Source organism: Campylobacter gastrosuis (assembly GCF_030249845.1).
In the GTDB taxonomy this organism is placed as follows: Bacteria; Campylobacterota; Campylobacteria; order Campylobacterales; family Campylobacteraceae; genus Campylobacter_A; species Campylobacter_A gastrosuis.
Genome location: NZ_JANURM010000004.1, coordinates 1 through 57671 on the forward strand (window position 1 = coordinate 1; position 57671 = coordinate 57671).

The following is a 57671-nucleotide window of genomic DNA, read 5'->3' on the forward strand; positions in this document are numbered from 1 at the left end:
CTGCAAGATTATCCAGATTACAAAGAGGCTTTAAAGATAAAAGATAGCCTTGAATACAAACTAGGCGAAGAGTTTATAAAGGCTAGCAAAAACTGGTATAAGGGTGGATTTGTGAAATTTATGTTTAGCAGGATAAAGGCGTGAGAGTTTAGTCTCACGCTATTAAATTATTTTAGCCCAGCTTCATCAACGTATTTTGGCACGCTTCTTACGCCAGCAGCGAAGTATTTTTGGCGAAGCTCGTTCATCTGTGCTACTTGTGCGTCTGTCACGCTACCACTTGGGACATTGTAGCTCTCATCAAAGTATTTGCGTAAAATTTTTACCTTATCGCTGTCGGTTTTTGCGTTTGCTACGTCTTTGTAAATTAAAAACGACTTTTGAAGTGCGCTAATGTCGTGAACTGGGGTTAGGATTATCTTTAAATTCTCATCTTTTAGCGTTTTTTCAATGTTTTTAAGCTCGGCACGGCAGTAAGGGCATTCAGGGTCGCTAAACATTACTTTTGTCGGCTTTTTTGGGTCGTTGCCGATTGCGATTATGTTTTTAGCGTCCTCGTTTTTATAGACTGCTGAGAGCTTTTTTGTAAGCATTTTTTCGCCAAATTCAGCCTTGTGGCTCTTGTTGTTTTTTAAATCCAAAACATCTGGAAAGATAAAGTCGCCACTTGTAAAGACAATGTCGCTTTCGCTATTTTTGCCGTCGCTCATCGTGATTACCACGCCTTCAATATTGCTATTTTCAAGCTTTACACGCTCATCAACCTTCACATTCACGCTAGGCGGTAGCATTTGGCTATAAAAGCCAATGATTTGCTCGTTTGAAGCACCAAAAACGACACTTGAAGCGATCACGCTTGTTAGTAAAATTTTTTTCATTTTTTATCCTTTTTTTAAAAATTTTAACGATTATATTTTAAACTTTTAAACAGCTTTTAAACCTCTTTAAAAACCCTGTCCTGTCCGACCTTTGAAATTTCTGGCAGGGTATCAAGGTATTCAAGGTAAGCTAGGGCAAATTTTCGGCTTAAATTTAGCTCATTTTTTGCATTTTGCACATTTACAAAGCCGTCCTTTTTGATAATCTCTTTTAATAAACCAACTGCCATTTCAAGCGATTTTTGCGTTACAAAAAGGTTGTGTGCTAGGCGTTTTACCACGCCTTGTGCGGTTAGTTTTTTAAGCGCATTATCGCCACTAATCCTATCAATATCAAGCTCATCGTAGATATTATAAGGTGCATCTGGCGTAAGAGATGAGTTTTGTAAGATTTTTAAAATTTCATCTTCAAGGCGGAGTTTGATTTTTGAAAAATCCACGCCATTTTTCATATAAACGCCGTCATTTTTGCAAATAAATCTCTCATTTTCTAACTCATTTAGTGCCTTTTGGGCTAAATTTTGCGTCACCCAAGTAAGCTTTAAACTAATGCTAGTCGCTGAAAAAAGGGCAAATTCATTCTTGCTAAGAATAAATTTTATAAATTCTTTTACTCTTAAAATCGCCTCATCATCATAAACATTTAAAGCCGCCTCATCAACAAAGCAATTACTTAGCGTTTTTGCGATTTTTAGGGCGTCTTCGTGGGTTAGATTAAAGCGCTGAAAGGCACTAATTAGCCCAAAGCCATTTTTGTGAGATTGCTTTAAAATTTCAAACGCCCTTTTGAAATTTAGCTCATTTAGGGCGTTTAAAAGTGCGATTTTGCTCTGCTTTTTAAGCGGTTCAGTTATCGCATTTAGCACCCTGCCACCGCCAACAACCCTACCATCTTTTAGCAAAACAAATGGCTCATTAAAGCACAAAAACATCTCTTTATTAAATTTCAAAGTCGCAAATTTGTGCTTTTCATCGCTTAAAATTAGCACCTTTGCCACGCCCTGCTTAGCTCCGACGCAAAATGTAACGCTCTCGTTGTGATTTACGTTTGCAAATAAAATCACGTCAGCCTCAAAATTCCCCCTAAAAAAGCCTTTTTTGCTTAAAAGCTGACCCTTTTTTAGCTCGCTAAACTCAACTCCGCTTAAATTAAGCGCCACCCTTGTGCTAACCCCAGCCGTTTTTACATCGTTTTCGTGAGTTTGCACGCTTCTTACTAAGACCTCTTTTGATAAATCGTAATTAAACAGCTTCTCGCCACTTCTAACAGAGCCACTTAAAACGCTACCAGTAACGACCGAGCCAATACCCTTAATGCTAAACGCCCTGTCAATGTAATAGCGAAAAATTCCGCTCTCATCGCGTTTTTTTGGCTTTAAGGTAAAGAGATAATTTTTTAGCTCGTTTATGCTTAGTTTATCATTTATGCTTACAAAAAAGTGGTTTAAAAGCTCTAAATTTTCAATTTTAAGCAGTTGTTTTGCCTGAGTTAAAACCTCATCTAAACGCCAACTCTCAACTAAATCAGCCTTTGAAATGGCTAAAATTACGCTTTTAACGTTAAGCAGGTTTAAAATTTTAACGTGCTCAATGGTTTGGGGCATTACGCCGTCATTTGCAGCCACCACAAGCAAACAAGCATCAAAGCCAAAAGCCCCACTAATCATCGTTTTTACTAAATTTTCGTGTCCGGGCACGTCAATAAATGAGATATTTTCATCGCCGTTTTTTAGGTTTGAAAAGCTTAAATCTATTGTTATGCCACGCTCTTTTTCTTGTGCTAATGTATCGCCCTCAAAGCCGTTTATCGCCCTAATTAGCGATGTTTTGCCGTGATCAATGTGTCCGGCGGTGCCGATTATTAAACTACTCATTTTCTAACTCGTTTATGATTTTTATTAAATTTGTGATATCTTTATCCAAAATCGCCCTTAAATCAAGCAAAAATCGCTCATTTTCAATGCGTCCGATGATATTTTTTGCCCTAAATTTTGCTTCGTTTTTTTCTGGGTTGCCTTTGATGATTAGCGCGATGCTTGGCAGGGATTTATTTGGCAAACTCCCACCGCCAACAAAGGTCGTGGTTTTGTAAATTTCAAGCGGTTTTTTTAGCCTTTGGTTTATAAAATTTGCTAAATTTTCTAGCTCATTTTCGCTTTTATTTATCAGTTTTAGCGTGGTAATAAGCTCAAATTCTCTGTTTAAATACGCCTTAATGCTCTCACAAAGAATTGATAAAATTACCTTATCAACACGCAACATTCTTAAAAGCGGACTCTTTTTAAGGCGTGAAATTAGCGATTTTTTGCCTAAAATTATGCCACATTGAACCGAGCCAAAGAGCTTATCTCCGCTAAAACTAATCAAACTAACACCCTGATTTAAAATTTTTAGCACATTTGGCTCGTCCTTGCTAAGTCCGTGCGATAACACCCCAAAATAACCGCTGCCAAGGTCGTAATAATCAATTAAACCACGCTCTTTTGCAAGTGCGTGAAGGGCTGAAATTTCAACACTTTGGCTAAATCCGACAATTTCAAAGTTTGATCTATGTGCCTTAAAAATCATCTTTGTGTTCTCGTTTATTGCGTTTTCATAATCGCTTAGGCGGGTCTTATTTGTCGTGCCGACCTCCCTTAAAATCGCCCCAGCTCCGACCATAACATCAGGCACACGAAAACTACCCCCAATCTCAACAAGCTCGCCCCTGCTAACCACACATTCTCCGCCCTTTGCAAAGGTGTTTAACACCAAAAATACGGCACTTGCGTTGTTATTTACCACCAAGGCGTCCTCGCAACCAAAGAGCGAGCAAAGCAAAGACGAGGCGTAATCATAGCGGTTTGAGCGAGAGCCGTTAGCTAGGCTAAATTCTAGGTTTGAATAGCCAGTAATCACGCCCCTGGCGCGCTCTAAAAGCTCATCATTAATGACGCTTCTTGCTAAATTTGTGTGCATTACAACGCCAGTTGCGTTAATTACTGGTTGCAAACTTAGCCTTAAAAAATCATCATATCGCCTTGAAATTTCAGCGATAATCTCGTCAAAATTTAAAGCATTTTGCCCAGACTTTAAAAGCTCTCTTTGCTTATCTAAAACTGCTCTTGAAATTTGAGCTAAAACTGGCTTTAAATAGCTTTTAAAGCTTTTTACATTTAAAATTTTATCAATTTGCGGTAGGTTTTTAAAACTCATAAATTCTCCAAGTATTTTGGTTATACTGCTGGTATTTTAGCGTAAAATTTGGATTTTTAGATATAATAAGCGACTTTATTTTACAAATAATTTTTAGGATTTTTCGTGGATAAAAGTTTTAAAATTTTAACCAGTTACATTAAAAATTTCAACCTCTCAACTCACCTATTTTTGCTAATTTTTATCGCATTTAGTTTTAGCGTTTTAGCGCGTTTTTACTGGGTTAGCTGGGCTAGTAATTTTGCGATTTTCTTTTGGGATAATACGCTAATGATTAGCACAAATGATGGCTATGCCTTTGCTGAGGGGGCGCGTGATATGCTAGCTGGATTTCATCAAGAAAACGACCTTAGCTATTTTGGTAGCTCGCTCTCTACGCTCACGTTTTATATCGTTAAAATTTTTGGCATTAAGCTTGAAACTGCAATGCTTTATATGAGCGTGTTTTTTAGCTCACTCATTGTCGTGCCGATTTTGCTAATTGCAAATGAGTATAAAAACCTAAAAATCGGCTTTGTTGCAGCACTAATTGCAAGCGTGGCAAATAGCTATTATAACCGCACAATGGCTGGGTATTACGACACCGATATGCTAGTAATCGTTTTGCCGATGTTTATCATTTGGGGGTTAATTAGACTGGCACAAAACAGGCAAAAAGCCGATTTAATCATCGCCGTGATTTTTGTGCTAATTTATAACTGGTGGTATTTAAGCGGATTTTCGCTCCTAGCGATGACAATAGCGATTTTTACGCTTTATACGCTTATCTTTGAGCGAAAAAATCTGCTCTTTTACGCACAAATCGCCCTGCTTTTAATCGCAATTGCAAATCTAAATTTCTACCTAAAAATTTTAATAATTTTGGCATTTTACACTTTAAGTTTAACGCAAAAAAATCTATGGCAAAACCGCTTTATTTTTGGCTTTTTAGCCCTTTGTGTGGCGATTTTTGCACTTTGTGGCGGACTAAAACCGATTATTTTTCAGCTAAAATTTTACGTTTTTAGAGATGTAAGCGAGTTAAACGGACTTAGCTTTAAATTTTTTAACGTAAATCAGACGATTTTAGAGTCTGGTATGGTTGATTTTAGCCTGTTTTGTGAGAGAATTAGCGGTAGTTTGGTGGTGTTTTTTATCTCGTTTTTTGGACTTTTGCTTTTGTGTTTTAAACATAAAAATTTCTGTATTTCGCTTGGTATGATTTTGCTTGGATTTTTATCGTTTAAAAGCGGACTTAGATTTACAATCTACGCCGTGCCAGTTATGGCAATGGGTTTTGGCTATTTTGTCGTTTGGATTTTAGAAATTTTAAACATAAAAGATAGACTTTTATCAAATATTCTTTATGTTTTTTTAGCCATTTTAGCACTCTATCCGATACAAAATCACATTAAAGAGTATAAAATTTCGCCCGTTTTTGTTAAAAGCGAAGTTGAAATTTTAAACCAGCTAAAAGGCATTGCTGGGCGTGAGGATTATGTGCTAACTTGGTGGGATTATGGCTATCCGATACGCTTTTATTCAGATGTTAAAACGCTAATTGACGGGGGCAAACACCTTGGCAGGGATAACTTTGCTGTAAGCTACGCTTTATCGCAAAATCAGGCAAAATCAGCCGATATGGCTAGACTTGAAGTTGAATACACCGAGCGAAATTTCAAGGAGCGTTTTGGGGTAAATTTAGCCAAAATGATGAGCGATGCAAACGCAACCAACGTAAATGAATACCTAAATACGCTTGGCAACGGCGTAAAAATACCGCCAAAAACACGCGAAATTTACTACTATTTGCCAGATAGAATGACCTATATTTATCCGACGATTTTGCAGTTTAGTCGCCTTGATTTAAATAGTGGCAAAAGCTGGGGCGACCCGCTATTTTTGGTCTTTGAAAGCTACGCTCAAAACGAAAAAGGCATAGATTTTGGCGGCGGTAATATCCTTTTAAACGACTTCTCAACAATCCTAATAAACCGCATAAATTTAAGCATAAACACATTTTTTGAAGTTAAAACCGATGAAAACGACAAAGTAGTAACACTAAGCGTTCAAAACGACCCAAACTCAAACATTTTTGTCGTTTTTATGCGTGATTATGGGCGATTTTTGGTGCTTGATGAGAGTATGCTAAATAGCACATTTATCCAGCTTTTTGTCTTTGAAAACTACGATGAAAAACTCTTTGAGCCAGTGATTTTACAAGGCGCTGCAAAGGTTTATAGGCTAAAAATTTAATGGCACGAATTGGATTTTTATCTCACGCTGATATGAGCAAACAAAGCGACGACACAAATTGTCGTTGCGACTTTGCGAACCAATTAAGCAGTGATACAAATTATCACTGCGACTTGGCGAACAAACAAGACTTTGCGAACAACCTTGAGCGAATATTAGCGAAATTTTTAAAAAAGGCTAATTTTTAATGGCACGAATTGGATTTTTATCTCACGCTGATATGAGCATTTACTTCTTTCGCTCCCCAATAATGAGAGCCTTGCGTGATTTAGGGCACGAAGTCTTTGCGATCTGTCCAGACGGAGCGTTTGTATCTAGGCTAAAAAGTGAGTTTAATGTCGTAACCTACGAGCTTGATAGGGCTAGTTTAAATCCGCTTGTGGTGCTAAAAAACACGGCAAAATTAGCCGAAATTTTAAAGGGTTTAAACCTTGATCTGCTTCAAACATCAGCTCACAAATCAAATATTTTTGGCACATTTGCTGCAAAAAAGGCTGGGATTGGTCACGTTATAAATTTGGTTGAAGGGCTTGGCAGTTTTTACATTGATGATGATTTAAAAAGCCGTGCCGTTAGATGGGTGCTTGAAATTTTATACAAAAAAGCCCTAAATCTAAGTGAGGGCTGTATATTTGTAAATGATGCCGACCCAGCGTATTTTTTAAGCCAGAATCTAATAAAAAGTGAGAAAATTTTTAAGGTAAAAAGCGTTGGTGTAAATACGCAAAATTTTAACCCAGATACCACAAAAAAGGCAGATTTAGGCGATAAAAAGGTCATTTTGATGATCGGGCGTGCTATGTGGCACAAGGGCGTTAGGGAATTTTACGGAGCAGCCGACATCCTAAAAGAGCGAATGGACTGCGAGTTTGTCTATGTTGGCGAGGGGTTTGACGGCAACAAAAGCACAGCGGATTTAGTCTTTTTAAAAGGTGGCAACGTGCGTTATCTTGGGGCAAGAGATGACATAGCAGAGCTTTTAAAGGCTAGTTTTATGCTGGTTTTGCCAAGCTACAAAGAGGGCTTTCCTCGCACGATTTTAGAGGCGATGTGTATGGGACGAGCGGTCGTTGCTTCAAATGTAACGGGGTGCAATGAAGCGGTAATTGACGGCTTTAACGGACTACTTTGTGAGGTAAAAAATCCGCTAGATTTAGCAAAAAAGATAGAAATTTTACTAAATGATGAAAGCTTAACGCAAAAATTAGGGCAAAACGGCAGAGAGTGGGCATTAAGGGAGTTTGATGAGCGCTATATTGCTAAAAAATATGTAGAAATTTATAGGAATTTTATAGATGTATAGGCATTTTTTTAAACGATTTTTTGACATTTTAGGTGCTTTGGTGCTGATTTTTTTAACATTTTGGCTAATGGCGATTTTGTGGATTTTAATCCGTAAAAAACTAAACACAAACCCCATTTTTACGCAATCCAGACCGGGGCTAAACGGCGTAATTTTTAAAATTTACAAGTTTAAAACGATGAGTGATGAGCGTGATAAAAATGGCGAACTTTTGCCTGATGAGCTACGGCTTGGCGAGTTTGGTAAGAAAATTAGGGCTTTAAGCCTTGATGAGTTGCCACAGCTCTTTAACGTGCTAAACGGCGATATGAGTTTTATTGGGCCACGCCCACTCTTACCTGAATACTTACCACTTTATAGCGACTATCAAAAACGCCGCCACAACGTGCGTCCGGGCATTACTGGACTAGCTCAAATTAACGGCAGAAACGCCATAAGTTGGGGCGAGAAGTTTAAATTTGACGTGTTTTACGCTGATAATCTTAGCTTTTTACTAGACGTTAAAATCGCGCTTTTAACGATAAAAAAGGTCATTAAAAAAGAGGGCGTGAGCAAAGACGGACACGTTACGACCGAGAAATTTAACGGCAAAAATTAGGGGCAAAAATGGCAAAAATTTACATTTATGGCGGTAGCGGACACGGGCTTGTTTGTGCTGACGTGGCAAGTAGCGTGGGATACGATGAGATCGTGTTTTTAGACGATAAAAGCGATATGAAATTTAGCCCAAATTTGCCAAAAGCCGATATTTTTATAGCCGTTGGCGATAACAAAACTCGCTCGGTGCTAACAAAACGTGTGCTTGACGCTGGATTTAGCCTAGTTTCGCTCGTGCATAAAAGTGCAGTCATTAGCCAAAGTGTCGCCCTAGCACGAGGTGTGCTTGTAATGCCAAACGCCGTAATCAACGCAAAAGCCGTCATAAAAATGGGCGCAATCATCAACTCATCAGCCGTGATAGAGCACGAATGCGTGGTGGGTGAGTTTGCTCACATTAGTCCAAATGCCTCGATCGCTGGAGCCGTTAAAGTTGGCGACTTTACGCACGTTGGCATAGGCTCATCGGTGATTCAAGGCGTAAATATCGGCGAAAACTGCATAATCGGCGCTGGCAGCGTGGTCGTAAAAGATATAGCTGACAACCAAAAAGCCTACGGCGTCCCAGCTAGGGTCGTTTAGTTTTTATTTTAATTATATTAAAAAGAATAAAAGGCGTTTTTGGATTAAAATTTTAGTGTAGTTTATAAATTTTTTCTAAATGTAAAGCTAACTTGTTACTTGGTAAATGGCGAAAATTTTGTGAAAAATGCAAAATTTAAAAACGCTAAAACGTAAAAAAAATCCAAACTGCGAACGCCGATTGAAAATCGGCAAGTGTTCGCCACCTTAGAAGCGTTGTCGTGGGGGAGCAGACGACCACAAAAATGGTATTACGATACCATTTTTGTGGTCTGCGAGTTATAGTTAAGGGAAAAGGGGGCGACCCTACTTCGCTTTGCTCGTTCTAAAAGCAGAACGCAAAAGAAGCCCCCCCTTCTCCCTTAAAATAAAGTGAGCGACGCTCTAAATAAAATCCAACGTTCTATTTCAAATAAAAATTTTGTTTTCAAATTATGGCAAAGACAAGAGATGATCCTAATCCGCTTTGCTCGTGCCAAAAATCAAACAAAATGCAAAAACATACAAAACCACACAAATTTTTAAAAAATCAAAACCAAAAAATGCAAGCAGGTTGATTTCACGTTTTTATTTTTTAAAAACTAATGAGTATTTAACAAAAATAAAATAAGCACAAGAATCACAAGCACAAAAATAAGCTTTGAAATTTGCACCAGCCTGTAACGCCTTAAAGCCTTTTTAAACAGCAAATTATCAACGCCAAGAGCCCTTAAAGTGGCGTTTATTTCATCGTTTGTGCTGTTTTTATCGTATAAAATAATGAGCGAACAGCCCTATTTTTTCATAAAATTTGGGTCTAAAAACGCCACAAATTTATCCCCAGCACGCCTGATTTCTTGCTTTCTACGGCACATAACGCCGTGAGCGTTAATGGTGCTAATTATCTCGTGTATGGCGTTTTGCTCGTCCTCGCCATTTAAATTTGGGCGTTTTTGGTAGTTATGCTCGTGCCATCACGCCTTTTAAAAGTTGCTAAAATCATTGTAAAACCTTATGTTTTTTGGCTATTTAAAAGCCATTTACACCATTATATTTCAAAAAAAAACAACTTAAAGTTAATGAAAAGTATAAAAATAGTTAAAATTTTATCTTGTAGGTTATGCTTTTTGCGAATTCGTAGGTGCGTTTTTGGGCGAAATTCATATTTAAATTAGCACTGATAAAGCTAGGTAAAAGCGTGATTTGAGCGTTTAAAGATGCTAAAAATTCGGTGTTTTCTTTAAGAGATGATGATAATTTCTCGCAATTTTCTATCTTGCCAGAGATTTGCCCTGTTTTTAAATAAAATTTCACTCGTTCGCCAAAAAAGCTTGGCAGAGCGTTTAAATTTATTTCCTCATCTTTAATAAATTTTTTTAGCTCATCACTGCTAACTGACGTTTCATTCATATTTTCGTGCTTTTGTATTTGATGAGTGTGTTGTGTTTGTGTTTTGTTTTTATTTAAATTTGCACTGGCATTTAGCTCTCCACCGACGCCTTTTACCTTTGCTTCTGTGTTAAAATCAGCACCAAAATTGGTGCTTAAATGCTCTTTTGACTGCGTTTCATAGCTAAACTCATACGATTTTATACCCATACGAAGCGAGAGAGCAAAGACTGCTCGGTTTAAGTCATAAACGTAAATTCTAAAAAGCTAAAAATTTCATCCTTGCTAACCATTGTCATATCAAAAATTTCAAGGTCAGCACCATTTTGTCTAACCTCATTTTTTAACTCTTTTTGCTTTAAATTTTGTAATTCAATTTTGTTTTTTCTTTGTTAAATTAAGGTATTTTATTTAAAAAAACGGCTTAAAGTAAATGAGAAAATAAATTTTCTTGTGGTTTTTGCTGATTTAGGGCGTTTAAAACTTCTAGTTTTTTGCTAAAAACTAAAATGTAGCGAAAATTTTTAAGCGTTGTAATTTCAGAAACATTATCAAAATAAAAGGCGTTTTTTACCTTAAAATTTTCACTTTTTGGGATTGCGATGATAAAATCATCTTGGCTAAAATTTTCACTAAGATAGCTTATTTCAAGCTTTAAAAGCTCTAAGTCGCTCTCAACTATAACGGCACGAAATGTTGAGCCAAAGCTTGTAGCTTGAAAATCCTTATCAATAAAAATCGGCTCAAAATGCCCTAAATTTTTAAAATCTGAAATTTTAAACGAGATATTATTTTGGTTTAAAAATTTAATTAAACCGCAAAAATCGCCTAAAAAAACTTCTGAAATGTTTAAATTTTGATAATAAACGCCATCACAAATTGTGTTTATAAAAAACATTGAGCCTTTGGTCGTTAAAGTCGCATTTGGGTCTGAAAAAACGCACTCGTAAATGGGCGAGAGCTGCTCTAAAAGATAGCTCTTATCGCTAAAAAAAATCTCGCCCTTCCTAGCAAAATAGACGCTTTTAAAAAGCTCGTCAATTTGAGTGGGCAAAAGCGTGGCATTTTTCACGCTCATACGCCCTAAAATCGCCATTAAAACGGCATTTACGTAAAAAAATTTAAGCCCATTTTGGCTGATAAAAAACCGCATAAGTCTAAACAGCGCACTTTGGATATTTTCAACCTTAATGTATGCGACTTCTTCATCAGAAATTTTCACGCTTTCGCTAGTTATTATGGCGTAAGCGCCGTTTTTTAGGGCTTCATCAATGTCTAGCTGATTTGCCATTAGACAGATAAACGCTTCGCCACGTTTTATCGCCTTTGCGTGAAAATTAAAGCCACTAACCTGCGAAATTACAGGGTTATTTAGCAAAATTCCATTTAAAAGGCGACTTAAACTCTCAACTCTCATCTAGCCCACAACCGCTCCGTTTTTAACCTTTTGGTGAGTCCCAAGAAGCACGAGCGAGCCGTCATCGGCTGATAAAATCATACCTTGACTGACATATTTTTTCATCATCACGCGCTCTTTTAGGTTGGCTAAAACGCAAACTTGTTTGCCAATAAGCGTGGCTGGGTCGTAAAATTTAGCAATGCCTGAAAGGATTTGGCGTGGCTCATTTTCGCCTAGATCAATCTTAAATTTAAGCAGTTTATCGCTACCTTCAACCCTTTCACACTCTAAAACTTCGCCGACTTTTATGACGATTTTTGCAAAGTCATCAATGCTAATAATCTCGCTTTTTTCTTCATCTTTTTGTGGTGCGCTCATTTGTGGATTTGGCATTAACTCACCCTCAATGCGAGTAATTAACGGCTCGGTTTTAACGGCTTTAAAGTCTAAAAGCTCTGCATTTTTAACCAAACGCTCGTAATTTTTTGGCGAAATTTCAAAGCCAAGAGCGGCTGCGATTTTATCGCAAGTTTTTGGCATAGCTGGGCTTAAAAGCAGTGCAACTTTGGCTAGTAAATTTGCACAAAGCCCCACAAGAGCGTTGGCTTCATCGGTTTTATTCTCTTTTATGAGCGTCCAAGGCTCATACTTTGCAATAGCCGTATTTGCAAGTGTTATCACTCGCCAAAGCTCTTCTAAATAGCGATTTGGCGCGATATTTTCTAAATTATTAATGGCATTTTTTAGATACTCATCTGCTTCATTTAGTTCTGCTTTATAAAATTTAACCACATTTTTTGATGAAATTTCAAAGTTGCTATACTTCATACTCATACCAATTATACGACTTAAAAGGTTACCAAGCCCATTGCCAAGCTCGGAGTTAATCCGCTCAATGAGTGCCTTTTGGCTAAAATCGCCGTCTTGCCCAAATGGCACTTCACGAAGCAAAAAGTAGCGAAAATTTTCAAGTCCGTAAGCGTCTGCTACCTCTTTTGGATTTACGACATTGCCTTTGCTTTTACTCATTTTTTCGCCATTTCTAGTCCACCAGCCGTGAGCTGCTACGCATTTTGGCAAAGGTAGCTCTAAGCTCATTAAAAACGCTGGCCAATACACAGCGTGAAAGCGTAAAATATCCTTGCCAACAAGGTGTGTCGTGTCGCTCCAAAAGTCCATTTTAGCGTTATCTCGTGAGTAGCCAAGCGTCGTTAAGTAGTTTATTAACGCATCAAGCCAAACATACATAACGTGCTTTGGGTCGTTTAAATTTTCTGGTAGTTTTACGCCCCAGTCAAAGCTGGTGCGAGTGATTGAGAGATCTTTTAAACCGCCCTTTACAAAGCTTACAACTTCGTTTTTTTTGCCCTTTGGGACGATGCAATTTTCGTTTTCTTCATACCATTTTAAAAGGGCGTTTTCATATTTTGATAGTCTAAAAAAGTAGCTTTCTTCTTTAACAACGCTAGTTTTTCGCCCACAATCTGGACAGCAGTTATCATCAAGTAGCTGAGTTTGGGTAAAAAATGTTTCGCAACTAACGCAGTAAAAGCCCTCGTATTCGCCCTTGTAAATGTCGCCCTTTTCATACATTTTAGCAAAGGCGTTTTGTGCTGTTAGCTTGTGTGTTTCGTCGGTTGTTCTGATAAAATAATCATAGCTTATCTCAAACTCGTCCCACAATGAGCGAAATTTACCGCTTATCTCATCGGCGTATTCTTTTGGGGTTTTGCCCCTTAGTTTTGCGGCTTGTTCTATCTTTTGTCCGTGCTCATCAGTGCCAGTCATAAAGTAGGTTTCATTGCCTTTTAAACGGCTAAAACGCGCTAAGGTGTCAGTGATGATAGTCGTGTAGGCGTGTCCGATGTGTGGGACGTCATTTACGTAATAAATTGGTGTTGTGAAGTATTTTTTCATCTTTATCCTTTAAAATTCAAATCCGCCAGAATCGCCCTTTGACATTGAGTTGTAGGCGGCATCTACGTAGTTTTTGCGAGTTTCGCACTCAAAAATCAGCTCGCAGTTAAAGCAAGAGCTTAGCCCCTTTTGTGCTTGGCAGTCAGTTAAAATTTTAGCCATTTCATCAAGCCTTAACTCAAACTCATCTTTAACCATTATAAGCCTTTAAAAGTGCCGTGATTTCATACTTTGAGCCAAAAAAGCAAGGCGTTGTTTGATGAGTTTTTTCTACCTTTATATCAAGCAAATTTTTAGCTCCGTCAATCGCCGCGCCACCGGCATTTTCATAAATAAACGCAAACGGCAATACTTCAAAAAGCACCCTAAGTTTGCCATTTTGCGCGTCACTCGTGGCTGGATAGCTAAATAGTCCACCGCCTTTTAGTAAAATTTGGTGCAAGTCAGCGACCATTGCGCCAGAGTAGCGAAGTCGGTAACCCTCTTCAAATAGCGATTTTATAAACTTTGCGTGAGTGGGGCTCCAACCCTTTTGCGTCGCGCCACTTGCGTTTAGTTTGCCCTTTTCATTTAGGCTTAGCTCTTTTATAAATTTAAACTCGCCCTGCCTATCAAGCCTAAATAGCTCTGGTTTAGCGCCACTGCAAACCACAAGCTCTAAGCGTGGCCCATAGACTGCATAAACCGCCATTTTTAGGGCTTTTGGACTAAGTTCGTTTTCATAAATGGCGAAAATTGAGCCGACTGCAAAATTTACATCAACAAGGCTTGAACCATCAAGCGGGTCGTAGGCGACTATGAATTTTGCGTTTTCATTTAAATTTAGTGGCTCATCTTTTTCTTCGCTAATTAACGCCTTTATGCTTGAAATTTTGCCAAGCGTCTCTGTAATTATCTCGTCGCTTAAAACGTCAAGTTTTAGCTGTGTGTCGCCAGTAGCGTTAGCGTGTGTGGTGTAGCCTAAATCGGCGTATTTTATCTCATCTGCGATTTTGATAACCGCTGTTTTAATTGCGTTTAAAATTTCATTCATCTTTACCCCTTAAACTTTTTTTGCATTTTTTAAAATCCACTCGCAAATGGCGTTCGTGTCGTCTAAATTTATATTTGTGATATCAAAATTAGTGCTATTTTGATAGGTCGCTATGGCGTTTGAAAACGGCAAATAGCTCTCATCTATTTTATCCTTAAATACACTAATTCTTGGTAAATCAAGCGTTTTTAAGCCCTCAACTAAGAGCAAGTCAAACTCGCCAAGCATTTTTATGACATCATCAAGGCTTGACTTTTCTTTGCTAAAATATGTAGTTCTTGTTGGGCTAAGCACGACTACATCGGCACCTGCCTCGCTAAATCTAAAACTATCCTTGCCCTTTACATCAAACTGCGCCTTATCGCCCGGGTCGTGCTTGATGACGACTACTTTTAGCCCTTGTGCTATGAAATTTTGTGTAACCTTTAAAATAAGCGTAGTCTTGCCACTATTTGACGGGCCAGAAAACGCAACTGCAAGCTGTTTCATAAAAACCTTTTTTGTAAAAATAGCTTTGATTATAGCCAAAACAGACAAAAATTACGATAAAATACACCAAAAATTTAGGGTAAAAATATGAGAAAAATTATAAATTTTATGGTGATTTTGGCGTTTTTTGTGGGCTGTTCTAGCAAAGAAATAATCCACGAGCCAATAAAAAATGAAATTTTAGCCTACACACAAAAGGCTGAGATTATCAGCCAAAATGAGCGTGCCTTAATCGTAGCGACTTATACAAATCCGATACAAAAATCAGATGATGAAAATTTCATAATCTCAATAAATCCAGCCGATTTTAAAATCCTAAATGCCAGTGTAAATGGCGATTTTGACGTGAAATTTAGCGAAATTTCAGATAAAGATGAGAGATTAAACAAAGCTGGATTTAACCTGCCTTGGGCAAGGCATTACGAGCTAATCGCACCCACAAAAGATAGCAAAAAGCTCGTTTTAGTGCTTAAAATTTCTCAAAATGATAGCCCCCACGAGGTTCGTTTAGAATTTGCAAAAGTTGCGAAATCTTTATATTGGAACCCATAAGCGAGCTATAAACAACGTAGTTTGAAAGCACCTTTTTGCCGTAATTTCTGGTTTCAGCGTAAGGGACTAGCTCCATTGATAAAAACGGCTCAAACTCGCCACCCCTAAACATATCATCTCGTTTTAACAAACGCTTTGTAAAGCCGATACCGCCGTTGTAAGCGTAAGCGATAAAGAGCGGATGAGATAGGAATTTTTCAAGATAATTTAAATGATGATTTGCAAATTTATAAGCCACGCTTGGCAAAAACATCATCGTTTCATCAAAATTTTCAATTTTTAGCTCTTTTTTGCCAATAGCGTTTGCTAAAAACGGCATAAACTGCATAGTGCCAAGTGCGTATGAGGTTGAAATTACGGCTGGTAAAAACAAACTCTCCTGCCTTGCTAGGGCAAAAATCAGCGTTTTTCGCTGTGCGTCTAGCTCATCAAGCGACTCATTTTGCGGGATTATGTAGTAGTTTTTACCCCAGCCAGTCGCCTTTTGCATAAAATAAACATAGGCACTCACGCTCTCTTTTGTATAGAATTTACTAGCTAGTTTTAAAAGCTCATCTTTGCTTAAATTTTCTGCCTTATTTGCAAGAATTTGCCACGTAAATGGGTCTTTTATGTTTGGCTCATCAGCACTTTTCACGCTTGGGCTAGGCACGTAAATTTCAAACGGCTTTGCGTTTAAAAGCTCCTTTGCATAGAGCGAATAGATGTTAATATCAGTGCTGTTTGCTAGCTCATTTAGTGCTTGTTTTTGCCCTAAAAGATAGAGCCAAAATTTAGCATTATCCCTTTGGCTTTGATACTCAAAAGTTAGACTTGCTTGTTTAAAAAACGCCATTGCTATGCTGTTTTGCTTTAAAATCAGGGCGTTTAAACCAAGCAAAAAAGCGTCATTTTTTGCAGTAATTTGTGGGTCTATTTTTAAAAAATTACTCCTAAAATTTTCAAATTTTCTCTCAAAAATCGCCGAGTTTAAAAGGCTTGAAAATCCCTTTGCGTTATAAAGTGCGTTCATAAAATTTAAGGGCAAATCAACCGCTTTATCGCTATCTTTTAAAAGCGTGATAAACTCGCTTACAGCACCGATTTTTGCCATTGTCATTAGCTTATCATCGCTGTTTAGGGCTAGTAAAATTTGCGATTTTTTAGGGTAGCTTTTTTCTAAATTTAGGGCTAAAATGTGCCTAGTTTTCTCATCAAGTTTTAGGCTAAAATTTATAGTTGTCAAGGCGTTTTGACAGCTTAGATTTGCATCAAGTATATTTTTTAGCCCAAAGCGGTCGCAAATGCCGATTTTTTGGGCTTTTGGCAGGATTTTATCAAGCGTTTTTTTTACAGCACCACCATTTCTGTAAAGCTGGGTTGAGAGAATTTTAGCCTGTTCTTTGCTAACGCCGACTTCGTTTATTAGGCGGTTTATGTAGTAGTCTTTTGCAAGGCTTTTTGGTTTGTCTTTTAGCTCATCAAAGCTTAAAACCCTAGCATCTAAAACGCCCAAAATTAGGGCTAAAATGCTACAAAGAAGCCGCAAATTCACCTAAAAGCCTTATAAAAAATAGATCAATAAATTGAAGTGCTAAAAGCACGATGATTGGCGTTATCTCAATGCCGTTAAAATTTGTTGGCATTACACGGCGGATTTTTTCATAAACTGGCTCTGTTAGACGCATTAAAAGCTGGACGATTGGGTTGTATGGATCTGGTCTAACCCAGCTAATTAGTGCTGAGATGATAATAACCCAAATATAAATTTGAATAATTAAATGTAAAATATTAGCAACTGCCATTAAAAACGTAGATAAAATCACCTTACAATCTCCTTTAAATCATCTTTTATAAGCGGATAAAGTTCGCTAAGCTCAGGGCCGTGAAGCTCTCCTGTTAGCAGCATTCTAAGTGGCATAAAAAAGCTTTTGCTCTTTAAGCTTGTGGCTTTAATTAGCTCGTTTTTAAACTCGTCATAGCTCTGGCAGGGCTTTAAGCTTAAAATGGCACTTTTTATTATCTCAAACTCATTTTTATACTCGTCCGGCGCCACTTTTGGGCTGTAAATTTTTGCGATTTTTTCTTTTATCTCTGGGATTAGCGAGGCCTCTTGTGTGTAAAATCTAGCCAAATTTGGCTTATCAAGCCCAAGCTCTTTTAGCCTATCATCGCTTGCGATTTTGATATGCTCACGATTTACGTGTTTTAGCATATTTAGATCAAATTTTGCCGGCGAGCGTGAAATTTTACTTATATCAAACCACTTTGCAGCCTCATCTATCGTGAAAATTTCAACTGGCGTTTTATTGCCCAAAAGCACGAGATAGTTTGCGATAGCCTCAGGCATAAAACCGATACCCAACATCCATTTTACGCTACTTGCGTCATCTCTTTTGCTCATCTTTTTGCCGTCTTCATTTAGAATTATTGGCAGGTGAGCGTATTGCATTTTTTGCGTGTAGCCAAGCCCCTGCCTAATTAAATCCTGCTTTGGCGTGTTGCTTACGTGATCTTCGCCACGAATGACAAATGTCACGCCTTCAAGCATATCATCAACCGCACACGCAAAGTTATACGTTGGCGTCTTATCAGCTCTCATTATCACAAAGCTATCAATCGCGTCAGGCTCAAAGCTAAGCTCGCCCTTTATGGCGTCTGTAAAGCTCATCGTGCTTTTTGGCTTTTTCATACGGATAACAAATGGCTTGTCGTTATTTAGCACCTCTTCGTTGCTTAAACGCTCACAAGTGCCGTCATATCGGTAAGGTGCGCCCTCGCTTTTTGCCTTCTCTTTTTTGGCTTCTAGCTCGCTTTCAGTGCAAAAACAAGCAAACGCTTTTTTGTCTATTAACAGCTTTGCGGCTAACTCCCTGTGAAATTTCAAATTCTCACTTTGGATATAGATGTGAGCTGGTTTTATGCCAAAATGGCTTAAAATTTCAATAATCTCTTTTTCTTTGCCCTTGATATTTCGCTCGGTGTCGGTGTCTTCAATGCGTAAGATGAAGCCACTATTTTCTTTAAGCGAACAGATATAGTTAAAAATTGCTGCACGTAGGTTGCCTATGTGCATATCGCCTGTTGGCGACGGCGCAAAACGATACATTTGTGTCCTTTTTTTGCTAAATTTTAATCGCAAATTATATCACATTATGCGTTTATAAAGCTTTATTTTGTAAAATCTGCGTTTTTAAAATTTACACAAAAGGATAAAATTTGAGTTTCATCAAGGAATTTAAAGAATTTGCAATGCGTGGCAACGTCATTGATATGGCTGTGGGCGTCGTAATCGGCGGTGCTTTTGGCAAAATCGTATCATCGCTCGTAAGCGATGTCATAATGCCAGTTGTTGGCGTTTTAACGGGTGGGGTAAATTTTACAGATTATAAATTTACGCTAAAAGAGGCGGTCGGCGAAGTCCCTGCTGTTACGATAAATTACGGCTCATTTATTCAAACAATGGTTGATTTTACGATTATTGCATTTTGTATTTTTTGTGCGATAAAAGCGATAAATACGCTAAAACGTGAGCCAGAACCAAAAGAGAGCGAACCTGAAAAAACCCCAGCCGACATTGAGCTTTTAACACAAATTAGAGATTTGCTAAAAGAAAAAAATAGCTAAATTTGTAATTTAGTGAAAAAACTACATAAAATACATTAAAAATTTCAATCAAAAACCTACGAACGCCGATTTTAATCGGTGTTTGTCAAAAAATAAAAAATTTTTAACAAAATTTAAGCTTAAATTCAAGGGGGGGGGGGGTAAAATAGCATTTTATTTTCTTAAAAGGAGTATTGATGAAATTTTCACGAGTGGTTTGTTCTACGCTTTTTGGTGTGTTGCTTGGTTTTAGCACTCTTGGTGCTGCTAATTTGACATTAAGCGAAGCAGTAGAGAAGAATCTAAACGCTTACAATAACTTTTTTGTAGGCACATTACAAAAAAATGTTTCAAATTTTAGCGAAGTTTTAAGTAGCTATAATGACGGCATTAAAAATGTAACAAGCGATAGTCTAAATAATGGCAAAGATAAGGCGCTTGGCGATTTGCTAAAAGGTCTTATGAGTGCTATGAATGCTAGTGATACAAATGGTTTTTCTTACAAAGATTACGGCACGAACGTAGATGATGAGAGTGAAGAAGATAGCGGTGGCTGGGTAGAAGTTGAGGATAAACAATATTTGGAATTTAGCGATTCAGAAAGCAGTAAAGCTAGAATAACTTATGGTAAAAATAGTATTAAAATTTATGGTGATGTTAGCGATAGTGCTAATGACTACATTGCTTTAAAAGACGATGGCACGCTAGTTTTAACCACCCAAAATAATGGTCAAAATTCTATTTTAGCCAATAATGATGGGCTATTAAAAAGCGATTTAGATGCTATTAATGCACTTTTAAAAGGTGTTATTGATGATAGAGTTAGCTACTTTAAAAAATTTTTGATTATTGATGGTTTTCGTGAATTAATTTATAGTGCTATAAATGATGAAACGCTTAGAGAGAGTGAAAATTTTAAGAATTTAATGAATGAGTTTAACAAGATAAGCTCATACGATGAGATGAAAAACATAGCTACACAAGATATACAAACCACACAAAATGCCCTATCTAAAACAAGCAGGCTAGTTGAGCTAATAACTAGCGTAAAAAATGCAAGCCAAAGCGATAAAGCGGCTAAAATTTCAGAGCTAAATAGCTATATGAGTGATAACGGAGTAAAAATCGGCGTAGATAATGATAAAACTTACGATGGATTTAGTAGCGTAATCACAGAAAGCACAGACATTGATAAAATTTTAGGCATAGTTAAGACTGAAAAGAAAAATTACGAAAATAACGTAGATGTGGTTAAGGTTGTTGCTGAAAATTTAGTAAAAAATGAAAAGCTGTTTAAGGAGATAATTTTAGACAAAGAGCTAAGCGATGATACTAAAAAAGTCCTAGACCAAGCAAAAGCTGAGCTAGAAGCTACTCAAACTGCCACAGAAAAAAAGGCTGGACTTGCAGCTATTTCTGCTAAACTTGCCAAGCTAAATGCAAATAAAAATACCACAAATGAGGAGAAAGCACAAGCACAAAGTGAGCTAAGCAAGGCACAAAAGGACTACACACAAGCAGTTGCTGCTAAAATAGAAGCCATTGCAAACAATAGTGTAAACACAGCACTTTTAGCGACTGATAAAAGCGTAGCTTTGGGAATTTCAGATGCTTTAACTAGCTCTAATTTAGCTTTGGTTAGCGCACTTGATAGTGATAGCGTGAGCGAGTTTTCGCAAATTGTTAAGGATGTTACAAATTCCATTGATACAGCAAATCAGAGTTTAAATACTGGCATTACGACTGATATTGTAAAATTTAGCTCAGACCTTTCTACTAACACCCGCCTTGCAAAGCTATCAAATCCATTTAATGATAACCTAGCCCTAGCTTATGCTATTTCTGAGCTTAAAGGCGAAAAATTTGCAGATAGTGGCGATAGTCTTTCAAGTGTAGTAAAGGCATATACAGACCGCTTTAATTATGATCATAATCTTTGGGCAAATGTGCTTGGCTCAAAAGGTAAGCTAAAAGGAGATATCAAACCTAGCCTTTATGGATTTAGCATAGGTTACGATAAGGCGTTTGATAATAGCATAGTTGGTGTGTTTGCAACATCGGCTAAGTCAAAAATAAAAGCAGATGCTGCAAAAAACGAGGCAAATAATTATCAGTTTGGCTTATATTCACGTGCATATTTTGGCAACTCTGAGATTGATGCTAAAATTTCAATTGGCAAAGCTAAAAATGAGCTAGATAGATACAATGTGCTAGGTAATGCTAGTGGTAAATATGACACGGATTTTTTTAGCACAGAGTTTGGGTATGGTTATGTGTTTGATTTAAGCAAGACAATGTTTATAAAACCATTTGCCTCTTTAAACTACAATTACCTTAAAAATAAGGCATTTAATGAGAATGGAGTGTTGCCTTTACACTTTGATAGCACAAAGACAAAATCATTAAGTATTAAACTTGGGTCTGAGTTTAGAGGATATGTAAATGAGACAAATTATCTTTACATTGCCCCAAATATTGAGCGTGAGATATATAAAGATACTGATGATACGAATGTGAGATTTTTAGGCTCAAATCAAAATATTTTTATAGAAAATGATGATAAAAAGCACACATATTTTGGTATTCAAACCGGTGCTGATTTTGCTATCACACAAAGTCTTAGCACAAATATTAATTTTGGTGCTAAGCTTAGAAGTAACGAGAAGTATTACAACGGCACAATAGGTCTAAGGTATAAATTTTAAAGCGTTTAACTGCCCTTTATTATTGGGGCAGTTTTAAAATTTCTAAAATTATAAAACTGCCGATTTTTAAGCAGTAAAATACCTCAAAATCCACCATTGTAAATGGCTGGTTTTTATGCGTTATATTCTAAAATTTCTAAACTAACTAAAATTTTATTTGATTTTTTGTAAAATAGGGCAGTTTTTTAAAGGTTTTTTATGGAGAATATCAAAATTTTAGGCTCTGGCGGCAGCAGAACGCAGGGGTCAAGCTCAACGTGTTTTAGGATAAGTCAAAGTGTTTTGATTGATGCTGGTAATGTCATAAAGGCTATCGGCGATGAGGCGGTTGAGATAAATCACATTTTTATCACTCACGCACACGCTGACCACATTACTGATTTGCCGTTTTTAATTGACGGATTTTTTGAGCAACGCCAAGAAACGCTTATGATTTACGGCTCAAAAGATACGATAAATGCGATAAAAACGCACGTTTTTAACGATGAAATTTGGCCTGATTTTTCAAAAATAAGACTACCAAATGGAGAAATTTCGCTTAGTTTTTGCGAAATTTCACAATCTGATACGCTAAATTTTGACGGACTTTTTATCACGCCGATTTTTGCAAATCACACGAAAGGCTCGTTTGGTTACAAGGTCAGCGACGGCGAGATTAGCTACATAATTAGTGGCGATACGTATTTAAATGATGAGCTAGTTCGCGCCATAAATGATGATTTAAGCGTGAGTTCTTTAATCGTTGAATGCTCGTTTTCAAACCGCCTAGGCGCACTTGCAAAGTCAAGCTCACACCTTACGCCAGAGCTTTTAACTAGCCTAGTTTTGGGCTTAAACCGCAAGGTTAATCTATTTATCTATCACATAAAACCGATATATTTAGATGAGATTAGGCACGAGCTAAAAGAGCTTTTGGGGGCAAATGATAAAATTTTAGAAGACGGCGATGAGATAAATGTCAAAAAAGGCGTCGTTAAGCCCTTCACATCGGCACAGGCACAATTTGAGAAAATTTTAAATATCAATTTAGAGCTAGCCGATGAAGAGGATTTTGATAAAATTTTGCAGATGATTTTAACCTACACAAGAGAGCTTACTCACAGCGACGGCGGCACACTTTATATGATTTCGCCGGATAAAAAATTCCTTGATTTTAAGGTCATTGAAAATGAGAGTTTAGGCATAAATTTAAGCGGACACAATGGCGAAAAGCTCTGGGATTCTCTGCCACTTTACACAGATGATGGCACGCCAAATCACGCTATGATAGCCTCAATTTCAGCCCTTGAAAACCGAGTGATAAATATCTCTGATGTTTATGGCTCAAATGAGTATGACTTTGAGGGCGTTAGGGCATTTGATAAAAAATACGGTTACAACTCATCATCAATGCTAACAATACCGCTGGTAAATCACGAAAACGAAGTTATTGGTGTAATTCAGCTGATAAATAAAATTTCAAGTAAAAACAAGGCGACAATTTATAACAAAACTGATGAAAAAATCGCTAGAATTTTCTCACGCCAAGCTGGTATGGTGCTAACGACAACCCAGCTGATTTTAAGCCTTGAAGAGTTCTTAAATGCCTTTGTTTCAACCATAGCAAGTGCGATTGATGCAAAGTCAAAACACACGATAAATCACATTACAAAAATGGCAAAACTTGCCCCATTAATCGCAAAATCAATTAGCAACGACAAGACAATTTATAAAGATGTAACCTACTCAAAAGCCGATATGGATGAAATAGAGCTAGCTGCCAAGCTTCACGATATAGGCAAAATTTCAATGCCTGAAACGATAATGGATAAAGCAACCAAGCTTCAAAGGGTAATTGACGGCATTGAGCTGATTAAGGATAGGCTTGAAATCATTAAACGAGATAAGGAGATTTTGTTTTTAAAAAACGAAATTTCAAAAGAGCAGTTTGACGCTGATATAAAAGAGCTTGATGATGATATGAAATTTATCCAAAAGGTAAATAAAGGCTCTGAGTTTATGCGAGTTGAGGATACAAAACGCATAATTTTAATGTCAAAATACACATATATGAGAGAGGGCATAAAGGCATATCTGCTCTCAGAGCAAGAGCGGTATAATCTGCTAATAGAAAAAGGCACACTCACAAAAGAGGAGAAGGACGTGATGAATTCGCACGCCCAGCTTAGCATAGATATGCTAAAAGTCCTGCCGTTTCCTAAAAAATACCAAAACGTCTTTCATATCGCTGTAAATCATCACGAAAAGCTAAACGGCAAGGGCTATCCACGTGGGCTAGGCGAGGCTGATTTGACGCTTGAAGATAGAATAATGATTCTAGCTGATATTTTTGAGGCACTGACATCTCACTCACGCCCATATAAGGGTGCGATGAAGCTTTCAGAGGCGTTTAGCATACTTGATGCGATGGCTGATAGAAATGAGATAGATAAGCAAATGCTTGAATTTTTTAAATCAAGCGACGCCCTAAGGGAGTATGTAAAAGACGAGCTGTCGCCAGAGCAGGTTGATGAGTTTTAAAAGCTATAATACAGATTTGTTTTGAACGTGTATTTTTTGTATTCATACAGGCTTTGATTTGATTTTACATCTGTGTAGCGAAAATTTAGCCCAAGTGCGAAATTTTTGCCAAGATTATGCATTAGTCCGGCTTCGTAGGCGGTTTTGTCATTTTTACGCTTTGTGTCGTATAAGAAATTCTCCGCCTTGTATCGCTCGTTGTGATACTCAGCCGAAGTAATTAGCGTGGTTTTTGGCGTGATTTGGTATAAATTTTGAAGTTTTACGCCAAGTGAGCCATAATCCACGTTTGGATGAGCCTTACCTTTTAATTTATTCTCACGGCTAAAAAATAGCCCAAGTGTCGTTACACCAAAGGTGTCGCTATCATATCCTAGTGCCGTTTCAAGTGCGTAGTTTAGGGCATCTTTGTATTTATCATCTGAGCTTATAAAGCTCTTTTTTGACACTCTTAGTTTGCTTTTGCTGATGATTTTTTCATTTATTTTATAATCAAGCTTAAAAAGCAAAGAGTAGGTATTTAGATAACCGCTATCATCAAGCCAAATTCTATTTGCCTCCACGCCACCATAAAATTTATATTTGTCGCCGTAATTAGTAAGCCCAGAGCCAAAGAGCAAAAGCCCCACGTCGTTCTCTTTTAACTTGCGGTAGTTTTGCGTAAAGCCAACTATTTGGTTATCTAGCGTGAGCGTGTCGCTAAATTTATAGCTGTGATTTAGCGCGCTAAATGCTTCGTTTAGGTGGTCGCTTTTTCTCTCGTTTTTGTGTTTGCTTATCCCAAAATAGATATAATCAGCGGTGGCTGCGTTATTTGCATTGCTATCAAAGCCATATCCGAGCCCAAGCAGCCCGCCAAGGCTGTGCGGACTTTTTTGCCTACTTAGTGCGGATAGCTTTAAATTTATGTTTATTCTTACTTCGTTTGGTAGATTTGGGTTTTTTAAGACCTCGCTATAAAGGGTAGCGGCCTCGCTTGTGTTGCCGATTTTTTCTAAAATTTGAGCGATTTCAAGCTTTAATCTGTCGTTGTTTGGCTCTTTTTTAAGCAAAAATGCGTAGGCATTTAACGCCTCTTTGTATTTGCCTAGCTTGTCCGCACTTCTTGCGTATTTAAAGGTGTCAGCGTCGTTTAAAGGCGAATTTTTTAGCTGTTCGTTTAGCTTTTCATATTCGTTTGAAAATTCTAGCTCTTGTGGCTCGTTTGCAGTTAAAATTTGAGCCACAAGGCAGATAAAAATCAGCTTTTTCATTGTCTTTGAGCGTTAAAGTCGCCTTTTATTGATTTTGCGTTTTCAATCGTTTGTGCCGTGCCTTTTATGGCGTCAATTTGTGTGCTAGTGCCTATAAATTTACCGCTGATTTGGTCATTGCTGTTTGAGATCTCAATCCCACTTGCACTCACGCTGCCACCGCTGAAATTTCGCGTTATATCGCTGCCATCGTATTTGAAATTTAGCACGCCATTTTGCACACTAGCCCTTTCGTTGCCAAAATTTACGTCAAATCTGATTGAACTTGCGTTGTTTGTTACGGCAGCTCCATTTTCGGTTACGTTATTTACCGCTCCGCTAAATGATAGCAGGGTGTTTTGCTGTGCGTCTATGATTTGGCGAACGTATGAGATGATATCGGCGTTGTCTGAGATATTGCCTTTTAGCGTGTAGCCTTGGTCGTTTATCTCTATCGTGCCTTTTAAGCCGTCAATTGTGCGTTTGTTGCCTAAAAATTCTCCGATGATTGTTGTTTTTGGGCTTGTGATTTTAAAGGTGTTGCCCTCTATTATTATTTGTCCATTTACTAATGCTGATGGGCCTGATGTTATGATTGTATCTCTAAAAATTTTGCCGTCAGCCAGTGTGATTTTATATTGCGTTTGTGTTTGTGGTGTGGCACCAAAGCCGATTGAGATACTTAAATTTTCAATCGTCGCCCCAGTTAAATCTAGTCCGCCAAAGTCGGTAATTTGCATATTATTATCAAAAGCGATAAGTGTGCTTGTGTCGCTGACATTTAGTCTTTTTATTAGATTAGCAAGTGAATCGGCAGTCTCAAAAAATGAGAGCGTCCCAGTTGGCGTGTAGTTTGATATGGCTGTGTTATTAAAGGCGTCGTTTGTGTCAAGCCAGAAGCTAACGCCGTTTTTGCTCTTTATAAATCCGCCGTATTCAATGCCGTCTATCACGACCCCAGCGTCAATTGAGCTCTCATCAAATGTGCCTTGAAGTCTGATTGGAGAGTTTATCTCAAACGTCGCTGTATCAGGCGATGAGCCTACTACTTGGGCGATTTGTCCGTTTAAATTCTCGCCAAAACCGCCAGTCGTGCTAGGGTCAGCAAAGAAGTATTTGCCGTCTATTATTTGTGGTGTCTCGCCGTTAAATTTTATCGTTAAATCAATAAAGCCATTTTTGATTTTGCTGTTTGTATCCTTAAACATACCGCTTAATTTTATCGTGCCGTCTGGACTTTCATCGGCTAGTTTTTTTAGCTTTTGGATATATGTTGAGCCAACATCAAAAGTCGGCTTTAATCTTGGCTCTTGACTCTGACTTGGCGGTGTTGGCGTTGGTGTCGGATTTACCGGTGGATTTGGTGTCGGCGTCGGATTTGGATTTACTGGTGGCGTAGGCGTCGGTGTTGGTGTTGGTGTCGGATTTGGTGCTGGTGTCGGATTTGGTGCTGGATTTGGTTCAGGTGTATTTTTCGCATTTGTTATCTCGTTTTGGGCGTTAATTTGTGCCTGTTTTGTGGCTTCGGCGTTGGCTAAAACTGCCCAGTAACCCCAAGAATTCGCATTATCAGCACTAAGGCTGTTTTGCTGTGAGTTTTGGCTTTGCCCTGAATTTTGGCTTTGCTCTGCGTTTTGCGGTGTGCTATTTACGCTGTTTTGGCTTTGAGATGAGCTACTCTCAGCACCGCTGCCACCGCTTTTTTGTTCGCTTAAAACGCTAATGCTAGTAATTGCTGAAATTCCAGTTTTTGATAAAAATCCGCCCAAAACCTGCTCGGTGGCCGCCTTTGCTGGTGTTGGCGGTTGATTTTGCGTGGTTTGAGAGTAGTTGCCCTGTTTTACCTCTACTTTTACGCCGTTTGACTCAATAAAAATCGCGCCTTTCGTGCAAATAACCACGCTATCATCGCCTAAAAATTCAGTCCCTCTAATACCAATCAACGCTGTTTTTGTTTTTAGCTTAAATCTGTTTGGATTTATCTTGCCAATTTGCCCAGTGATAGCGTGAAATGCACCTGTTGCGATCTCAAACTCTGCTTTTGGGGCTTTCTCATCAAATACGTAATCCTTGATATTTATCGTTGAATTATAGCCTAGCGTGATGATTGTTTTGTCGTTAAATACGATTTTTGCGATTGATTTTGCATTTGTTGAGATGATATCTTTTTCTTCAAGCTCTATGCCGTTTATCGCCTTTATCTCTTGATTATCTCTTATGATTTTTGCCTCTCCGTCAAGTGAAACGATAGAGCCAACACTACCAAAAAGCCACGCACACAGCCCAAATAGGGCAAAAATTAACCTAATCACGAAAAATTCCTTGTTAAAAATTTAGCCCATTTTAGTGAAATTTAGGTTAATTTTTGATAAAAGATTATCTTTACTTCGTGCGAGTAAATACCCATTTTAACGCACTATTTAGCTCATAGGCGTGTAGCCAAGTGTGGCGATGAGAACCGCCGTCAAAAATAGTTAGATACACGTGGCAGTCGTTGTTTATTAGCTCATCTATCTTTTTATTTGCTAAATTTTTTCATCTACGTTAAATTTAGCCTGTTTGACGCAAACACCCAAGCTCTCTATCTTTTTAACAAGCTCTTGCATACTATTTCTTGCACTCGTATCGCCGTCTGAAACGGCAATGAAAAGGTTTTGATTTGCCACGTTTTTATAAATTTGCGTATCCCATTTTGCAGCCAAAATATAAGAAGCAGCAAATAGATTTGGATATTTTACGTCAAGCGCAAGCGAGCTCATCGCACCCATTGACTGACCGGTGTTGTAAATTCTATTTTCGTTTATGTTAAATCTATTTTGAAGCGATTTTATTAGCTCTACGACCACGTCAAGGGCTTTGCTGGTGTTAAAATTATCATCAACGATGACCCTGTCAAATTGTGGCGCTAAAACGAAGCTTGGATTGTCCTTTTGCCACTCATCACTTGCAAATTTTACCGCTCCAAGCCCCTGAAATAGCGTTGCGTTAATATCTGGCGAAACTACCCCAGCGTCGTGCATAAACAAAATTAGCGGATAGCTTTTGTTTTTATCATAATCCTTTGGCACAAAAAGGTTGTAGTTTAGGCTAATGCCGTTGCTCGTGAAATTTCTTGCCTGAACTCATTAATTATTGGGGCGACCGAGCTATCAACTAAGGATAACTCTTTAAGCGTTAAAATCACGCTATCATTAGCTACTTTCATATCTTTTATCGCTCTTTCGCCGTTTTCATCACTTACCTTAAAATCGCACGAAATTGCTGATTTATCATCAAGCGGGGCGTCATATTTTATGATTATCTCATCAAGCTTTAAGCCGTTAGAGAAGACCTTGCCAACAGCCGTAACATTGGCACTTTGTGCACAAAATGCAAAATTTGCCAAGAGCGTGGTTAAAAGTAATTTTTTAAACATTATTTGTCCTTTAAAATTTTTAGCGATTTTATAACTTTTTTGTTAAGAAAAAGAAAATTTGATTATAATCATACAAAAATTTAAGGATTAGTTGATGAACTACATAGAAATTTTACGCCAAAATGGGCTTTTAAGAGAGATTAATGAGCCAACTGACATTGATTTAGAGATTGCTCACGCAAGTTACATTGAGGTTAAAAAGGCCAATAGCAAAGCACTTTTATTTAAAAATGTGGTTGATAAAAATGGCAAAAAATATCCGCCGGTTTTAACAAATATCTTTGGCTCATTTCGCGCCACGGAGCTAATTTTAGGCAAAAAGCCTGATGAGATAGCAGGCGAAATTGAAGCACTTTTAAAGCCAAAAAAGCCACAAAATTTTAAAGAAAAGATTGATTTTTTAGGCTATCTATTTAGTATGCGTAAAATTTTTACCAAAAAACTAAGCGGACGTGGGGCGTGTCAGGAGGTTATAAATCTTGGTGAGAGCGTTAATTTGCTTGATCTGCCAGCGCTTAAAACGTGGGAGCTTGACGGCGGTGCGTTTATCACAATGGGGCAGGTTTATACTCAAAGTCTTGACGGGAATTTGCAAAATTTAGGTATGTATAGGCTTCAAATTTATGACAAAAACCGCCTTGGTATGCACTGGCAAATCCACAAAGACGGCGCAAATTTCTTTAACGAGTATAAAAAGGCTGGGCTAAAAATGCCAGTTTCAGTAGCAATCGGTGGCGACCCGCTTTACATTTGGTGCGCTCAGGCGCCACTGCCAAAGGGTATTTTTGAGCTTTTGCTTTATGGCTTTATTAGAAAAAGCCCTGCAAAGCTTGTAAAATCGCTCACAAACGACATTTACGTCCCGCACGACGCTGATTTTGTCATTGAGGGCTTTGTTGATACTGCTAAATTTGAGCTTGAAGGTCCTTTTGGCGATCACACTGGCTTTTATACGCCGATTTTGCCGTTTCCAGTTATGGACGTAACGGCGATCACTCATAAAAAAGAGCCGATTTTTGCAGCCACGGTCGTTGGCAAACCGCCACTTGAAGATAAATTTATGGGACACGCAACCGAGCGAATTTTCTTGCCACTGCTTCGCACCAGTGTGCCTGAGCTAGTTGATTATAATATGCCTGAAAATGGCGTCTTTCACAACCTAATTTTGGCAAAATTAAACGTGCTTTACCCAGCTCACGCAAAACAAGCAATGCACGCATTTTGGGGCGTGGGGCAGATGAGCTTTGTAAAACACGCCATTTTTGTTGATGAAAATGCTCCGAGTTTAGGCGATTTTGACGCTATTTCAAGCTACGTTTTAAACCGCTTTGGGACTAAGTCTATGCTTATTAGCGAGGGGGTTTGCGACCAGCTTGATCACGCCTCGCCTAATGCTTGTTTTGGCGGTAAGCTCGGCATTGACGCTACGGCTGATTTTTGCGAGTTTGTGCCTGAAATTTTAAGCGATGAGCTACTTTTAGAAAAATTTAGGGCAAAAAGTGATGAAATTTTGGGGCTTCAACAATATAAAACCGATACAAAAAGCCCAGTTTGCGTGGTTAAAATTTCAAAAAATCGCAGAGCAGATGAGATTTTTAGAGAAATTTTAGAGTTTAAAGAGCATTTTAAAATTCTAATATTTTTTAGCGAATGTAACGGCGAAAAGGTGCAACTTAATAACCTTTATATGCTAATTTGGCGTTTGGTAAATCACATTGACGCGCTCCGTGATATTTACGTAAAAGATGGGCGAGTTTTGGTTGATGCAAGTATTAAGGGCAGGATTGATGGCTTTAATAGAGAGTGGCCAAAGCAGACTGACTGCACCAAAGCGGTCGTTGATGAGCTAATCAAAAAAGGCGTGGTAAAAAACGAGCCTGAGTTGTTTAGTAAATTTGAGATTTTTGGCTAAGCTCATAAACGCCATTTTTTATGCGTTTTAAAACTCCGGCGTTTTGTAGCATTTTAAACGTTGCAATCGCCGTTGGTTTGCTAATTTTTAGCTCTTTTGAAATTTCATCAATTGTAAAATTTAAAAAGCCATTTTTGTTTGCATTTTTTGCGATAAACTCAATCACGGCTACCTTTTTATCCCCAAGCAACGCCCCAAAAATCGCCCTTTCAAGCTCACTCATAAAACTTACCAAATATAGCAAAGCACCAAAGCGACGCCGTAATGATATTTGCTATCATCACAGCAGCACTGCCTGCGTCTTTTGCAGCACCTGCAAGAGCGTGAAAATCGGTGCTTGCTAAATCCACAGCTCGCTCAATCGCCGAATTTAAACACTCAACAACAAGCACAAAAGCCATTGAAAAAATCAGAAAAATGTTTAAAACATAGCCAAAATCAAAAAAGAAAAGCGATATTGAAAGTGGCGTAAAAGTAAGAATTTCAAGCCTAAAACTCTGCTCGTTTTTGTAAATTTCAGCAAAACCTTTAATAGCATAACCCCAGTTTTTTAAAAAGTGATATTTTGGTTGATTTCGCACAAAATGCCCTTAAATTTAGAAAATTTTCTTATAATTTTAGCCAAAAAAGGATTAAAATGAAACTAATAAGCTGGAATGTCAATGGACTTAGGGCTGTTGCTAATAAAGATGGTTTTGCGTGGCTTAGTGAAGCAAAGCCCGATTTTTTGGCTCTTCAAGAGATAAAGGTCAAAGAAGCTGACGTGCCAAGCGAAATTTATAAGCTCGGTTTTAATGAGATTAGCCTAAACTCAGGGCTTAGAGCTGGGTATTCTGGCGTGATGAGCTTAGCTAAATTTCAGATGACAACGCACAAAGGGCAGTTTTTTGATGATAGTGAGGGCAGGGTTTTAGAGCACCATTTTGGCGATGTCGTGCTTTTTAACATCTACTTTCCAAATGGGCAAAAAGATGATGAGCGTTTGGCTTACAAAATGGCGTTTTATAAGGCATTTTTGGCATATTGCGATGAAATTTTAAAAAGCGGTAAGGAGATTATAATCTGTGGCGATGTAAATACAGCACACACCGAGATTGATTTAAAAAATCCAAAGGCAAATGCCAAAACTAGCGGATTTTTAGCGATTGAGAGAGCGTGGATAGATGAGCTTTTATCGCACGGATTTATTGACACATTTAGGCACTTTTATCCGCAAAAAACGGACGCTTACTCGTGGTGGAGCTACCGATTTAATGCAAGGGCTAAAAATGTCGGCTGGAGGATTGATTATTTTTTCATCTCAAATGGGCTTAAAAATCGGCTAAAAAACGCATTTATAATGCCTGAAATTTTAGGTAGTGATCACTGCCCAGTTGGGATTGAAATAGAAATTTAAACTAATTTTAGTAAAATTGCACTTTTTGTTTAAAGGAGAAAAAATGTGTGCGATTGTGGGTGTGATAAACTCAAAAGATGCGGCTAAAACAGCCTATTATGCGTTATTTGCTATGCAACACAGGGGTCAAGAAGCAAGTGGTATTAGTGCCTGTGATGAAAATGGCAAAATTCGCACGATTAAAGACAGAGGGCTTGTAACTGAGGTCTTTGGTAAGGATAGTTTTGACGTTTTAAAGGGCGATATGGCAATCGGACACAACCGCTACGCCACGGCTGGCAGTGACTCACTTCTTGACGCACAGCCAGTAACTGCAAACTACGCATTAGGCTCAATCTCAGTCGTTCATAACGGCAATTTTGTAAATAAAGACGAGGTAAGGGATGCACTTATTGAAGAGGGCGCGATTTTTGGGTCAAATATGGATACTGAAAATATCGTTCATCTAATCGCACAACACAAGAGCAAAAGCCTAAAAGAACGCATAATCTACGCACTCAGCAAGGTTTTGGGTGCTTACTGCCTTTTAATCCAATCAAGACATAAAACCTTTGCGATTAGGGATAGATACGGCGTTAGACCGCTCTCGCTTGGGCGTTTAAAAGATGGCGGATATATCGTAGCTAGCGAAACTTGTGCCTTTGATTTGGTGGAGGCTGAGTTTATTAGAGATATAAATCCGGGCGAAATGGTCATTTTTGAGCGTGGTAGCAACGAGATAAGAAGTGAGCAAATTTTCACCCCAGACCCACGAATTTGTGCCTTTGAGTATATCTATTTTGCGCGTCCAGATAGCGTGATTGAGGGTAAAAATGTCTATGAAATTAGGCAAAATATGGGGCGAGTTTTGGCTCAAAAAAGCAAAATAGAGGCTGATTTTGTAATCCCAGTGCCAGATAGCGGAGTAGCGGCTGCGCTTGGCTATGCTAAGCAGAGCGGACTGCCTTTTGAGGCGGCGATTGTGAGAAATCACTACGTTGGCAGGACGTTTATTGAGCCGACACAGGAGCTACGAAATTTAAAGGTCAAGCTAAAACTAAATCCAATGTCAAGCGTCTTAAAGGGCAAGAGCGTGGTTGTGGTAGATGACAGCATCGTCCGTGGCACGACTAGCAAAAAAATCGTGGAGCTTTTACGCCACGCTGGTGTTAATAAGGTGCATTTTAGGGTCGCTTGTCCAGAGCTAAAATTCCCAGAACGCTACGGCATAGACACGCCAAGCTTTGCTGAGCTAATCTCTGCAAATAAAAATGTAGAGCAGGTGCGTGAGTATATCGGTGCTGATAGCTTGGAATTTTTAAGCATTGATGAGCTAAAAACTGCACTTGGCAATGAGCGAAACTACTCGCTTGTTAGCTTTGATGGCGATTATTTCATAAAATAATTTTGGGGCTTTTGCCCCTTGAAATTCTTATAGAAAAAATTTACTTTTTAAAGTGTTGTAAAAAAACTGATAAGTGAAAATTTTGGGATTTAAAAGTAGTGGTGACCCATACGAGACTCGAACTCGTGTTACCGCCGTGAAAGGGCGATGTCCTAACCGCTAGACGAATGGGCCACTCGGTCGGTTTGAAAGCTGGATTATAATACACGAACGCTTAAAATTTATTTAAATTAAGCAAAAAATTTAAAAATTATTGCTAAAATCTCAAAAATTCATTAAATTTTAGGACAATTTTTGAAAAAATTTCTATTTTTACCGCTTTTTTTCTTGCTTTTTGGCTGTTCTTTAAAGTCGCCACAAAGCTCAAAAGGCTACCACGTTACGCTCGTTTCGCCGATGATTAAAATTTCTGATTTTGGCTTTATGCACGAGTATAAAAATGATATTAGTTTGCAAATTTACAACCTTGCTTTAATCGTAGCAGAGATAAAAATTTCAAACAATATCTGCATAAATCGTGGCTGTTTTAGCAAATCCGACTTTAATGCCAAATTTTTTAAACAGCCATATTATGATGAAATTTTAAGCGATATTTTGCTTAAAAAACCGCTTTTTAACGGCGTAAATTTAGAAAAAACCGAGTGCGGATTTAGTCAAAATTACAAAGAAATTAGCTATGAAGTTTGCAAAAACGACCTAAAATTTAAAGATAAAAACGTAAAAATTATTTTAAAAGAGCAAAAATGAGATACATAGGAGCCCACGTAAGTGCTAGCGGTGGGGTAGAAAATGCACCGCTAAATGCCCAAAAAATCGGAGCAAACGCCTTTGCGTTGTTTGTGAAAAATCAACGCCAATGGAGTGCAAAACCGCTTAGCGATGAGAGCATTAAAAATTTCAAATTAAACTGCGAGATTGCCAAAATCAGCCCAAAACATATCCTACCACACGATAGCTATCTTATAAATTTAGGGCATTTTGATGAGATTAAAAGGGAGCAGTCCTTAAACGCCTTTATTGATGAGATTAATAGAGTTAGTCTGCTTGGCTTAGAGCTTTTAAATTTTCACCCCGGCTCACACCTAAATGAGATAGATAAAACCGCCTGTCTTGATTTGATAGCAGATAGCCTAAATACCGCGCTAAAACGCACAAACGGCGTTAAGCTTGTCATTGAAAACACCGCCGGTCAAGGCTCAAATTTAGGCTATGAATTTTCTCAAATTGCATATTTAATTGATAAAGTAAATGACAAAAGTCGCATTGGCGTTTGCATTGACACCTGTCACCTTTTTGCTGCTGGTTACGATTTTAGGGACGCAAAAAGCTATGCTAAAACGATGAGCGAGTTTGACGCTGTGATTGGGCGTGAATTTTTAATGGCAATGCACCTAAATGACACGAAATTTGGGCTAAACTCACGCAAAGACCGCCACGAAAGTATCGGCAAAGGTCATCTTGGTTTAGAGGCATTTAGCCACATTATTAAAGATGAGCGAACGGCACAAATTCCGCTCATTCTTGAAACGATTGATGAGAGTATTTGGGCTGATGAGATCGCGCTTTTACGCTCGTTTGAATAAAAATTTTGTATTTTTAAAAAAACTTGCTAAAATCGTGAATTTTAAACAAAACAAAAAGGAAAGATAAATGATAAAGAAAATTTCACTTTGTGCCGTTTTGGCTATTGGACTAAATGCTTCTGGATACAAAGTCCCAGAGCAGAGCAATGACGCTGTGTCGCTACTTTCAAGCAACGTAGCCACCAGCTTTGGACCAGATGCTGCTTATTACAACCCTGCAAATATGGTCTTTTTGCCAGATTATAGACACTATTTTGAGAATGATTTGGCGTGGTTTCACATTAATAGATTAAAATTTAAAGCAAACGACGGCAAAGAGATTACATCAACCGACTTTGACTCAATGGCGACCACATTTCACTTCGTTTCGCCAAGCTTTTATGAGGACTGGCGATTTGGTTTAAGCCTTGCCGTGCCAGCTGGCATTGGCATTGGCTGGGACGACCCTGACGCTGCCTTTACTGGTAAGCTTTTTAAGCTTAAAGTCGTTGAGCTAAACCCAAGCGTGGCTTATAGATTAAGCGATACAATCGGCGTTGGCGTGGGACTTAGAGCCGTTTATACAAAGGGTAAGGTCGTAACCGAAGTCTATGGGCTAGGCGACCGACATTTAAAGGGCGATAGCGTTGATTATGGCTATAATTTAGCCCTAAGCTACAAGCCGACTGAGAATTTAGCATTTGCAGCCACGTATCGCTCAAAAGTGGATTTAAGTATCAAAGGCGACGCTCACATCTCTGGCGGGGCAGCTTTTAACGCACTTGTTGGCACTTATGACGGTGCGGTGAGCGTAAAAATTCCACTCCCAGCAGCCCTAGTTTTAGCCACATCTTATAAGATAAACGACACGACCTTGCTTTTTGCCTATGAGCGGACATTTTGGTCGGATTTTAAGGGCTATGACTTTGAATACTCTGGCAACAAGCCACAAACTATCTATTTTCAAAGGCTTTTTGATGATAAGGTTGAGCGAAATTACAGGGATACAAACACATTTAGATTTGGCGTAAATCACGATCTAAACAAAAAATACCGCATAATGGGCGGTTTTGTCTATGATGAAAAGGCTGCAAAAGACAGCAGGAGTGCTAGTTTTGACCTGCCTGACACCAAAGCTTATGCGTTTTCGCTCGGTTTAAACTACCAAGCTACTGAAAATTTAGAGCTAAATGTCGGCGGACTTTATCAGTATAGAAAAAAGAGCGAAGCAACGCTTAAAGGCGCTGATTTAAGCAGAGGCGTGCCAGCCCCAAAGGAGATAAAAGGCGAGTTTGACACTGGCAATGTTTGGATTATTTCAAGCGGTTTAAAGTATAAATTCTAGGCAGAAAAATGAACTACACTTATCAAAATTTATATGAAAATTTAAGCAAAATCGCAGAGCAAAACCTAAACGCCATTGCAATTTTTGATGCCGATAAAAAAATCAGCTATGCCACGCTAAAATCAAGCGTGGATAAGGTTGGAGCGTATTTGCAAAGTGTCGGCGTGAAATTTGGCGATAAGGTTGCGATTTTGGTTACAAACTCGCAGGAATTTATCGTTAGTTATTACGCTGTTGTCGCACTTGGAGCGGTTGCGGTGCCGATGAATACCTTTTTAAAATTTGATGAGATTAGCTACATTTTAAAAGATTGTAACGCAAAGCTTTTAATCGCCTCAAACCAGCTTTTTAAAGAGCTTAAAAATTTAAACGAAACTGGCATTAGAAATTTCATCTGGGTTGGCGGTGTGCCTAGCCGTTTTATCGCCTCATCGCCACTTCAAAGAGAGATTGATGATGAGGGCGAGAGCCTTTATCTTGGCAGTGGGGTTGATGATGATATCTGCCACGTAAATTTTGATGAGCTACTTGGCTTCCCACATAGATTAAGCGGTGCTAGAAGTGCCACGCTTGATGATTTGTGCCACATTATCTACACTTCTGGCACGACTGGTAAGCCAAAGGGAGCGATGATAACCTATAAAAATATCTACTCAAACGTAATTGGCGTAACCGAGCGTTTTAAGGCAAACGCAAAGGATAGATTTATCGTGTTTTTACCGATGTTTCACAGCTTTACGCTCACAACAATGGTGATTTTACCTATGCACGTTGGTGCGTCAATCATCTTGATAAAATCAGTATTTCCATTCTCAAATGTCCTAAAACAGGCACTCTTAAAACGAGCGACCATATTTTTAGGCGTCCCAGCCATTTACACAGCAATTGGCAAGGCAAAAATTCCTTGGTATTTTAAGTGGTTTAATAATATCCGCCTATTTATCTGCGGTGCTGCCCCACTCGCACAGCAAACCATTGATGACTTTAAGATAAAATTCCCACGTGCAAGGCTAATTGAAGGCTATGGGCTTAGCGAATGCTCGCCAGTCGTGGCTTCAAACCTGCTTGATAAGCAAAAGCTTTTAAGCGTCGGACTGCCACTTGATGGCTATGAGGTTAAGATTGTAAGCGACGAGATGATGGAGCTGCCTCTTGGCGAGGTCGGCGAGATTATCGTTAAGGGCGACTGCGTTATGCGTGGATATCATAATATGGCAAATGATGAAACAATCGTAAATGGCTGGTTAAAAACTGGCGATTTAGGCAAACTTGATGATGAGGGCTTTATTTACATTGTGGATAGAAAAAAGGACTTAATCATCTCAAAGGGCATAAACATTTATCCGCGCGAGATTGAAGAGGTGATTTATCAGCTAAATGCCGTTGAGGCAGCGGCTGTGATTGGCATTGCCGATGAGCACGCTGATGAGGAGGTCGTGGCGTTTATTCAGGTTAAAGAGGGCGAAAATTTAGATGAAAAAGAGATTAGGAGCTACCTTAAAAAGCACCTTGCAAATTTTAAAATCCCAAAAAATATCTATTTTTCAGAAGCACTCCCACGAAATGCCACTGGTAAGGTTTTAAAACGCATTTTAAAAGAGCAGATAAAGGATAAAATTTAGTGGAGTATCTTTACGATTTTTTACAAAATGAGCTAAAATCTAGCAAAATCGCAGCCATAACAAACGCAAACGAAGCCGAGCTTAAAATTCTAAGGCATTTAAGCCGCGCTTACGTTGATGGTGTTGGCTTTTTAAGCGTTTTTGAGCTTTTAAACGCAGTCTTTAAAGGCGAAAATTTAGAGCATTTAAACCACTTAAAAGATATAAAAACGCTAATTGATAATGGCTGGATAACGCACTCATTTAGCGTCTTTAAAAGCGAAGCAAAATCATCGCAAACCACGCTTTTATCGCTACTTCACGCAGAAATTAGCCTTTCAAACGCCTTTTTAAAAATTCTTGAAGAGGGCAATATCGGGCTAAATCTGCCTGAAATTAAGCCCTATGAGGATCATTTAGAGTATTTAAAAGACTGCTTTTTAAGGGTTGAGCTTTATGAGAAAAACTCAATGTTTTTAGCCAAAAATGACGCTAAAAAACGGATAAAATCACAGATAAACGAGCTTGAAAACTACATAAAAAATAGGTTAAATTTAACAAAAATTCAGATAAAAATAGAGCAAATTTTTAAAGAAAACGCCCTAAATGACAAAGAACAGCTGATTTTTTTACTGCTTTTAAAGCAAGAGTATGCAAACGACTTTGAAAACGCAAGAGATTTAGGCGTGATTTGTGCCTTAATTAGCGATGATGAGTTTGAGGCGATTAAAAACAGAGCCTTGCTTGATGAGGGCTCAAAACTACTTGAAAATGGGCTTATTGAGTATGATGAGGTCTTAAATAATTTCTCAAACATTAGCCGAAGTTTTTACATAAATGATGAAATTTTACAATCAATAATGTATCCAAAAAATAAGAATTTTGATAAAAAAATCAGCATTGAAAATGCCTTAAAAGAGCAAGAAATTTTTGAGCTAATCCAGCCGACAACAGACATAAACGACGTGGTTTTAAACGAAAACACAAAGGAGCTTTTAAATTCAATTTTAAAGCAAGTTGATAAAAAAGTCCTATCTAGGCTAAATAGCTGGGGCGTGAAATCACGAAAGGGCATTGACGCTAAGATTATCTTTTATGGCGAGGCTGGCACTGGTAAAACTATGTCGGCAATTAGCCTTGCAAAGAGCCTGAAAAAGCAGGTTTTAAGCTTTGATTGCTCAAAAATTTTAAGCAAATATGTCGGCGAAAGCGAGCAAAATGTGCGAAAAATTTTTGACACTTACAAAGAGATTTGCAAAAAGACAAAGTCCGAGCCGGTCTTGCTTTTAAACGAGGCTGACCAGTTTTTAAGCACGAGAGTTGAAACCAGTAGCGGTGCTGATAAGATGCATAATCAAATGCAAAATATCTTTTTAGAGCAGATTGAGAGATTTCAGGGCGTTTTAATTGCGACTACGAATTTTTTACAGAGCCTTGATAGTGCCTTTTCTAGGCGGTTTGATTATAAGATTGAGTTTAAAAAGCCAGATTTTAAGGCTAGACTTGCCATTTGGCGAAAGGTGCTACCACAAAATGCCGATTTTGAGGACGGATTTAGCGTTGAAGAGTTAGCTAAGTTTAATCTAAGTGGCGCTCAAATCGTGCTTGTGATGAAAAACACAGCCCTAAAAGTCGCGCTAAAAGATGATGCGATATTTTGTTTTGATGATTTTAAGGCGGTTATCACTCGTGAGCTAAACGGCACTTTTGGCGATGATAAAAAGGTCGGGCTTTTATAAATTTAGCCCCAAAATCTCCTTACTCTCATTTGCCACTTTTGCTAGAATTTTCACACCACACAAACGCTCTATCATCACGGCGTTATCGCTATGAATTAATAAATTTTCATTAAAATTATTTAGTATTATCCCCTTTGTTTTTATGCCCTCATTTTTAAGATAGCTCGTGCTTAAAACGGCAGAGTTTATAGCTCCAAGATTTGAGCTTGAAACTAGCAAAACATCGCAGTTTAGCTCTTTTATCAGATCAATTTGCATAAACTCGCCAAACGGACAGACCACCCCGCCACTGCCCTCAATGATTAAAATTTCATAGTGCTTTTCAAGTTCTGTTATCTTTTTTACTATCTCATCTTTATTTGGCGTGAAATTTTCTATTTTGGCGGCTAAATGTGGCGAGTAGGGCTCTTTAAAAGCGTAGCCAAACATAGTAAATATGTCGCTTTTAAGCCCTGCAAAATCCCTTACAAATTTTGCGTCATCAGCGATTAAAACGCCATTTTGCGTTTTTAAATTCCCACTTGCAAGTGGCTTAAAATACCCCACATTTACGCCGTTTTGTGCTAAATTTTTAGCGATTAAGGCACTAACGTAAGTTTTGCCAACGTCCGTGCCTGTTGCTGTTATAAAAATTTTCAAAATTTCTCCTTTTGACTAAATTATACTAAAATAACAGCTTTTTAAGGGGGATTTTATGGATTTAGTTGAGCTTGACTTAAAACACATTTGGCACCCTTGCTCGCAAATGCACGATTACGAAAGCTTTAAGCCAATCGTGATAAAAAGGGCAAAAGGCGTCTATCTTTACGATAAAAATGACAAAGCCTACATTGATATCATTAGCTCGTGGTGGTGTAATCTCTTTGGTCATCTAAACGAAACGATAAATGAGAGCATAAAAGAGCAATTAACAAAGCTAGAACACGTTATTTTTGCAAATTTCACGCACGAAGGCGCTATAAATTTAGCTAGTAATTTAGCCCAAATTTTGCCAAATGGACTAACTAAATTTAACTTCTCAGATAACGGCAGTTCGGCTGTTGAGAGTGCTTTAAAGATGGCATTTGCGTATCATCAGCAAACTGGCAATTTACACAAAACAAAATTTATGTGCCTAGAAGATGGCTATCACGGCGAAACTTTGGGGGCGCTATCTGTTGGCGCTATGGATTTATATGCCAAAATTTATAAGCCGATTTTAATTAAAACGATCCGCATAAAAGCACCAAATTGCTACCGCTGTGAGTTTGGTAAAAATAGGGATAATTGTGCTTGTGAGTGCTTTATTTATGCACAGCGTGAGTTTGAAAAACACGCTAAACACACGGCAGCAATTATCATTGAGCCACTTTTGCAAGGTGCTGCTGGTATGAGAATTTATCCGCCACTTTACCTTAAAAAACTACGTGAAATTTGCGACTTTTACGGCGTGATTTTAATCGCTGATGAGATAGCCACTGGATTTGGCAGAACTGGGGCTATGTTTGCTTGTGAAAAAGCTGGGATAAGTCCAGATATTATGGTGCTTTCAAAGGGTCTGACTGGTGGCTATATGCCAATGTCAGTCGTGGCAACCACGCAAAAAATTTATGATGCATTTTATGCGCCTTACAACGAGCACAAGGCGTTTATGCACTCGCACACTTACGCTGGTAATCCGCTAGGTTGCGCGGCTGCGCTTGGTGTGATGAAAATTTTTAAAGAGCAAAACGCACTAAAAATCGCAAACGACACGGCAAAGGTTTTAAACGAGCTAACATTAAGGGCGTTTAGTAATCATAAATTTGTAGGCGAAGTGCGAAGTATCGGGCTTATAAACGCCATTGAGCTAGTTAAGGATAAGGGCAAAAAGCAGAGTTTTGACGCTAAGCTTAGGCTGGGCTATGAAATTTACAAAGTCGCCTTAAAAAATGGACTTTTACTGCGTCCGCTTGGCGATGTTTTGTATTTTAACCCACCGCTAAATATCACGATTGATGAGTGCGAAAAGGCAGTAGAAATTTGCAAAAAAAGCATAAATGAGGTGCTAAAATGAAGCGAGTTGCACTGCTATTTGGCACTGAAATGTGGGAGAAGTTTTGCTTTTATGGTATGCGCTCAATTTTCGCCCTTTTTATGGTGCATTTTTTGGGCATTAGCGAGGCACAGGCTGCGATTTATTATGGTGCGTTTTTGGCGTTTAGTTACCTTACGCCCATTTTTGGTGGATTTATCGCTGATAAAATTTTAGGCTATCACAAAAGCGTGATTTTAGGCTGTGCCTTGCTTTGTGCTTCACAGCTTTTGTTTTTTATCTCAGCTTGTGGCGTTAAAAGTGCGTTTTTATCGCTCTTGGCTTCGGTTTTTGTAATGCTAGGCAACGGCTTTTTTAAGCCAAGTATCACGGCACTTTTAGGCATAAAATCGCAAAATTTAAACGTTGATGCCGTGTTTAGCTCGTATTATTTTTTCTTAAATCTTGGCGTTTTGCTTGGCTCATTTATCGTGCCGTTTTTTGGGGACGTTGTAAATGGGGGCGTTCGTGATATAAGTGCCTTTAAATGGGGCTTTTTATCAGCATTTTTAGCCCAGCTTTTAGGGCTTATTATTTTTATTTTATTTAGCAAAGATGAGGGCTATAAAAAAGATGAAATTTATATAAATTTTAACGCTAAAAATTTCATCATTTGCACGGCGATTTTTGCTGTAATTTTTGCCGTATTATCGGCATTTAGTGGCGATAATTTCATAAAAAGCTACGTTTATCCAGCCATTTACTCGCTTGGCATTAGTTTAGCGGTTTATATTTTGCTTGATAAAAGCCTAAGTAAAAGCGAAAAACAGGGCGTTTGGCTCATTTTTACTAGTGCGATTTTTATTGTATTTTTTTGGGCGACGTTTGAACAAGCCGGCTCGTCGCTTGTGTTTATTGCAAATAATCAAATGGATAGAAATTTATTTGGTTTTAATATCCCACCAGCGATGATAGCGATGTTTAATCCACTTTTTGTGCTTTTGCTTTCGTTTGTATTTTGCGTGATTTACATTAAAACACCAAATTTTAGCGGACTTGATAAACAGGCTTTTGGGCTTGTTTTGCTGGGATTTAGCTACCTAATTATCGCCCTTAATGTTAAAAATTTAGGGCAAAATTTACTTGATATAAAGTGGTTTATTTTGCTTTATTTTTTACAAACCTGCGCTGAAATGCTAATCTCGCCAATCGGTTTTGCGCTTGTTGCAAAATTTTCGCCAAAGCGAATTTTGGGGCTTATGTTTGGACTTTTTTATCTTGCAAATGCCGCTGGTTACGCACTTTCTGGCACACTTGCTGCTCTTATGCCACCAACTGCTGATAAATTTAGCAAAGCACGTGAGATTGGCATTGATTTAAACGCCGTTTTAAGTGGCAAAGCAGACGCAAATGAGCTTGAAATTTTAAAGGCAAACGCCTTGCCATCAGCCTATCCAGAAATTTTTAACATACAAATCACAAGCCTTTATGAGTTTTTTATGCTATTTTTTGTGCTTTGTGCCTTTGGTGGGGCATTGCTGTTTTTTGTAAATAAAATTTGCTATAATCAGCCAAAAATTAATGGATAGTAATGAAACTTTTAATCTCATCTCTTGAACCATCGGCAAATTTGCATTTAGAGCAGGTCTTAAAACACCTAAGCAACGCACAAATTATGGGTATTTTTGATGAGCGTTTTGGCACGCCATTTATGAAAAGCTCGGAATTTTCAGCTATGGGTTTTGTTGAGGTTTTACCACTTATTTTTAAGGCAAAAAGGGCAATAAAAGATATGGTAAATTTAGCAAAAAACGCTGACGCCGTGCTTTTAATAGACAGCCCAGCCTTTAACCTGCCACTAGCTCGCGCAATAAAAGAAGCAGGGGTAAAAACGCCCATAACCTACTACATTTTGCCACAAGTTTGGGCGTGGAAGCCAAAAAGGGTCGCTAAGGTTGAGAGATACTGCGATCGCTTAGCCTCAATTTTGCCGTTTGACGCTAAATTTTATAACCGCGCTACTTATGTAGGGCATCCCTTGCTTGATGAGCTTGGTTTTAAAAAGCAAAGTGTTACGAGTAACGGCGTGGTGGCGTTTTTGCCGGGTTCTCGTAAAAGCGAGATAACAAGGCTAATGCCAGTTTATAAAGAAATTTCAAAAGAGATAGACGCAAAAAAACTGCTTGTTGTGCCAAAATTTTTAATGAACGAAGTTAGCACACTTTACGGCGATGTAAGCGATTTTGAGATTGTTAATGATACGCCAAAAGCGTTGTTTGATAGTGATTTTGCCTTTATTTGTTCTGGCACTGCCACACTTGAAGCAGCGCTTATTGGCACGCCTTTTGTGCTTTGTTATAAGGCAAAAGCCATTGATGTTTGGCTAGCGCGTAAGCTTGTAAAGGTAAAATTTGCCGGACTTGCAAACATTATCTTTGATTTTATGGGTAAAAACGCCCTTCACGACGAGCTTATACAAGAGCAAGTAACAAGGCAAAATTTACTAAATGCCTATAAAAATTGCGACAAAGAGCGATTTTTAAACGGCGCAAACGAGCTAAGAGAGTATCTAGGTCAGGGCAGTAGCCAAAACGTAGCAAAAATTTTAAACGGAGAGATAAAATGAGCGAACCAATGACGATTTATGGTTATGAAAAAATTGAAGCTGAGCTTAAAGATTTAAAGCAAAATCAGCGTCCAGCGATAGTTAAAGAGATTGATATCGCGCGAAGTTACGGCGATTTAAAAGAAAACGCCGAGTATCACGCCGCAAAGGAAAAGCAGGCGTTTATTGACGCTAGGATTGCCGAGTTATCAGGGCTTTTAACACGCGCAGAGGTTATTGACCCTAGCAAATACGAGCACGACAAGGTCCGCTTTGGCTCAAATGTAACGATAATGGACGTTGAAACTGAAATAGAGCATACCTACACGATTGTTGGCATTAGCGAGAGCGATTTAGAGCGCGGGCTAATCTCTATAAATTCGCCACTTGCAAGGCAGCTAATTGGCAAAAGCGAGGGCGATGAGGTGCGACTTAGTCTGCCAAATGGCGTTAGCGATGTTGAGATCGTAAGTGTTTGCTATAAAGAGATAAATTTCAAGGATTAAGATGAGGGTTGGTATCATCGGAGTTAGCGGATATACGGGCTTTGAGCTAATTAGAATTTTGCTAAATCACCCAAAATTTGAGATCTCATATCTAGGCGCAAGTAGTGAGGGCAAGATAGATGAAATTTTTAGTTCACTTAAAGGCGTTTTTGATTTTAAAGTAAGTGTCGCAAATGCGAGTGATGCCTCAAAATTTTGCGATTTAGTCTTTTTAGCCCTGCCACACAAAGAGGCTATGGGGTATGCTAAAATTTTGCTTAGTAACGGCGTAAAGGTGGTTGATCTCTCGGCTGATTATAGGCTAAATTTAGCAAATTATGAGAAAAATTACGGCGAACATTTAGACACTCTTAACCTAAAAAACGCAGTTTATGGACTAACTGAGCTAAACAGGCAAGCCATAAAAAACGCTAAAATTTTAGCAAATCCGGGTTGCTATCCGACCGCTTCAATCTTAGCGGTTTTGCCGTTTTTGCCATACATTGATACAGATTTTGGCGTGATAATAGACGCAAAAAGCGGAGTTAGCGGTGCTGGTAAAAAGCCAAGCACCACCACGCATTTTGTAAGCGTAAATGAAAATTTAAACGCCTACAACCCAATAACCCACCGCCACGCCGATGAGATAGCCCAGCACCTAAGCACAGCGGCAAGTAAGAGCGTAAATGTGCTTTTTGTGCCACACTTAGTCCCGCTTACTCGTGGTATGCTAATTTCAGCTTACGCAAGGCTAAGGGCTAGGATTAATCCGCTTGAAGTGCTAAATGAGTTTTATAAAGATGAGAAGTTTATCCGCATTCGCACCGAGCCAGTTAGCGTTAAAAACGTGGCAGGGACGCACTTTTGCGATATTTTTGCAATGGTTAAGGACGATAAAATTTTCATAAACTCAGCCATTGATAATCTCTTAAAGGGCGCTAGCTCACAAGCCGTTGCAAACGCAAATTTAATGTGCGGATTTGACGAGAGTTTAGGGCTTAGCGTGGTAAGTCAGTTTTGTTAGAGATAAAAAACGGCGCGGTTTTTGTAGCTGACGCTCACGTAAATGAAAACCGCACGGAATTTCTAAGCTTTTTAGAGCTTATAAATAGCGATAAAATCTTAGCCACACAGCTTTTTTTAATGGGCGATATTTTTGATTTTTTAACAGGTTATGGCGACTACACGGCTAAATTTTACGCAAAATACATAGATTTAATAGAGCAAATCGCACTTAAAATAGATGTTTTTTACATTGAGGGCAACCACGATTTTAGGCTAAAAAATCTCTTTAAAAATGTAAAAATTTATGAAATTTCAAAACAGCCGGTGGAATTTTTTATCATTAGTCAGAATGAAAAAAAATCTGCCCAGATCGCACACGGCGATAATTTTTTGCCATTTTTTAGCAAATACGCGCTTTTATTTTTGCGTTTAAAATGGTTTTTGAGATTTATGAATTTTCTTGATATTTTGCTTGATTTTAAAATTTCAAAGTCAATCTTAAAAGCACTAACAAAGAAAAAATTAGACTATAAAATTAAAAACTTCAAAGCCTTTATAACCCCTAAAATGCGTCATTACAACGCTGATTTTGTCATTGAAGGGCACTATCATCAGGGCGAAATTTTTGACATTAACGAAAAATTTTATATAAATTTACCTACTTTTGCGTGCGAGCAAAGCTTTTTTATAGTAAAATGCCAAAATCATAAGATAGAATTTATGCAAAAAAATCTGAAAGGACATTGATGTTTGGAGACGAAATGTTAAAAACGGGCTCAAACGAGATGGAACTTGTTGATTTTCGTATCTTTAAAAAGACCGAAAAAAAGGTCTATGAGGGCATTTACGGCGTAAATGTTGCAAAGGTGCGTGAGATCATTAAGATGCCAAATCTAACCGAGCTACCGGGTGTCCCGGCGTATATTGAGGGCATTTTTGACCTTCGTGGTGTTGTTATACCGGTTATAAATTTGGCAAAATGGATGAATATCGTTGAGCCAACGAGCGAAGTTAGCATAAAACCACGTGTTATCATCGCTGAATTTAGCGGTATTTTAATCGGCTTTATCGTTCACGAAGCAAAGCGAATTAGACGCATTAACTGGAAGGATATTGAACCAGCCAGTTTTGCTTCTGGCTCAGGTTCAGGCACACTTGATAAGGGCAAAATCACCGGCGTAACTCGCATTGAAAATGACGAAGTTTTGCTGATTTTAGACCTTGAAAGCATTGTTGAGGAGCTTGGAATTTACTCGCCAAAAATTGACTTTGACATTGATGATAATAAAAAGGTAAGAGGTTTAGCCCTAGTTTTAGATGATAGCTCAACAGCTAGAAAGCTCGTTAAAGACGCACTTGAAAAAATGGGATTAACCGTTACTGAGGCCAAAAACGGCGTTGAGGGACTTGAAAGATTGCAAGAGCTTTACGAGCGATTTGGCGATAATATCACAAAAGAGTTAAGGGTGATTTTAAGCGACATTGAGATGCCTCAAATGGACGGCTATCACTTTGCTTCAAATGTAAAAAATGATGAGAGATTTAAGTCAATCCCTATCGTATTTAGCTCATCTTTAAGCAATGAATTTAGCGAAATTCAAAGCAGAGAGGCGGGCGGGGCTGCTTATCTTACAAAATTTGACGCAAGCGTATTTTATCAAGAGGTGCTAAAAGTCATTGAAGCACACTCAAAACCAGCCAAATAGGAGTGATTTATGGATGATATAAGAGAGATAATGGAAGACTTCTTAGTTGAAGCCTTTGAACTTATTGAGCAAATTGATCACGACCTTGTTGAGCTTGAAGCAAACCCTGAGGATTTGGAGCTTTTAAATAGAATTTTTCGTGTTGCACACACCGTTAAAGGTAGTTCAAGCTTCTTAAATTTTGACGTTTTAACAAAGCTTACTCACCATATGGAGGACGTGCTTAATAAAGCTAGAAAAGATGAGCTAAAAATCACGCCAGAGGTTATGGACGTGGTGCTTGAATCAGTTGATATGATGAAAGGGCTTTTACACAGCATTAGAGATCACGGCAACGACACCGACGCTGGCATTGAAATTTCAGATATTTGCAAACGCCTAACCGCAATTAGCGAAGGCGACGCTGAGCATATCGTAGCCCCAGCAGCCCAGCCAGCACCAGCGCCAGAGCCAGTAGCCCCAGCTGAGCCAGAAAAAGAGATAAGCGATGAGGATTTATCAAGCCTTAGCGATGATGAGGTTGAGGCTGAGATTGAAAGGCTTTTAAAGGTTAGAAAGGCAGAAGATCAGGCTAGACGTGCAAGTAAATCAAGCGAGGCACCAGCCCCTAAACCTACCCCAGCCCCAGCCCCTCGCCCAGCCCCAGCTAAAAAAGATGATGATGGCGATAAAAAAGTCCCAGCACAAGCAGGCGGTGTAGCACAAGAGCAGACAATTCGTGTTGAGGTTAAAAGGCTTGACCACTTAATGAACCTAATTGGCGAATTAGTGCTTGGCAAAAACAGGCTTTTAAAAATTTACGATGATGTTGAAGAGCGATATGAGGGCGAGAAATTCCTTGAAGAGCTAAATCAGGTCGTTTCAAGCCTAAGCCTAGTTACGACAGATATTCAATTAGCCGTTATGAAAACCAGAATGCTACCAATTGCAAAGGTGTTTAACAAATTCCCACGTATGATTAGGGATTTAAGCCGTGAGCTTGGCAAGCAAATTGACCTTGAAATTTCAGGTGAAGAAACCGAGCTTGATAAGTCAATTGTTGAAGAGATTGGCGACCCGCTGGTGCATATTATTAGAAATTCTTGCGACCACGGCGTTGAAGACCCTGAGGTTAGAAAGGCAGCAGGCAAGCCAGAAAAGGGCTTAGTCCAGCTTAAAGCTTACAACGAGGGCAACCACATCGTTATTGAGATCGTTGATGATGGCAAGGGTCTTGATGCGATGATGTTAAAGGCAAAATCAATAGAAAAAGGCATTATCACCGAGCGTGAAGCGGACGCTATGAGCGATAAAGAGGCGTTTAGCCTTATCTTTAAGCCGGGCTTTTCAACGGCTGCAAAGGTTACAAATGTAAGCGGTCGTGGCGTCGGTATGGACGTTGTTAAGACAAATATTGAAAAGCTAAACGGCATTATTGACATTGAGAGCGAAGTGGGCAAAGGCACCGTTATGAAGCTTAAAATTCCACTTACACTTGCCATTATTCAGTCATTGCTCGTTGGCACGCAAGAGGAATTTTATGCTATACCGCTTGCTAGCGTTCTTGAAACCGTTCGTGTGCCGATTGATGATATTTACACGATTGACGGCAAAAACGTGCTTCGTTTAAGAGATGAGGTGCTTTCGCTTGTCCGCCTTTCAGATGTATTTGGTGTAAATAAAGTCTTTGACGGCGGAGATCAAACCTATGTCGTTATCATCGGTGTTGCAGAAGCAAAGCTTGGCATTATCGTTGATACGCTTGTAGGACAAGAAGAGATTGTTATTAAGTCAATGGGCGATTATTTACAAAATATACCGGGCATTGCAGGTGCTACAATCCGTGGCGATGGACGCGTTACATTAATTATTGATGTCGCTGCTATGATGGAGATGGCAAAGGATATTAAGGTAAATATCAGGGCTGAAATGGACGCTGAGGCTAAAAATGTCAAAGAAAAACCAAGCGATTATAAGGTTTTAATCGTTGATGACTCAAAAATGGATAGGACGATAATGCAAAAGTCGCTTGAACCAACTGGCGTAACGATTATTGAGGCGACAAATGGCGTTGAAGCCCTAAATATCATCAAATCAGGCGAACACGCATTTGATGCGATTTTAATTGACATTGAGATGCCTAGAATGGACGGCTACACACTTGCTGGTGAAATTCGTAAATACTCAAAATACAGAAATTTACCGCTCATTGCCGTTACTTCAAGGACTTCAAAGACCGATAGATTACGTGGCGTAGAGGTCGGTATGACTGAGTATATCACTAAACCATACTCATCAGAATACCTTGAAAACGTTGTTAGAAAAAATATTAAGTTACCATAGGGAGTAAGATATGAGTAATAAACTAAATGAAGTCTTACAAAAACAGAAAAAACAGATTGAAGAGCCGATAGTAAGAAACGGCGAGGATATTATCCAGCTTGTCGGCTTTGTCGTTGGCGAGGAGGAGTATGCTATACCGATTTTAAATATCCAAGAGATTATTAAACCGATAGAATTTACTCGTGTGCCTAGCGTGCCTGAGTATGTTTTAGGCGTATTTAATCTACGTGGTAACGTAATCCCGCTCATTGATTTACGAAAGAGATTTTCGCTAAATGCAAGCAAACAGAGTGCCACGACAAGATATATTGTTATGAAAGATAATGAAAATATCGCTGGATTTGTCATTGATAGGCTAACAGAGGCTATCCGCATAAATAGAAACAGGATTGACCCGCCACCAGAGACTTTGGTAAAAGATAAGGGTATGATTTATGGTATCGGCAAACGAGATCAAAACATCCTTACTATCTTAAAAGTTGAAGCACTTTTAAAGCGTGATTTTTAAAATTTAAAGGTGCATTTTGATAAAACTTTGCGTATTTGATTTTGACTCCACATTAATGGACGGCGAGACGATAGATTTTCTCGCCTCTGATTATGGAGTTGGCGATGAGGTAAAGGCGATCACAAAAAGAGCAATGGCTGGCGAGCTTGATTTTTACGAGAGTTTGACACACAGAGTTGCTCTTTTAAAGGGTATGCCTTTATCAAGAGTAAAAGAGATTTGTAGCGACCTGCCAGAGATGAATGGTGCAAGGGAGCTGATTTTAAATTTAAAAGAGCGTGGGATTAAGGTTGTTGTATTTAGCGGTGGCTTTAAAACCGGCACAAACGCTATGCAAGAGCGACTTGGATTTGACATAAATTTTGCAAACATACTTCATCACAAGGACGGGATTTTAAGTGGCTCGGTCGGTGGCGAGATGATGTTTGACTTCTCAAAAGGCGAAATGCTTTTAAGACTGCAAAAAATTTTAGACATTTCACAAAGCGAAACGATGTGCGTTGGAGACGGCGCAAACGACATTTCAATGTTTAAGCATTCAAGGCTAAATTTCGCATTTTGTGCAAATGAAATTTTAAAAAAACAAGCCACTTATTGCATTGAAAAAAAAGATTTGCGAGAAATTTTAAAATATATTTAATTGGGGGCTAAAATGTATAACAATGCCATAAAATTTTCATTGTGGTGCGATTTTATTGAGCGTGAATTTTTAAAGGGCGAGTTTTGTGATTTGATTGACAGGTGCGTGATTAACGGCGCAACGAGCAATCCAGCCATATTTAAATCTGCATTTAGCAGTGAAATTTACAAGCAAAGTGCCAAGCACTCTGGTATTGGCGATAAAAAGGCACTTTATGAAACCCTAGCCGTTTTAGACATTAAAATCGCTGCAAATAAACTGCTTAAAAATTTCGCAAATGGCGATGACGGCTTTGTTAGCATTGAGGTTGATCCAAATTTAGCAAACGACACGGACGCCACGATTAAAGAGGGCGAGAGACTTTTTAGCCTTATAAAAATGCCAAATGTGATGATAAAAATTCCAGCCACAAACGCTGGATTTAAGGCGATGAGTGCCTTAATGGCAAAGGGCATTAACGTAAATGCCACGCTTATTTTTAGCCCAGAACAGGCACAAGGCTGTATTGACGCCTTTAAAGAGGGCAGTGAAATTTATGCTAAAACTATGCCAGACACACCGCTACCAAAGGGCGTGATAAGCGTGTTTGTAAGCAGATTTGATAGATTATTAGACGCAGATTTAAAGGCTAAAAATTTACCAACGGCAAAGGTTGGAATTTTAAACGCAACCAAAATCTACCACCTAATTAGCAAGGCAAATCTAGCAAATGTCCGCACACTTTTTGCAAGCACCGGCGTTAAAGGCAACGAGCTTAGAGCCGATTATTACGTGCGTGAGTTGATGTTTGAAAACACCATAAACACAGCCCCGCTTGATACGATAAAGGCGTTTATTAAAGAGAATTCTCATCAAAAAGACCCAGCGGATGAAGCAGAGATTAATGAGTTTTTTAGTGCCATAAAATCGGCTGGTATTGATATAAATAAAGCCTACAAAGAGCTTATGGATGATGGATTAAAGGCGTTTGTCGTGGCTTTTGATGAAATTTTAAAGGAGCTTTGATGCAAAGTTTTTATGATGTTGATGTTTCAAAGCTGGATTTTAGGCTAAGAGATGAGCTAAATGGCTACTTGCTAGACCTTGTAAAGCGTGGCGGTAGCGACCTTCACGTTAAGTCAAACAGCCACATTCGTGGGCGATTTAATGGCGAAATGCAGATAATGAGCGATAAAATTTTAAGCCGTGAGGACGGACTTGTTTTAGCAAAAGAGCTACTTAGAACGAATTTTAAGGAGCTTGTAGAACACAGAAGCGTGGATTTTACGCACAAATTAAACGATGATTACCGATTTCGTGTAAATATTTTCTTTCAAATGGACGGCGTTTCAGCGGTTTTTAGGACGATCCCTACAAAGCTACCGACCATTGAGGAGCTAAAACTGCCTCAAATCATTAGAAAAATTTGCGACAACTCTCATCGTGGCATTATCTTAGTTACTGGCCCGACGGGTAGCGGTAAAACCACGACCCTAGCTAGTATGATAAATCACATAAATAAGACCAAAAAACGCCATATTATCACGATTGAAGACCCGATTGAATACGTTTATAGCGATGAGCAGTGCCTAATAAATCAACGCTCAATCGGACAGGACGCACTGAAATTTTCAGATGCATTAAGGGCTGCGCTTCGTGAAGACCCAGATGTGATTTTTGTCGGCGAGATGCGTGATTTAGAGACGATTGAGACAGCACTTCACGCCGCTGAGACTGGGCACTTGGTGCTTTCTACGCTTCACACGCTTGACGCAAAAGAGACAATTGGTCGTATCGTCGGTATGTTTGCCAAAGAAGAGCAAAACCGCGTAAAAATGACCCTAGCTTCGGTTTTAACCGCTATCATCTCTCAGCGTCTAGTCCGCACAAAGGATAACAAACGCCGTGCCGCCGTTGAGGTGCTTATAAAAAATATCAGGATTAGAGATATCATCACAAGTGGTAGAGAAGATGAAATTTTCTCAGCCATCGCAGATAGCAAAAACACCTATGGTATGCAGACGTTTGACCAGCACCTGCTTGAACTTTACGATGAAGGCACGATAGATAAAGACGAGGCACTTGAAAAGGCGTCACGACCAAACGATTTAGAGATAAAAATCAAAAATGCAAACCTTGCAAAATCAGACTTAGAAATCGGCACAAGACGCGACAACAAGCCAGTTGAAGGTATAATCGCCCTAAAAACATTAGAGGACTAAACTAAAATTTATAAATTTTTAGCTAAAATCAGCGACTTATTTTATTGAAAGGATGACGATGTTAGAAGGAATCGTTAGAGAGAGTATCGGCAAAAAGTCTAGTAAGGCTTTAAGAAGAGATGGTTATCTAATCGCAAACATTTATGGTAAGGGATTAGAGAATATATCAGCCGCTTTTAAGGTAAATGAGTTTATCAAAGAGGCTAGAAAAAAAGAGACCCTTGCGTTTGATGTAAAGGTTGGCGGTAAGGTTTATAACGTTGTTATCGTTGATTATCAAAGAGATGTTGTAACAAACGACCTAAAACACGTGGATCTTAAAGTAGCACTACCGGGCGTTGTGTCAAAATATATGATCCCAGTTAAGCCTTTTGGCACACCAATTGGTCTTAAAAATAAGGGCGTTTTAATCCAGTCAAAACGCAGAATCGCAGTAAAATGCACGGCTGAAAATTTACCAAATTCATTTGACGTTGATGTAAGCAAACTTGACATTGATGATACGATTTTGGTTCGTGACATTAAGGTTCCAGCTGGTGTTAGTATGGTTGAGGCTGACAGAGTGGCTGTTCTTGGAGTTATCAAAGCTAGATAAGGCTAGTTGATGACGCTTATCGTGGGGCTTGGAAACCCCACAAAACAATACGAAAATACTAGGCATAATGTTGGATTTATGCTAATTGACAGGCTAAAAACCACAGATTTTACAGACGTTTCTAGCACAAAATTTCAGGGCGAACTCTACAAATTTAAAGACCTTTTGCTCCTAAAACCACAAACTTATATGAATCTTTCAGGCAACAGCGTAAAAGCGGTAAATGACTTTTATAAACCAAGTCGGATTATCGTTATCCACGATGATTTGGATTTAGGCTTTGGAGCGGTTAAATTTAAAAAAGGTGGCAGTAGCGGCGGACACAACGGCATAAAGTCAATTGACAACCTAATCGGCGCTGATTATGAGCGAGTTAGGATTGGTATCGGGCGAGGCGGCGAGGCTAAAAATTTCGTGCTTGGCGAGTTTAGCAATGATGAAAAAGAGCTGTTAAATGAAATTTTAAACTACACAAAAACAGCCCTCTTAGAGCTTTTAAAAAGCGATATTACCACGATAAATCAGAAATTTTCACGCAAGGGCATAAGGTGAGATTATACGCTAGATATATCGGATTTGCCTATTTTAAGGCGTTTTTGATTGTTTTTTTATCGCTTTTGCTCTTTTATCTTGGTATTGATTTGCTTACAAATTTAAAAGACCTGCCAAAATCGGCAAACCTGCAACTGCTTTATGTCGGTATGACGGCACTCACGGCGATTTCTTACGTTTTGCCTATCTCGCTTGTTTTTGGCATTATCATCGCTCAAATTAATATGGTCAGGCAAAATGAGCTTGTCAGCCTTTATGCGCTTGGTATTAGCAAAAATAGCTTTATTTTACCGCCGTTTTTTATATCCATTATCATTACGCTTTGTTTGATTGCCCTAAATTTCACACCATTTGCCTACGCTCAAAACTATCAAAGGCTGATTTTTAAGGGGCTAAATTTCGCGCAAAACACAAACGACACTTTCGTGAAATTTGATAAAAAATTCATCTACATAAAAGAGCTAAACTCACTAAATCAAACTATGCAAGATGTCGTGATTTTTGATATAAATCAGACTGAGTTAAATGGCGTTACATTCGCAAAAAGTGCTAAATTTTTAGGCGATGAGTGGAGTTTAAGCGAAGCAAATGTTACGATTTTGCCAAAAATTTTAAAGGTCGGCGAGGCTGGACTTGAAATTTCAAATAAAACCGAGCTAAATACTCTTAAAAATTTCACGCCAAAAAGCATCGTAAGTGCAAACAGCAGCGAAAAAACCAGCCTAAATGCACTTGATGCACTTGATTTTATTAGCACGTTTAAGGATGAAGGCACTTCGCTAAATACGGCAAAATCAACACTTTACTCTTTGGTGTTTGCGCCACTCTTTGCGCCGCTTTTACTGCTTATTATTTACTATCATCTGCCAGTTTCTGGGCGATTTTTTAACCTTGCGATTTCAAGTTTTATCTGCGTTTTGGCTACGCTGATTTTTTGGGGAATTTCATTTGTTTTGGCAAAATTTTCAAGCTCTGGCGTGATTTTTGCCGAGATTGGCATTTTGCTGCCAGTTATTTTGCTTTTTATCTACGCTTTTTACCTTTTTAAACGCCATTGTTAAGCCAAATTTTGGCATTTTTTTTATAAAATAAACCCCATTTAAACAAAGGCTTTTTTTATGGATTATAAAGGTTTGGCACAAAAATATGGCACCCCACTTTACATTTACGATTTTAACCACATTAAAGAGCGTTACAATGAGCTAAAAAACGCATTTAGCGGTAGAAAATCTCTCGTTTGCTACGCTGTAAAGGCAAACTCAAATTTAAGCATTTTAAGACATTTAGCAAATTTAGGGGCTGGGTTTGATTGCGTTAGCATAGGCGAGGTAAAACGTGCTTTAATGGCTGGTGCTAAGCCGTATCAGGTGATTTTTAGCGGAGTTGGCAAGAGCGATGATGAGATAAAAACTGCCCTAAATAGCAATATTTTAATGCTAAATTTAGAGAGCGAAGCCGAGCTTGACAGGGTTTGTGCCATCGCAAAAGAGCTAAATAAAACGGCAAGGATTAGCATTAGAATAAACCCAGATGTTGATGCTAAAACGCACCCTTACATTTCAACTGGACTTAATGAGAATAAATTCGGCGTTGATGTGATGAGTGCTAAAAAAATGTATTTAAAGGCTAAAAATTCAGCTCACATTGAGCCAGTTGGCGTGCATTTTCATATCGGTTCTCAAATTACCGAGATTAGCTCAATAATTGAGGCGGCAAATATCGTCGCAAAGGTCGTTTCTGAGCTTAAAGCACTTGAAATTGACATTAAATTTTTTGACGTCGGTGGCGGTGTCGGCATTGTTTATGATGATGAGCAAAATGTGAGTTTATACGACTACGCACAGGGGATTTTAGCGGCGTTAAAGGGGCTTGATGTCACGATAGTTTGCGAGCCGGGCAGGTTTATTGTCGGCAACGCTGGCGTGCTTTTAAGTAGCGTTTTATACGAGAAATTTAATAAAAATAGACGCTTTGTTGTCGTTGATGCAGCGATGAATGATTTAATCCGCCCAAGCCTTTATGATGCTCATCACGGCGTGGAATTTTTAGGTAAAAATGAGCAAATCTCGCCTTGCGATATCGTTGGTCCAATTTGCGAAAGTGGCGACTTTTTGGCTAAAAATTTAAACCTGCCAAAGTGTCAAAGTGGCGATTTGATTTTGATTAAAAGTGCCGGTGCTTACGGCTTTTCAATGAGCTCAAACTACAACACACGCCCTCGTGCTGCCGAGATTGGCATAGAAGACGGCAAGGACAGGTTAATTCGCCGCCGTGAGAAATTTGAGGATTTAATCGCACTTGAAACGGAGTTTTTAAACTAATGCAAGAGTTAAACGATTTACGAAAAAATATTGATGAGATTGATGATTTAATCTTAGAAAAACTAAATGAACGTATGAAATTTGTCAAAAAAATCGGCGAGTTAAAAAAATCAAGCGGTGCGTCAATCTACCGCCCAGAGCGTGAAAAAGCCATTTTAAACCGCCTACAAAGCGTAAAGGGCGGACTTTTAAACAAGGCTGCAATTGAGGCGATTTACCTTGAAATTTTTGCCGTTTCAAGAAATCTTGAAATGCCACAAAAAGTCGCCTATCTTGGACCTGAGGGCACCTACACCCATCAAGCAGCAGAGAGTCGTTTTGGTGCGATGAGCGAGTATCTGCCACTTGCGACGATTAATTCAGTTTTTACAAAACTATCGCAAAAAGAGGTAAAATACGGCGTTGTGCCAATTGAGAATAACACCGAAGGTGCGGTTGGGGCGACACTTGACTGCCTTGCTAGTTTTGAGAATGTAAAAATCGTGGCTGAAATTTACCTTGATATTCATCACAGCTTTGTTAGCCAAAGCGAGAATTTAAAGGACATAAAGACCATTTATTCGCACCCACAAGGCTATAATCAGTGCCGAAATTTTCTTGAAAGCCACCTTTTAAGTAATATAAATTTTGTGCCGTCAAAATCAACAGCAGAGGCGGCATTTTTGGCTTCAAAGGATCCAAATTCAGCTGCGATTTGCTCAAAAATAGCCGCTAAAATTTACAACGTGCCAATTTTATTTGAAACGATTGAGGATAATCTTGCAAATCGCACGAGATTTTTAATCCTAAGCGAC

The 57671-nt window shown here is 38.6% G+C and carries 53 protein-coding genes and 1 tRNA gene (1 of these 54 running past the window's edge); 34 read left to right on the plus strand and 20 right to left on the minus strand.

All coding sequences use genetic code 11. The features are described from left to right. The gene (locus NYG85_RS12250) at window positions 1-144 is read left to right on the plus strand and encodes a hypothetical protein (protein ID WP_489752957.1); all 144 of its coding nucleotides are present in this window, start codon (window positions 1-3) and stop codon (window positions 142-144) included. A gap of 23 nt (window positions 145-167) precedes the next feature. Here the strand turns inward: NYG85_RS12250 and NYG85_RS04805 are convergent, their stop codons facing one another. Genes NYG85_RS04805 through selA form a run of 3 tightly spaced genes read right to left on the minus strand, consistent with a single transcriptional unit; the run spans window position 168 to window position 4073 of the window. Next, window positions 168-878: a thioredoxin domain-containing protein gene (locus tag NYG85_RS04805; protein ID WP_284937356.1), complete on the minus strand. Its 711-nt coding sequence runs from the start codon at window positions 876-878 to the stop codon at window positions 168-170. A gap of 56 nt (window positions 879-934) precedes the next feature. Continuing rightward, window positions 935-2752 (minus strand): selenocysteine-specific translation elongation factor, encoded by a 1818-nt coding sequence (gene selB / locus NYG85_RS04810; protein WP_284937357.1) that lies wholly within the window; start codon window positions 2750-2752, stop codon window positions 935-937. Further along, window positions 2745-4073, minus strand: coding sequence for an L-seryl-tRNA(Sec) selenium transferase (selA, locus tag NYG85_RS04815; RefSeq protein ID WP_284937358.1), 1329 nt, complete (start codon window positions 4071-4073; stop codon window positions 2745-2747). Before selA ends, selB begins: the two co-directional genes overlap by 8 nt. 105 nt (window positions 4074-4178) lie before the next feature. Between selA and NYG85_RS04820 the strand changes: the two genes are divergently transcribed. The 4 genes from NYG85_RS04820 to NYG85_RS04835 all read left to right on the plus strand — a co-directional run bounded on the left by NYG85_RS04820 (window position 4179) and on the right by NYG85_RS04835 (window position 8790). Next, a complete protein-coding gene (locus NYG85_RS04820; protein WP_284937359.1) occupies window positions 4179-6308 on the plus strand; it encodes an STT3 domain-containing protein in 2130 nt (709 codons plus the stop codon). Between the two features lie 187 nt (window positions 6309-6495). Continuing rightward, window positions 6496-7611 (plus strand): N,N'-diacetylbacillosaminyl-diphospho-undecaprenol alpha-1,3-N-acetylgalactosaminyltransferase, encoded by a 1116-nt coding sequence (pglA, locus tag NYG85_RS04825; protein WP_284937360.1) that lies wholly within the window; start codon window positions 6496-6498, stop codon window positions 7609-7611. Then, window positions 7604-8209: a sugar transferase gene (locus NYG85_RS04830; protein ID WP_284937361.1), complete on the plus strand. Its 606-nt coding sequence runs from the start codon at window positions 7604-7606 to the stop codon at window positions 8207-8209. Before pglA ends, NYG85_RS04830 begins: the two co-directional genes overlap by 8 nt. An 8-nt stretch (window positions 8210-8217) precedes the next feature. Next, window positions 8218-8790, plus strand: coding sequence for an acetyltransferase (locus NYG85_RS04835; RefSeq protein ID WP_284937362.1), 573 nt, complete (start codon window positions 8218-8220; stop codon window positions 8788-8790). 1077 nt (window positions 8791-9867) lie between these two features. Here the strand turns inward: NYG85_RS04835 and NYG85_RS04840 are convergent. From NYG85_RS04840 to mobB, 6 genes are all read right to left on the minus strand, one after another. Continuing rightward, window positions 9868-10368 (minus strand): hypothetical protein, encoded by a 501-nt coding sequence (locus NYG85_RS04840; protein WP_284937363.1) that lies wholly within the window; start codon window positions 10366-10368, stop codon window positions 9868-9870. Window positions 10369-10582: 214 nt separating this feature from the next. After that, a complete protein-coding gene (locus tag NYG85_RS04845) occupies window positions 10583-11575 on the minus strand; it encodes a ferrochelatase (RefSeq protein ID WP_284937364.1) in 993 nt (330 codons plus the stop codon). Continuing rightward, entirely contained in the window at window positions 11576-13474 is a 1899-nt protein-coding gene (metG, locus tag NYG85_RS04850; RefSeq protein ID WP_284937365.1) for a methionine--tRNA ligase, read from the minus strand. Between the two features lie 9 nt (window positions 13475-13483). Then, window positions 13484-13672: a hypothetical protein gene (locus tag NYG85_RS04855; RefSeq protein ID WP_284937366.1), complete on the minus strand. Its 189-nt coding sequence runs from the start codon at window positions 13670-13672 to the stop codon at window positions 13484-13486. Beyond that, on the minus strand, window positions 13665-14507 hold the full coding sequence (locus tag NYG85_RS04860) for a class 1 fructose-bisphosphatase (protein ID WP_284937367.1): 843 nt from the start codon (window positions 14505-14507) through the stop codon (window positions 13665-13667). Before NYG85_RS04860 ends, NYG85_RS04855 begins: the two co-directional genes overlap by 8 nt. Before the next feature lie 9 nt (window positions 14508-14516). Further along, a complete protein-coding gene (gene mobB, locus NYG85_RS04865) occupies window positions 14517-14996 on the minus strand; it encodes a molybdopterin-guanine dinucleotide biosynthesis protein B (protein WP_284937368.1) in 480 nt (159 codons plus the stop codon). A gap of 87 nt (window positions 14997-15083) precedes the next feature. On the opposite strand from mobB, the gene NYG85_RS04870 reads away from it, so the two are divergent. Next, complete coding sequence (locus NYG85_RS04870) at window positions 15084-15548, plus strand: hypothetical protein (RefSeq protein ID WP_284937369.1); 465 nt, start codon at window positions 15084-15086, stop codon at window positions 15546-15548. Here NYG85_RS04870 and NYG85_RS04875 read toward each other — a convergent pair. Genes NYG85_RS04875 through gltX form a run of 3 tightly spaced genes read right to left on the minus strand, consistent with a single transcriptional unit; the run spans window position 15466 to window position 18636 of the window. Then, a complete protein-coding gene (locus tag NYG85_RS04875) occupies window positions 15466-17082 on the minus strand; it encodes a lytic transglycosylase domain-containing protein (protein ID WP_284937370.1) in 1617 nt (538 codons plus the stop codon). The genes NYG85_RS04870 and NYG85_RS04875 overlap by 83 nt on opposite strands. Beyond that, on the minus strand, window positions 17060-17353 hold the full coding sequence (locus NYG85_RS04880) for a YggT family protein (RefSeq protein WP_284937371.1): 294 nt from the start codon (window positions 17351-17353) through the stop codon (window positions 17060-17062). The genes NYG85_RS04875 and NYG85_RS04880 overlap by 23 nt, the downstream gene beginning before the upstream one ends. After that, window positions 17350-18636, minus strand: coding sequence for a glutamate--tRNA ligase (gltX, locus tag NYG85_RS04885; RefSeq protein WP_284937372.1), 1287 nt, complete (start codon window positions 18634-18636; stop codon window positions 17350-17352). Before gltX ends, NYG85_RS04880 begins: the two co-directional genes overlap by 4 nt. A 110-nt stretch (window positions 18637-18746) precedes the next feature. Here gltX and mscL point away from each other — a divergent pair, with 110 nt between their 5' ends. From mscL to NYG85_RS04900, 3 genes are all read left to right on the plus strand, one after another. After that, window positions 18747-19154, plus strand: coding sequence for a large-conductance mechanosensitive channel protein MscL (mscL, locus tag NYG85_RS04890; protein ID WP_284937373.1), 408 nt, complete (start codon window positions 18747-18749; stop codon window positions 19152-19154). 176 nt (window positions 19155-19330) lie between these two features. Then, window positions 19331-21838, plus strand: coding sequence for an autotransporter domain-containing protein (locus NYG85_RS04895; RefSeq protein WP_284937374.1), 2508 nt, complete (start codon window positions 19331-19333; stop codon window positions 21836-21838). A gap of 198 nt (window positions 21839-22036) precedes the next feature. Continuing rightward, window positions 22037-24358 (plus strand): HD domain-containing phosphohydrolase, encoded by a 2322-nt coding sequence (locus tag NYG85_RS04900; RefSeq protein ID WP_284937375.1) that lies wholly within the window; start codon window positions 22037-22039, stop codon window positions 24356-24358. On the opposite strand, the gene NYG85_RS04905 is transcribed toward NYG85_RS04900, so the two are convergent. From NYG85_RS04905 to NYG85_RS04920, 4 genes are all read right to left on the minus strand, one after another. After that, the gene (locus NYG85_RS04905; protein WP_284937376.1) at window positions 24355-25611 is read right to left on the minus strand and encodes a surface lipoprotein assembly modifier; all 1257 of its coding nucleotides are present in this window, start codon (window positions 25609-25611) and stop codon (window positions 24355-24357) included. The genes NYG85_RS04900 and NYG85_RS04905 overlap by 4 nt on opposite strands. Continuing rightward, window positions 25608-27902 (minus strand): FecR family protein, encoded by a 2295-nt coding sequence (locus tag NYG85_RS04910; RefSeq protein WP_284937377.1) that lies wholly within the window; start codon window positions 27900-27902, stop codon window positions 25608-25610. Before NYG85_RS04910 ends, NYG85_RS04905 begins: the two co-directional genes overlap by 4 nt. A 213-nt stretch (window positions 27903-28115) precedes the next feature. Then, window positions 28116-28658 (minus strand): carboxylesterase family protein, encoded by a 543-nt coding sequence (locus NYG85_RS04915; RefSeq protein ID WP_284937378.1) that lies wholly within the window; start codon window positions 28656-28658, stop codon window positions 28116-28118. Between the two features lie 14 nt (window positions 28659-28672). Beyond that, a complete protein-coding gene (locus tag NYG85_RS04920; protein WP_284937379.1) occupies window positions 28673-29005 on the minus strand; it encodes a hypothetical protein in 333 nt (110 codons plus the stop codon). Between the two features lie 94 nt (window positions 29006-29099). Between NYG85_RS04920 and NYG85_RS04925 the strand changes: the two genes are divergently transcribed. Beyond that, window positions 29100-30917, plus strand: a complete 1818-nt coding sequence (locus tag NYG85_RS04925; RefSeq protein WP_284937380.1) for a menaquinone biosynthesis decarboxylase — start codon at window positions 29100-29102, stop codon at window positions 30915-30917. Here NYG85_RS04925 and NYG85_RS04930 read toward each other — a convergent pair. Further along, window positions 30892-31140 carry a replication/maintenance protein RepL gene (locus NYG85_RS04930; protein WP_284937381.1) on the minus strand — a complete coding sequence of 83 codons (249 nt, stop codon included), beginning with the start codon at window positions 31138-31140 and terminating at the stop codon, window positions 30892-30894. The genes NYG85_RS04925 and NYG85_RS04930 overlap by 26 nt on opposite strands. Further along, window positions 31133-31498, minus strand: a complete 366-nt coding sequence (locus NYG85_RS04935; protein ID WP_284937382.1) for a diacylglycerol kinase — start codon at window positions 31496-31498, stop codon at window positions 31133-31135. The genes NYG85_RS04930 and NYG85_RS04935 overlap by 8 nt, the downstream gene beginning before the upstream one ends. Window positions 31499-31554: 56 nt before the next feature. Here NYG85_RS04935 and NYG85_RS04940 point away from each other — a divergent pair, with 56 nt between their 5' ends. Further along, window positions 31555-32313 (plus strand): exodeoxyribonuclease III, encoded by a 759-nt coding sequence (locus tag NYG85_RS04940; protein WP_284937383.1) that lies wholly within the window; start codon window positions 31555-31557, stop codon window positions 32311-32313. Window positions 32314-32356: 43 nt separating this feature from the next. Then, the gene (gene purF, locus NYG85_RS04945; RefSeq protein ID WP_284937384.1) at window positions 32357-33697 is read left to right on the plus strand and encodes an amidophosphoribosyltransferase; all 1341 of its coding nucleotides are present in this window, start codon (window positions 32357-32359) and stop codon (window positions 33695-33697) included. Window positions 33698-33796: 99 nt separating this feature from the next. On the opposite strand, the gene NYG85_RS04950 is transcribed toward purF, so the two are convergent. Further along, window positions 33797-33871 (minus strand) — tRNA-Glu (locus NYG85_RS04950). A gap of 120 nt (window positions 33872-33991) precedes the next feature. On the opposite strand from NYG85_RS04950, the gene NYG85_RS04955 reads away from it, so the two are divergent. From NYG85_RS04955 to NYG85_RS04975, 5 genes are all read left to right on the plus strand, one after another. Continuing rightward, entirely contained in the window at window positions 33992-34444 is a 453-nt protein-coding gene (locus NYG85_RS04955; protein ID WP_432264845.1) for a hypothetical protein, read from the plus strand. Then, window positions 34441-35280: a deoxyribonuclease IV gene (gene nfo / locus NYG85_RS04960; protein WP_284937385.1), complete on the plus strand. Its 840-nt coding sequence runs from the start codon at window positions 34441-34443 to the stop codon at window positions 35278-35280. Before NYG85_RS04955 ends, nfo begins: the two co-directional genes overlap by 4 nt. Before the next feature lie 67 nt (window positions 35281-35347). Next, complete coding sequence (locus NYG85_RS04965; RefSeq protein ID WP_284937386.1) at window positions 35348-36604, plus strand: OmpP1/FadL family transporter; 1257 nt, start codon at window positions 35348-35350, stop codon at window positions 36602-36604. Window positions 36605-36612: 8 nt separating this feature from the next. Then, window positions 36613-38226: a long-chain-fatty-acid--CoA ligase gene (locus NYG85_RS04970; RefSeq protein WP_284937387.1), complete on the plus strand. Its 1614-nt coding sequence runs from the start codon at window positions 36613-36615 to the stop codon at window positions 38224-38226. Next, a complete protein-coding gene (locus NYG85_RS04975) occupies window positions 38226-39944 on the plus strand; it encodes an ATP-binding protein (protein WP_284937388.1) in 1719 nt (572 codons plus the stop codon). Before NYG85_RS04970 ends, NYG85_RS04975 begins: the two co-directional genes overlap by 1 nt. Here NYG85_RS04975 and bioD read toward each other — a convergent pair. Then, on the minus strand, window positions 39939-40583 hold the full coding sequence (bioD, locus tag NYG85_RS04980; protein ID WP_284937389.1) for a dethiobiotin synthase: 645 nt from the start codon (window positions 40581-40583) through the stop codon (window positions 39939-39941). The genes NYG85_RS04975 and bioD overlap by 6 nt on opposite strands. A gap of 55 nt (window positions 40584-40638) precedes the next feature. Between bioD and bioA the strand changes: the two genes are divergently transcribed. The 17 genes in view from bioA to pheA are tightly spaced (at most 58 nt apart) and all read left to right on the plus strand, a layout consistent with a single transcriptional unit that may run on beyond the window. Then, the gene (gene bioA / locus NYG85_RS04985; RefSeq protein WP_284937390.1) at window positions 40639-41979 is read left to right on the plus strand and encodes an adenosylmethionine--8-amino-7-oxononanoate transaminase; all 1341 of its coding nucleotides are present in this window, start codon (window positions 40639-40641) and stop codon (window positions 41977-41979) included. After that, window positions 41976-43526: a peptide MFS transporter gene (locus NYG85_RS04990; protein WP_284937391.1), complete on the plus strand. Its 1551-nt coding sequence runs from the start codon at window positions 41976-41978 to the stop codon at window positions 43524-43526. The genes bioA and NYG85_RS04990 overlap by 4 nt, the downstream gene beginning before the upstream one ends. Before the next feature lie 2 nt (window positions 43527-43528). Beyond that, a complete protein-coding gene (gene lpxB, locus NYG85_RS04995) occupies window positions 43529-44563 on the plus strand; it encodes a lipid-A-disaccharide synthase (RefSeq protein WP_284937392.1) in 1035 nt (344 codons plus the stop codon). Continuing rightward, window positions 44560-45048 (plus strand): transcription elongation factor GreA, encoded by a 489-nt coding sequence (greA, locus tag NYG85_RS05000; protein WP_284937393.1) that lies wholly within the window; start codon window positions 44560-44562, stop codon window positions 45046-45048. The genes lpxB and greA overlap by 4 nt, the downstream gene beginning before the upstream one ends. Window position 45049: 1 nt before the next feature. Beyond that, window positions 45050-46051 (plus strand): N-acetyl-gamma-glutamyl-phosphate reductase, encoded by a 1002-nt coding sequence (argC, locus tag NYG85_RS05005; RefSeq protein ID WP_284937394.1) that lies wholly within the window; start codon window positions 45050-45052, stop codon window positions 46049-46051. Next, the gene (locus NYG85_RS05010) at window positions 46045-46779 is read left to right on the plus strand and encodes a UDP-2,3-diacylglucosamine diphosphatase (protein WP_284937395.1); all 735 of its coding nucleotides are present in this window, start codon (window positions 46045-46047) and stop codon (window positions 46777-46779) included. Before argC ends, NYG85_RS05010 begins: the two co-directional genes overlap by 7 nt. Further along, window positions 46779-47738: a chemotaxis protein gene (locus tag NYG85_RS05015; protein ID WP_284937396.1), complete on the plus strand. Its 960-nt coding sequence runs from the start codon at window positions 46779-46781 to the stop codon at window positions 47736-47738. The genes NYG85_RS05010 and NYG85_RS05015 overlap by 1 nt, the downstream gene beginning before the upstream one ends. 9 nt (window positions 47739-47747) lie before the next feature. Further along, a complete protein-coding gene (locus tag NYG85_RS05020; RefSeq protein WP_284937397.1) occupies window positions 47748-50060 on the plus strand; it encodes a hybrid sensor histidine kinase/response regulator in 2313 nt (770 codons plus the stop codon). 10 nt (window positions 50061-50070) lie between these two features. Continuing rightward, window positions 50071-50568 (plus strand): chemotaxis protein CheW, encoded by a 498-nt coding sequence (locus tag NYG85_RS05025; protein WP_284937398.1) that lies wholly within the window; start codon window positions 50071-50073, stop codon window positions 50566-50568. 16 nt (window positions 50569-50584) lie between these two features. Next, window positions 50585-51208 carry a phosphoserine phosphatase SerB gene (gene serB / locus NYG85_RS05030; RefSeq protein WP_284937399.1) on the plus strand — a complete coding sequence of 208 codons (624 nt, stop codon included), beginning with the start codon at window positions 50585-50587 and terminating at the stop codon, window positions 51206-51208. A gap of 12 nt (window positions 51209-51220) precedes the next feature. Beyond that, complete coding sequence (locus NYG85_RS05035; protein ID WP_284937400.1) at window positions 51221-52213, plus strand: transaldolase; 993 nt, start codon at window positions 51221-51223, stop codon at window positions 52211-52213. Then, window positions 52213-53409 carry a type IV pilus twitching motility protein PilT gene (locus NYG85_RS05040; protein WP_284937401.1) on the plus strand — a complete coding sequence of 399 codons (1197 nt, stop codon included), beginning with the start codon at window positions 52213-52215 and terminating at the stop codon, window positions 53407-53409. Before NYG85_RS05035 ends, NYG85_RS05040 begins: the two co-directional genes overlap by 1 nt. 58 nt (window positions 53410-53467) lie before the next feature. Beyond that, entirely contained in the window at window positions 53468-54004 is a 537-nt protein-coding gene (locus NYG85_RS05045) for a 50S ribosomal protein L25/general stress protein Ctc (RefSeq protein WP_284937402.1), read from the plus strand. A gap of 9 nt (window positions 54005-54013) precedes the next feature. Beyond that, window positions 54014-54556, plus strand: a complete 543-nt coding sequence (gene pth, locus NYG85_RS05050) for an aminoacyl-tRNA hydrolase (protein WP_284937403.1) — start codon at window positions 54014-54016, stop codon at window positions 54554-54556. Next, window positions 54553-55617 (plus strand): LptF/LptG family permease, encoded by a 1065-nt coding sequence (locus tag NYG85_RS05055; protein ID WP_284937404.1) that lies wholly within the window; start codon window positions 54553-54555, stop codon window positions 55615-55617. Before pth ends, NYG85_RS05055 begins: the two co-directional genes overlap by 4 nt. A 57-nt stretch (window positions 55618-55674) precedes the next feature. Beyond that, window positions 55675-56877 carry a diaminopimelate decarboxylase gene (lysA, locus tag NYG85_RS05060; RefSeq protein WP_284937405.1) on the plus strand — a complete coding sequence of 401 codons (1203 nt, stop codon included), beginning with the start codon at window positions 55675-55677 and terminating at the stop codon, window positions 56875-56877. Further along, window positions 56877-57671, plus strand: the 5' portion of a protein-coding gene (gene pheA / locus NYG85_RS05065; protein WP_284937406.1) for a prephenate dehydratase. Its footprint extends 282 nt past the window's final position; 795 of the gene's 1077 nt are visible here — the first part of the coding sequence; it begins with the start codon at window positions 56877-56879; its stop codon lies beyond the right edge, outside the window. Before lysA ends, pheA begins: the two co-directional genes overlap by 1 nt.

Coding starts and splice junctions, on each gene's coding strand:
- NYG85_RS04805 (WP_284937356.1), bottom strand. CDS start 878: ATGAAAAAAATTTTACTAACAAGCGTGATCGCTTCAAGTGTCGTTTTT.
- selB (WP_284937357.1), bottom strand. CDS start 2,752: ATGAGTAGTTTAATAATCGGCACCGCCGGACACATTGATCACGGCAAA.
- selA (WP_284937358.1), bottom strand. CDS start 4,073: ATGAGTTTTAAAAACCTACCGCAAATTGATAAAATTTTAAATGTAAAA.
- pglA (WP_284937360.1), top strand. CDS start 6,496: ATGGCACGAATTGGATTTTTATCTCACGCTGATATGAGCATTTACTTC.
- NYG85_RS04830 (WP_284937361.1), top strand. CDS start 7,604: ATGTATAGGCATTTTTTTAAACGATTTTTTGACATTTTAGGTGCTTTG.
- NYG85_RS04835 (WP_284937362.1), top strand. CDS start 8,218: ATGGCAAAAATTTACATTTATGGCGGTAGCGGACACGGGCTTGTTTGT.
- NYG85_RS04840 (WP_284937363.1), bottom strand. CDS start 10,368: ATGGGTATAAAATCGTATGAGTTTAGCTATGAAACGCAGTCAAAAGAG.
- NYG85_RS04845 (WP_284937364.1), bottom strand. CDS start 11,575: ATGAGAGTTGAGAGTTTAAGTCGCCTTTTAAATGGAATTTTGCTAAAT.
- metG (WP_284937365.1), bottom strand. CDS start 13,474: ATGAAAAAATACTTCACAACACCAATTTATTACGTAAATGACGTCCCA.
- NYG85_RS04855 (WP_284937366.1), bottom strand. CDS start 13,672: ATGGTTAAAGATGAGTTTGAGTTAAGGCTTGATGAAATGGCTAAAATT.
- NYG85_RS04860 (WP_284937367.1), bottom strand. CDS start 14,507: ATGAATGAAATTTTAAACGCAATTAAAACAGCGGTTATCAAAATCGCA.
- mobB (WP_284937368.1), bottom strand. CDS start 14,996: ATGAAACAGCTTGCAGTTGCGTTTTCTGGCCCGTCAAATAGTGGCAAG.
- NYG85_RS04870 (WP_284937369.1), top strand. CDS start 15,084: ATGAGAAAAATTATAAATTTTATGGTGATTTTGGCGTTTTTTGTGGGC.
- gltX (WP_284937372.1), bottom strand. CDS start 18,636: ATGTATCGTTTTGCGCCGTCGCCAACAGGCGATATGCACATAGGCAAC.
- NYG85_RS04895 (WP_284937374.1), top strand. CDS start 19,331: ATGAAATTTTCACGAGTGGTTTGTTCTACGCTTTTTGGTGTGTTGCTT.
- NYG85_RS04900 (WP_284937375.1), top strand. CDS start 22,037: ATGGAGAATATCAAAATTTTAGGCTCTGGCGGCAGCAGAACGCAGGGG.
- NYG85_RS04905 (WP_284937376.1), bottom strand. CDS start 25,611: ATGAAAAAGCTGATTTTTATCTGCCTTGTGGCTCAAATTTTAACTGCA.
- NYG85_RS04920 (WP_284937379.1), bottom strand. CDS start 29,005: ATGTTTAAAAAATTACTTTTAACCACGCTCTTGGCAAATTTTGCATTT.
- NYG85_RS04925 (WP_284937380.1), top strand. CDS start 29,100: ATGAACTACATAGAAATTTTACGCCAAAATGGGCTTTTAAGAGAGATT.
- NYG85_RS04930 (WP_284937381.1), bottom strand. CDS start 31,140: ATGAGTGAGCTTGAAAGGGCGATTTTTGGGGCGTTGCTTGGGGATAAA.
- NYG85_RS04940 (WP_284937383.1), top strand. CDS start 31,555: ATGAAACTAATAAGCTGGAATGTCAATGGACTTAGGGCTGTTGCTAAT.
- purF (WP_284937384.1), top strand. CDS start 32,357: ATGTGTGCGATTGTGGGTGTGATAAACTCAAAAGATGCGGCTAAAACA.
- nfo (WP_284937385.1), top strand. CDS start 34,441: ATGAGATACATAGGAGCCCACGTAAGTGCTAGCGGTGGGGTAGAAAAT.
- NYG85_RS04965 (WP_284937386.1), top strand. CDS start 35,348: ATGATAAAGAAAATTTCACTTTGTGCCGTTTTGGCTATTGGACTAAAT.
- NYG85_RS04970 (WP_284937387.1), top strand. CDS start 36,613: ATGAACTACACTTATCAAAATTTATATGAAAATTTAAGCAAAATCGCA.
- bioA (WP_284937390.1), top strand. CDS start 40,639: ATGGATTTAGTTGAGCTTGACTTAAAACACATTTGGCACCCTTGCTCG.
- NYG85_RS04990 (WP_284937391.1), top strand. CDS start 41,976: ATGAAGCGAGTTGCACTGCTATTTGGCACTGAAATGTGGGAGAAGTTT.
- lpxB (WP_284937392.1), top strand. CDS start 43,529: ATGAAACTTTTAATCTCATCTCTTGAACCATCGGCAAATTTGCATTTA.
- greA (WP_284937393.1), top strand. CDS start 44,560: ATGAGCGAACCAATGACGATTTATGGTTATGAAAAAATTGAAGCTGAG.
- argC (WP_284937394.1), top strand. CDS start 45,050: ATGAGGGTTGGTATCATCGGAGTTAGCGGATATACGGGCTTTGAGCTA.
- NYG85_RS05015 (WP_284937396.1), top strand. CDS start 46,779: ATGTTTGGAGACGAAATGTTAAAAACGGGCTCAAACGAGATGGAACTT.
- NYG85_RS05020 (WP_284937397.1), top strand. CDS start 47,748: ATGGATGATATAAGAGAGATAATGGAAGACTTCTTAGTTGAAGCCTTT.
- NYG85_RS05025 (WP_284937398.1), top strand. CDS start 50,071: ATGAGTAATAAACTAAATGAAGTCTTACAAAAACAGAAAAAACAGATT.
- NYG85_RS05035 (WP_284937400.1), top strand. CDS start 51,221: ATGTATAACAATGCCATAAAATTTTCATTGTGGTGCGATTTTATTGAG.
- NYG85_RS05040 (WP_284937401.1), top strand. CDS start 52,213: ATGCAAAGTTTTTATGATGTTGATGTTTCAAAGCTGGATTTTAGGCTA.
- NYG85_RS05045 (WP_284937402.1), top strand. CDS start 53,468: ATGTTAGAAGGAATCGTTAGAGAGAGTATCGGCAAAAAGTCTAGTAAG.
- pth (WP_284937403.1), top strand. CDS start 54,014: ATGACGCTTATCGTGGGGCTTGGAAACCCCACAAAACAATACGAAAAT.
- lysA (WP_284937405.1), top strand. CDS start 55,675: ATGGATTATAAAGGTTTGGCACAAAAATATGGCACCCCACTTTACATT.